Below are 55375 nucleotides of genomic sequence, written 5' to 3' on the forward strand. Positions count from 1 at the left end.
CTATATGTTACTTTCTTTACTTCTTTCTTTCATTCCTTCTTTCCTTTTTCCTGTCACTTTCCGCCCTTGTTTCCTCATGTGTGCTACACTTCCTTCCTTTTCCTTCGGCCGTCCTGGCTCTTCCGTGTTTCGATTACTTCCCGCACCACTCCGAAGTACTCGTCCATCAGCCATCCGTGCACTTTAACCATCTGCTCGGTCACTTTCTCGTTCGCCCCCCGCTTCTCGGCGAGTTGCCGCACCATTTCCTCGCTGTCGGCCCGCATGATCAGCCGCGCCAGGGCGTTCAGGGCCACTGATCGGTTCAGTTTCTGCCGGCGGTTCTCCTCGTTCCAGCGCCCGATGGCCTGATCGAAGTGGATGAGGTCGAGATCGTCGAATTGCACGGTGATCGGGGTGATCGGATCCGGAGCGAGGGTCATGATTGACGTTCCTTCCTCGTGTTTCTTCCATCATAATGGACGGAATAGACTTTTTCCATCCTTTCTTTCTGTTCATTCTGTCGTTGTTTCCGAGGTTGTTCCTCGGTCCGTCGGGTCTCGGCGCCGTGGACAGAACTGTCGAACTGTCCACATTCGGAACTGCTGGTGGTTGGCGTACCGCGTCGGGTCCACACGGTGACGAGCAGTCGGGCAGTTCAGGCTGTTGGCAGTCCGAACTGTCGTCATCCGACGGTCTGGGACTGGCACGACACGGGTCGCCGCACCGGGCGCGGGCAGTCGTACCCATGGATGGACGGATTGCCGGACGGCACGGCAGGGCTTGCTCCACAATCGAGGGGTGTTCCGGTGGGCCAGGGCGAGGCGGTTCGTCGAGCGCTTCGATGCCGCGGCCGCCAAGCTCGGTGCTGCCGAAGCTGCGGTCCGGATGGCGGGCGTCTATGCGATGGCGGGCGTCGCGGACGAGTCCGACGGGATTCGACGCCAGCAGTGCATCGATGTTTTGTGTGGCTATCTGCGCCTGCCCTACAGTCCCGGATTCGGTCGCACCCTGGTCCCGGACCCGGGTCGTCCTGCCGAGGGTGACGAGCCGGACCGTCCCGTCCCGCGTCTGGACAACGACGGGGAGGTACGCGCCACCATCGTCCGTGTCATCGCCGACCGTCTCCGGCGCGATTCCGAATACAGGTGGTCTGCAAACGATTTCGACTTCCGTGGCGCCTATCTCGAGAACGTCGATTTCGACTTCGCGCGGTTCTCCGGCACTGCTTGGTTCGAGGGCGTGACCTTCGAGGGCCAGGCCAAGTTCACGGATGCGAGATTCTTCGGCGACGCGCGGTTCGGTGGCGCGACCTTCTCGGAGGTCGCGTGGTTCGACCGCGCGCTGTTCTCCGGGATAGCCGACTTCGCGGGCGCGACCTTCGACAACGTGGCTGTTTTCAGCCATGTGTCTTTTGCCGGCGCCGCCAGGTTCACAGGCGCTACGTTCGCGAGCATCGCCGACTTCGGGCGTGTGGCTTTCTCGGGGACCGCATCGTTCGCGCGTGCGGCTTTTGCCGGTGCCGCCTACTTCAGTGATGTGGATTTCGGTGCGCAGGTGGTCTCGTTCACGGCGCCGGCGCAATGGGGTCCGCCCACACCCGCGTTCGACTGGAACCGCGACATCACGGAGCGGCCTGCCAATGTCGAGCCGTCGGACTGGCCGCCGGTGGTCGTGGTGCGGGATCCGGTATCGACGAGGGTGCGGCCGCGCGCGGGCGTGCCGACTTACCTTCCGGCAGTGGCGGAGTGGCTCGACCGCGAGCCTCGTGCTGTGCCGTCGCTCGCCGGGGAGCACCGCGCTCGCAGTTCCTCGAGCTGGACGCTGGGGGGGAATGCGGTTGCCGTTCTCACCGCGCTTGCTTTCACCGCCTTCTTGGTCGCGTACGCGGTCGCCGGGCAGCAGGCGGCTGGGATCGCGTTCTGGGGGTTTCTGCTCGGATTCCCGGTGCTGCTGTTGCTCGTGTCGGTGATCGGCGCGGCATGGCGGCAGAGCCGCCGCGACGAGCTGCTGGAGGTCGCGCTGCTGGCCGTGCAGCTGTCGGTGCAACGTCATGTCGCCGAGCAGGGCCAGGGCGAGTCGCCGCCGAGCATCGAGTTACCCGAGGCTCTCCACGCCGACCCGGTGGGCGGTCCCGATGTTTTTTGACGACCTCAAGGCAGTGCTCGACAAGGCGGAAACCAAGTGGGATGTCACGGTCGTTCTCGGGGCTGGCGTGGCGGGTTTCGTGGTGGACGCCCTCGCGATCTCCCATGGCGTCATGTCGCCGATGACGGTGAGCGCGTTGTCCGCCACTGGCGCGCTCTCGCTCAAGAAGGGATGGGACGCATCTCGGGATACCCGCAGGCAGAGCAAGGCCGCGAGGCAGGCTATGGAGAAGGTGACCGGTGCCCCGGTTCGCGCGAGGGAACTGGTGAAGTTCTTCGCCGACGAGGGGTATAAGGACGGCGACCAGAATCTGCCTGTCCAGCTTGTCCTGCACGAGAAGGGCATCATCGACGACGAACAGCTGAATCTGGCCGTCGACAAGGCGCTCTCGGCCTATCTGACACGGCCGAAGAAGCTCAAGCGTTCTTGAGTTCTGCACTGCGCGTCCTCGCCCCGGGTCGATCGGTGCGGGGTGGGAACCGGGCAGGCGCGGGGCATGTTGTGGTGTGCCCCGGGCACGCTGGCCGCGCGGGGCATGATGGGTGCCCGCCTAACGGATGATGAGGTCCAGTTCGAGGGCGGCGTCCCGGCGGCGGGTGCGGCGCAGCACGGCGGCGGGCACGCCGAGGTGGGCGGCCAGGACCCCAGAGACCAGGGCGAAGGATTCGGCGTCGAGTCCGGTCAGGCGCGCGGTGGCACCGCGATCGGTGGGCCAGATGCCCCAGTCTTGGCGGCCGTCGACCAGCTCGGGGCAGCCCAGGCCGAGCCGGCCGAACACCTCGGTGCGGTCGGTCGGGTCGCACAGCATCCGGACCGCGCCGCGGACGTCGGCGGGGAAGCCGACCTCGAACTGGGCCCACCGCGCGGTCTCGGCCGCGAGGCGCTGCTGCTCGACGCGGCGGCGCTCATGCTCGGCGGAGCGGGCGGCACCGATCGCGAGGGCCACGGCGACCAGCACCACGGTCAGCGGGCCGAACGGGCTGTGGGTGAGTGTGTAGGCGAGGAGCATGCCCAGGCAGACGAAGCCCATGGCGGCCAGAGCGAGGGCGGCGAGGAGCTTGTGCGGGGCGGGGAGGCCGATCATGGTGCTCGATCCTTTTGCGAGAAACCCAATACCAGACTGTCAACAGTCTAGCAGTTCGGCATTCTGCGGGGTTCGGGTTCGCCCAGGAATCCCGCTCCGGACGTGACCGCGCACCCGGCGAATCTCCCTCGTCCGCTCCGGGTTTCGTCACAAGCTCCGGGTACCGCCAGGCGCGGCCGGAGAGCTGTGGTGTTCCAACTTGGAACGCCACCCGGGGCTCGTAGCGCAATCGCGGTGAGGGAGAGCGATCGGGGGAGCGGGGGAGCGGGGGAGCGGACACGATCCGGAATTTCCGGTCGGGCGACCTGGTATTCGACCAGGCCAAACACGCCCTCTACGTCCCGGTGAGCGTGGATGGCACCGTCGCGGTGATCGACACGACCACCCGGAAGATCACCGAGACCATCCCTATCGCGCAGGGCGCGGGCAACGACACGTTCGGCAGCATCACGGTGGACCCTGACAGCCACGCTGTGTACATCGTCAACTCCAAGTTCAACTCGATGATCGTGTTCACCCCCTAGCACCGCCGAAAGGTGCTGGCCCCCGCCACGACCACTGCGCCCGGTGGCGAATCCCGCTCACCCGCTCCAGGTTTCGTCACCTGCCTCGATTCGGCCGAGCTGAAAGCCTGACGAAACGACCAAATGCCGTGCCCTGATTATCCGTGCTGCGGATTGAGCTGCTGTGGCGCGAGATTGGGGCCTTCGACGGGCACGAACCCATCGGGCCAGCGCGTGTACTGGTTGTATCTGACCCCGCCGAAGTCCGCGCCGTGGAACTTCAATCCCTGCACCGTCCATTGGTCGGCCGGCGGGGTATCGCCCAGCGTGCCGACTGCGGTGTCGGGCTCGGTGGCACCGAGGAATCGGGCACCCCGAAGATCCGCGCCGGAGAACGACACCCCGTCCAGCGGCAGACCCCGGAACAGGACCCCGCGCAGGTCCGCGTCACGCAGAGACGCGCCCGCCAGCCGTGTCGCTCCTTCGATGGCCGCGTTCTGGGCGTGCATGCCGTTCAGCTTGGCTCCGGTGAGATCCACGCCTTGCAGCAGCGCGGCCGTCAGGTTGACACCGCCCATTCGGGCGCCGTGGAGGTTCGAGCCTTCCAACACGGAAGCCGCCAGGCACACGCTGGAAAGATCGATGAGTTCAGTTCCGTCATGGTCGCGGCGACCGATCGCCCCCATGATCGCCTGGATTTCCGGTGCGAGCTGTTGCGCATTTCCGCACTGGTCGTTGTTCGGGGCGTGTAAGCGCATGTAGGTCGACAAGAAGTCGAAGATCGTCGACCGGTCGGGTCGCGAGGTGCGGCCGAGTCGTTCCAGCAGCGAGATCGCGCCCAGCCGGGTGTCGATGTTCGCGCTGCCGATCTGATCGAGCGCCTTCGAGAACTGCGCAGTGACCGCAGTATCTCGCGCCAAGTCGTATTGGCCGTTGGTGGTTTTGAGCGTCTGGCTGGTGAACCACAACGCGGTCACCGCCACGAGTGTGGTCGCCAGGGCGGTCAGCTTGGTCCAGCCGTCCCAGGTGAGCGTGTGAGCGAGCTTCCCGAGAATCCGCTTGCGCCGGTCATTCTTGGAGCGCGGCTGCGGACTGATCCTGTACGGACGCCGGCGTGGCGCCCCCTCCCCCATTTTCACCACGATCCGATCATCCATCGGAATCGGTTGCAGGGCGACAGATCTCGGAACACGTCGCCTGTCTGCTGGCCGAGCCGATACTGACGAGATGGACAGCGCAGAACGCGACCTCCCGGATGGTGGCGCGGCCGGATGCCGGTACCGGATATCGGTGTGGATGCCGTCGCCGGACGACGACCTCTACGACGCCCTGCGCCTCATCGCAGTCCGGACAGCTCGGCGGTGATGGTCCGGATCGCAAAATCTTGGAGGAGTTCGCCGGTGAACCGCGGCTCGGGGCGTTCTATCCGAAACGGGGCGCGGTAGAGCGCGTTGCGGAGGGCCTTCAGGTTGTCGAGCACCTTCTCGATCCTCGCGGCCCCGCCGGCGACCTCATTTGGCGTCAGGTGGGCCAGGAACATGATCACATGCCCCAGGCTGCTCAGCGTCATCTCCGCGGCATCGCGGACATCGGGATCCGGGTGCCCCGACACGAGCGTCAGCAGCTGGGGCGTCACGGTGCTCTTGTACTCAGTGAAGACCTTGAGAACCTCGTCGCGTTCGGGCATTTCCTCGTGTTCTTGCGGGATGGACGGGTAGAGCCGGTGCGACCAGAACCCGTCGACCACCACGAGCACCTCGATCGATGCGGGATGCAGCGCCTTGACGAACGCCCGGTACTCCGCCGCGAGGACTTCCGAATCAGTCATGGGCGCATGGTATTTCGCAACACGGGACGACCTCGCCGCTTTGGCGTTCCCGTTTGCCGAACCGAACGGTCCCGATGAATATCCCGCTGCCCCTTCTCGTTTCGTCACACCATGGGGTTCCTGTCGCTCTCGTGGTCGACATGGCGGGCGGCGGACCACAACGCGTTGGCGATCTCCCGGGCAGCGGCGTTGGACAGGGTTTTCCCGGTCGTCCCGGTGGGGAACCCGGGCGCGGGGGACATGTGCACGGTGCCGGCGGAGGTGAAGATCTTCAGCTCGTTGTCGTCGTACCAGTGCGCGATCTGTCGGCCGTCGTGATTCTCGATGCGCAACGGTGCGTGCGACACGTAGGCGTGTGAGGCGAGGGTGGCCAAATACTCGATCCGGCTGTGCAGTTCGCGGATCGCGTGATCGGCGCCCGCGACCTCTTGCACCTTCGCATCCCACATGCCCGCAGCATTCTCATCCGGGCGCGGCTGGGGATATCGACGGCCGTTGGCCCGCCTGGCGGCCGTGGGGGAGCGTTCGAAGCGCAGATCGGTGATCACCGCGTCGGGTCCCGCCGTAGTACGGATGCGTGCCAGCAACTGCGCCTTGTAGAGGTTCAGCTGCGTGCTCCACGCCGTCGATTCGGTCTCCACGGTCAGGACCCCGCCGGCGAGCTGCACCGGGCGGCAGTGGGCCGCAACGTCCTTACCGACCGCCTCGGGCCAGTTGGCGAACAAATCCACGATGATCCTTCACTTTCGTTCCGGAGATGGATCCCGCCGGTGTGCGTACGGCTCGCAGATGCGGGCCTGACCAGCGGGGGAGAACGCGGCAGGACCAATGCTCGCGGACCGGCGAGGTTCTCAACCAAGAGGGTGCGGCAAGGCCGACTGAGTGGTGTGTCCGGGGGTCCGTGACCCGCTGCGAGGAAGTCAGCATCAACTGCACCGGCAATTGCCCGTCATGGTGTCGGGCACGATATCGCAAGCAGGACAACGTGGTCCGGCGTCCGTGGTCGACCGCACCCGTACCGCGGGCCGCTTGGGTGCCCGTTTGTTCGGTGTGGTGTTTCTCGCTGGCCGTTGGTTGGTCGGATGCTCGGGCATGCTGCGGCGGATGCCGGAAACCACCTTGATGGTGACCTCGCCCAAGCCTGCTTTCTGTATGGCGGCACGACAGGCTGCGTCGTTCTTGGTCGGGTGTTCGGCCAGCCAGGCTCGGATATAGGCGTGCTGCCGTTCCGCGGCCTTCTTGCGGGCGATCGCCTCGGCCGCTTTCTTGACCTCGGAACGCGCGGCGGCCCTTTTCTGTTCGATCAGGTGCGCGGCCCAGGCTCGCTGCTCGTTGCGGTGTACGACCGCCTCCCGATCCCGGCGCTCCCGGGCTTGCGCCTCGATGGCCTCACGGACCATGGTCTTGCGGACGCGAATGATCTGTTTGTTGCCGACCGTTGGAAATCCCGCGCGCTGTGCGGCGACCCGGCACAGCTTGACTCTGCCGTTCGGGTGTTTGGCCAGCCATTGTCTGACGAATCGTTCCCACGGAGGCTGAGCCGGTGCGGGCTGGGCTCGGTGCCGCGTGGACGCTTCCCTGGCCGGAGAGGTTCTGGGTTTGGCGGCCTTCGTGACAGGTAGTGGTCGGGGTCGGCCCTGGTCAGGTTGGGGGACCCATTCGCGTTGCGGTAGCTCACCGAATTGAACGCGATCGTGCACGTCGTCGTTGGCGAAGTCGTGGCGAGGATCGAAGTCGCCCCGATGCGCCCGATTCTGGTACCAGTCGTCGATGTTTCCCACCCCGAAGCCCTCCCGCTGACGCTGCCACGCAACACAATTCGTCGTCGACGTGGGCCAGATTGTAGATAGCTGGCGGATATGCCGGATGGGTCGGCGAATCTGTCACCGCGGCGGCAGGAAGGGGCCTGGAGGGGGTCATGGGCGTGCTGACCGCTCAGGCCGCTGCCACGCCAGCAGCGGTGCTCTCGACCCGTCCGTCGCCGAATCACAACGACGCTGAGCGCGGAACCGCAGGTCGCACACAGCCCTAGAAATTGCAGGGGTAGAAGAGATCCGGGTTGTGATCGTCGATCCGTGCCGGTGGAGTGAACCCGTGCGGCCACACCGTCCCGTCATGGGAGTCCGAATCGAACACGGCCGCATCGAAATTGGTGGCCAACAGCCTGGACTGCTCGTCCCAGAACACGGCTCGGCTCAGGTCACTGCGTTGGAAGCATGCCTTCGTCAGATCCGCGGTGAGGAAGTGGGCACCGACCAGCTTCACGGCCGCGAAGTTCGTGCCGTGCAGAATCGTGGCATCCAGATCGACATCGGACATGTCGGTGTGGGAGAAGTTCACGTTGGTGAGGTCTTCGCCGAAGAAATGAGCTCCGGTCAGATCCGTGCCCTCGAACACCGACGACTCGAAGTTCACCAGCGAATCCGAGCTCGGGTACCGGGTCTTGTGGAAAGTCGCCTGCCGCAGGTTGGTCTCGTCGAGCACGAGATCGTTCAGGTCGGCGCCGGTGAGGTCGGCCCGGGCCAGACACAGCTGTCGAAGGGAGACAGGTTCGTCCAGGTGGAAGTGTCGTCGCCCGATCACGGTGAGCGCGGCCTGCACGTCCTCGCCCAGCGGCTTCGAGCCGTCGCATTGTCCCGGCACCCCCAGCGGGGCATGGGTCCGGATGAAGGTCGCCAGCACCTCGACGATCGGTGTCCGCAGATCCGCTGTGTCGATGCTCAGCTGTTCGAGGGAGTAGATCCCGCCGGCGTGAGTGGCCACGCCTTGGCCGTCGAGGGCCGCGACGGCCTTGTTGAATTGGTCGGTGACCGCGACACGGCTTGCGGCCCGGTTCTGGCTCGTGGTCGCCTGCAGCGACTGGTTGGTGAAGTAGAGACCGGCCAGGACGCCGATCGCGGTGACGACGGCACCGAGCTTCAGCCAGCCGTCCCAGGTTGCTGCCTTGCCGATGCCGCCACCGATGCGCGACAGCCGCCCCCGTTCAGGAGCTGGTTCAGGTTCGGGCGCGGGCTCTGGTTCGGGCTCCGGTAGCGGCTGCCAGGCGTCGATGAGCCGACGCAGCCTTCCCCGAGACGCAGGCGTGGACACCGCATCATGATCGCAGCGAACCCATTGCAGCGCAGGCACTCTGACGGCTATCCGACTGCAGGGGCCGCGCGGCGGGCCGCGGAGCCGCTCAATCCCATTGCGTCCCAGCAGCCGCAGACCGTGACGCGGCAACGAAGCGCGCACCTGGCGAGCTGTCCGACGCATTCAGGACCGGCTGAGGCGGTCCACAGTCTGGGCTGTCGGACTGCCGACAGCTCTCTCGAATCGGTAGGGTCGTGCGCAAAGCCTTTCTCTGGTGGGGGAGACGAGTTGAACCGAGGGCGAGCCGATGTTGTCGCCGGGTGAAGAGATTGCCGGGTACAAAGTCGTCCGGCGGCTCGGTTTTGGTGGGATGGCGACGGTCTACCTGGCCGAGCATCCGCGTCTTTCGAAGAGCGTCGCGCTGAAGGTTCTCAAGGACGAATACACCAGCGACAGGACCGTCCGCGCGGCGTTCAACCGGGAAGCCGGGCTCGCCGCGGGGCTCGATCACCCCAACATCGTCCAAGTTCATGATCGCAACGGCCCCAACGACACTCGCTTGTGGTTGGCGATGCGGTACGTCGCCGGCGGCGACCTGAGCGCGCTGCTGCAAACCGCACCGGGCGGTTTGCCGGTCGAGCGGGTGGTGCGGTTGATCACCGATGCCGCGCACGCCCTCGACTACGCACACGCGCAGGGGGTGCTGCACCGGGACGTGAAACCGGCGAATCTGATGATCGATCACGACCCTCGCTACGGAGAGCGCGCGGTGCTGACCGATTTCGGGATCGCGCGCGCCCGCGACGCCACAGTCACCGCGGTGGGCTACACGTTGGCGTATGTGGCGCCGGAACGATTCGGCGACAAGCTCAGCGACCACCGTGCCGACATCTACTCGCTGGGTTGCACCCTGTTCCATCTGCTCACCGGCGAGTTTCCGTTCCGGCGTGGCAGCAATGCGGCCGTCATCGCCGCGCATCTCTCCGACCCACCGCCCTCGGTCACCGCCGGCCGCCCCGACTTTCCCAGCCACCTCGATCACGTCATCGCCACGGCGCTGGCCAAGAACCCCGCCGACCGTTACTCCTCCTGTGCTGAACTGGTCACTGATCTGCTGCGCGCAACCACCGCGACAATCTTCAACCCCGCCGCGAAACCATCAGAGCCGCAACAACAGCCGTCAAGATCGGCTGGGGATCCAGAACGGGTAACAAAGGCAGGGCCGGCTCCGTCTGACACGGACGAGGCGACCCGCGAATGGCTGCGGCGCGTAGCCGAAAGCGACCCCTCTTCCATGGGTGAGGTCGGAATGGCGCTGGTGTCCAGAGGCATGTTCGACGAAGCCGAGTTCTGGTATCGGCAATTCACCGAGGCCGGCTACACCAATGCCATGTACCGTCTCGGGTCCCTGCTCAAGCGCCGGAAAAAGCTCGACGAAGCCGAGAGCTGGTATCGGCGAGCCGCCGAGGCCGGCAGCGCCCCAGCTATGCACGATCTCGGGGACCTGCTCCAGCGTCGAGGAGCGCTCGAGGAGGCCAAGGCCTGGTACCGGAAGGCTGCTGACGCTGGCAGTTCGCCCGCCATAGGCGACCTTGGGGCGCTACTGAAAAGGCAGGGTGCAGCCGACGAAGCCGAGGCCTGGTACCGGCGATTCGCCGAGTCCGGCGACATCGCCACTGGCCACCGACTCGGTCAGCTCCTTGAGAGTCAGCGCAAGCTCGAAGAGGCCGAGACCTGGTATCGGCGAGGCGCCGAAGTCCGCTTTCGCCCCTCCATGGTCACGCTCGCAGATCTGCTGACAAAGCGGGGCGCACACCAGGAAGCCGAGCGCTGGTATCGGAAGGCCGCCGACGACGGCGATCAATCGGCCATGGTCATACTCGCGGCTCTGCTGGCAAAGCAGGGTGCCCACCAGGAGGCCGAGACCTGGTATCGGCGGGCCGCCGAGGCCGGTGATCAGCCGTCTATGCGCGCACTTGCGGATCTGCTGGAGAAGCGGGGCAAGCTCGACGAAGCCAGTATCTGGCGTGAGCGGGGCGCGGTCCGGCATTTTAGGCTGTTTCCTGGTCGCCGCGACGACTAGATGCGCGACGAACCTTGGGCCACCGCGACCGCCGAACCTGGACGCATCAGACGAACCTCCACTTCCCTTCGAGTTTCGTCACGCGTTCGTGGAAGTGAACGCGCCGGGCACCTACCGTTTTTCCATGCCGACCTCGAAGAAACGGGTCAAGAAATCCTCCCGTCGCCGCAGACCCTCTGCCCCTCATCAGCTCGAACAGTTCGTCATTCAGCTGCTTGAGGAAATGGGCGCCACCTCGACCCGGATGCCGGTGTGGATGTTCCGCCAATGCGCGACCGACCTCGCCGCCGCGCCGCCCCCGCCCGGTGCCGATCAGCTTCCGTACGAGGCCTGGCTCCACCTGTTGGCAGCCGCCCCGATCAACATCCGGTCCGGCGATGGAGTCGAAGGCGTCACCTCGGTCGCTGAGATGGCCGACAGGGCCGGATGCAGCATCGACGAGGTCATCGCCGATCTCACCGAGGACCATCTGGCCGGTGATCTTGTCTGGAGTCAGGAGCACCAGGCCCACGTGGTCCCCGCTCCGTTCGATGAGATTCGTGAGGCCTTCGCGGCCGAGTGAACCGCCACACGCCCGCGCCGGGGCCCGCGGGCACGGTGAACGTTGTCGGTGCAAAGTTCCGAGCGCCGTGTCTCGTAGCTGGTCAAACCCATTGCGTCCCAGCAGCCGTCGCAGACCGCCGACCGCGACGGCAACGAGTCACGCACTCGCCCAGGCGTTGCGTGGCACATGTCGCACTCCCCTCCGGCGGCCGCTGCCGGCTCGTCGGCCCGAACATCTGTGGTCGGCCCGAGGCGCCGCTCCTGGACGTGCCGGGTGTCCTTTCTCGGTCCTGGAGCGGGCCAACAGTTTTCGCATGTCGGTGCCGGGATCGGCAGCTCGTCGCACCATCTGCCGGGGTTGCCGCAGAGCCAGCACGCCGAATTGTCCGCCCCCCGGTCGGTGAGTTCGATCTCCTGCAGCGCAGCGGATCCCGCCGTATCGAGCCCTGAGGGGTCCGTGGAGCGGCGGAAGAACCGGATCACGGGTTCGGGTACCCCAAACTCGGCTGCGGGGCTTTCGGGGGCCGTTACGAGCCTCGGGGCGGCCGGAAGACCGACATCCCGGTGGGCGTAGTCCGGATGCGGTGGACGCGGCGGTGATGCGGCGGTGCGACCCGCCGGGGCCGGCCCTCCCGGTGGAACGGCGGGCCAATCGATGCTGCGCATCGCTGCCCGGAAGAATCCGACCGGATTGTGCATCCGGTCCGGCCAGGTCAGACCGGTTTCGGTCATCCGCTTGTCGAGCTGGGCGCGGATGGGTTTCGCGGTCCAGACGGTGGTGTCGATCCCTGCCTGCGCGAGGATGTCGCAGTAGGCACCGATGTGCTGGCCGGCGAGTCGCAGATAGCCACCGCCGGTGCGCGCCCACTCGCCCCGGTCGAGGCCATGGCAGGAATAGACCAGGTCAGCGGCAACTTGCTGCCGATGCAGCGGATGAGGTTCCGTCCTCCTCCATGCATTCTTTCCGGCATTCTTTCCGTTGGTTTTTCGGGATCTTCCCGGCCTCGCGTGCGCTTGCGCGCGCTTTGGTGATTTTTTCCCAACAGAAGATTCTTCAACCACTGACGTGGTTGAAGATAGGTGCCCGCTGCAGGTCACGGGCGCGGCGATGTGCGCGCGCCGGGTGAGCTTGACCAGGCTCGCCGAGTGCCGGCGCGGGGTGAGCGGCTGCAGGGCGTGGCGGGGGACAGTCAGGTGCCAGACGCTGGCGGCCGTGATCTGGTTGCCGCCGTGGTGGGCGCGCGCGGCCTTACGCTCGATCGTCCTCAGAGGCCGACCAGTCTCGAGCACCACACGGAACCCGAGGTCCGCGATGACACCCCGAACCTTCTGCATCGTGCCCGGTGGTACGTCGGCGCGCGCGGCCATCGTGTCATTGGCGGCCGTCACGCGGCGGCCGGTGTGACCCTCGGCGAACGACGCCACCGCTGGGGCACACTTCAACACCATCTCGGCGCTGGTGTCGCGGCGCTTGATCACCACCCGTCCTCGCTCAGTCCGCAGCTCGCATTCCAGGCACCGCAGCCAGTGCTCAGGTCCGAACCAGGCCGTGATCTTCGACGACGCCCCCGCCTTGATCGGCAGCGACCACGACCCACCGATCTGGTCGGCGTTCAGGCGCGCGATCTGTTCGTCTTCCGAGATCGCGGCCGGTGTGTCGGGGTGGGGCTGGAGATTGTTGGGGCCGAGTACTTCACCCTGTCGGGGACGTGCTCTAACATCGGATCTGCCTTCCAAAGCAGTCCTTTCGAGGACATCCGCAGGCTGATCAGCCTGGTTGAGGAGCTCTGCCAAGTTCCTCGGCGTCGAACCCCTTCTGTCAGAAAGGGTTCAATGCTGCGCAGGTGAGCCTGCGGGCACGGATATGGAATTAGGTGTGGGCATCACCGGGGTCGGTGCCTTATCTCCTTTCGGTCGGGTCGATGACGATGATGGCGAAGGGGTTCTCCACCACGGCTGGCACCGAGTTCTGTTATGCCAGTCGGGTTCTCCACTGCGTGCCGAAGCGTGCGGTGACTACGTAGGGCTTAGCACTTCCCGCGAAATCGGTGAAGTATCCAGCTCTGACCAGCGAGGATGTAGCAAACCGGATGGCACGCTTCATTGTTGGGAAGTTCCGTTGAACTATGTCTACCGAAACGAGACCCGCGAACCCAGACTTCGATGGCACACCTCGTGTGGGTGTTGGAACCAACGAAAACGTTTACGGCTCGGTAGTTTTGACGGATTTCAAAGCGGGTCATTAAGCGAGCAACGGACGACCGAGAACCTGTTCAAGCAGCCGTGAGTGCAACTCGTCCGGTCTACAGCGACCGTTCTCCCATCGGGAGATCGAGGTCTTCAGGCTGGCGTTGCTCATGAGGCGGACGCCTTCACGGTCGGCCGCCTCGGTCATTGCGTAGATCAGTCGTGGCACCGACCAGCCGCGCGCTTTCCGTGCGTGCCGGATCTCGGCGCCACCGAGCGCCGCCCCAACCCGGCCGTCGCGGATCAATTGCAGCTCCCGGTGCAGCCGCGCGACCTCTGCCATCAGCAGGGCGATCTGGAGATTGGGGGACTCGAGTTCGGATCCGCTCGAGGTGGCCGTCGCGTCTACCTGGGCCGCAGACGAAGACATGAGGACGGGGCACGTTGTTTTCTGCGTACTTGCCATGGCACCGAACCTTGCCGTTAATAGAACTAGCTCTATTTTCCCCAGGGTATACCCTACGGCGATAGAGCGGGTTGTAAATACAAACCAATCTGGACCGTTCGGTTACAGCTACCCTTAATCGAAGAGGAGAGGTCAGAGTGCGAAGGAGAAACCAGCCGATGGCGACCAGCGGATACCGCGAGCTCGCGGCAAGCCTGCGGACTGCCATCCGGCAGGGCGAATATCCGCCCGGCGCAACGCTTCCGAAGCAGGACGAGCTGGCCGAAAGGCACGGAGTCAACATCAAGACGGTGCGCCAGGCCATCGGGCTTCTCGAGGCCGAGGGCCTGGTGACTCCGATTCGTCGGCGCGGGACGGTCGTTCGTGAACGCCCCCCGATGCGGCGGCTCGGCGCGGAGCGGTACTCCAAGCGGAAATGGAAGTTCGGGGACACCGTGGCGTTCGTGGCCGATCGGGAGGCATCCGGTCGCTCCTGGAAGCTGACCGACCAGACCAACACGGTCCGGTTGCTCAGTGCCGATCCCGAAGTGGCCGAGGCACTGGGGCTGTCCCCAGGGGCACCGGTATACGAGCGTGCCCGCCTCGTCAAAGACGGTGAGCAGCCCACACACACTCTCACCAGCTACTACCGCCCCGAGCACGTCGAGGGGACACCCCTGGTGGAGCCGACCCCCGGACCCGCTGGGCGCGGTGGCGGCTTCGCAGTCTTGACCCTGCAGGGTTACGAGCCCGATCACATGACCGAGACGATCTCGGCGCGAATGCCCACACCCGATGAGATCGAGGTGCTGAACCTTCCTGCCGGAGAACCGGTCATGGTGCTCGTTCGGCAGACCTACACCGCGGACGACACCGTCATCGAGTTCGCCCGCGGCGTGCATGCCGCATCGCGATTCGCGTGGACCTACACGTTCACGTTGCCGGACTGAGAGGGACCTGTCACTTGTCGACGACCCTGCCCGATGAGCTCCGCTCCGAGGTCGAGGTTCTCTGGGACTACAACCAGCTGAACCACGACCCCCGCCCGGTGGATATCGGGATCGGGCTGGGAAGTCACGACCTGGGCGTGGCCACCTGTACCGCTGAGCTCTATCACCAGAGCATGTTTCCGCTGATCGTCTTTACCGGCGCGAACGCACCGACCACCATCGAACGATTTCCCCGCGGGGAAGCCGTGCACTACCGCGAGCACGCCCTCGAACTGGGCGTTCCCGAAGGCGCGATCCTCGTCGAGCCGAACGCGACCAACACCAGCGAGAACATCGCATTCACCCGCGCCTTGCTCACGGACCACCAACTGCTCGAGGCCATCGGTTCGGTGATGCTCATCTCAAGGCCGTACCAGCAGCGCCGCAGCTACGCCATCGCCCGCAGGCTGTGGCCCGAGGTCGAGATCGTGTGCGCGTCCCTACCGCAGCCGCTGGACGACTACGTCCGCGACATCGGCGACGTCAACCGAGTGATCAACATGCTGGTCGGGGACACCCAACGAATCTGGGTCTACCCATCCCACGGATGGGCTATCGAGCAGGAGGTCCCGGGGAAGGTTCAGCAGGCGTACGCCGAGCTGGTCCACGCCGGCTTCACCAGCCGGCTTCTCCCCGAGTAGAGGCGTTCTGGCATCAGCGGCCTCCAGGATCGAGTACATGCCAAGGCTGTTCCGGGTCCGCCACGTGAAGCCGTCGAAGAGGTCCTGGCCGTCCTTGCAGGTCGCCGACGCGAGAAAGCGGGGGCCTTAGCCACCGCGGATGGCACCGGCGCGGGCCTGTTACGTGGTCCGGCAGATTTGACCTGAGCGTGCGGTACCCTGACCTGCGCATATGACTGTGCGGTTGTCCGACAGGGTTACAGGCCGTCTGCTCGGCGAGCCTCCAGAGTCCGCTGTCGCCAACCCAAATAGCTACCCTGAACAGCATAAATATCGAATTGTCTGCCGCGTTTGCGTGTAAATGCTAGCCTCTGCCGTGAAGGGGAGATTTCTGCCCCGCACAGCCCTGGTCCACCGGATCGGGGCTTTTGTCGTTCACTCCCAAATCCATTGCAGCCCCCCGCGCCCACCGCGCTGGGGGCTTTCTTGTGTCCGAAGGAGCCGAGAGTTGTCTCTCATGTCCGTGCTGCACGAGGGGTTTTGGCAGCTTGCCATTCCCGCGACCGCCGTCGTGGCGGTGACAGGTATCGCTCTGCTGCGTGCCCCTCGTGGGGACGTGGCCAAGGTTTACGCGTCGTTCGCGCGGGGCTTCGGGTTTCACGGCCGCGGCGGGGCCGACGCTGAGGAAGAACCGGAGGATATCCCATCCTCCAAGAGGCTGGAATCCGCTCAGAATGAGATGGACAGTGCGGTGGAGGAGGGCCAGTGAATCGTCGCCCCGCGCGTCACGACCCGACCCCCGCCACGGTAGAGAAGGCGATCACCGAGTACGGCCAGAGCGCGGTGCTCGCCGAACTCCTGAGAACCCTGCCGTCCGAGCAGGCCAGGATCGTGCGGCTTGTCGTGGACGGCTTTTCGCTCGAGGAGGTCGCGCAAGAGGCCGGCCGTCGCGTCGATGTCGTCCGGGCGTCGTTCACCGCAGCCGTGGCCGCCCTCACCGCCCAGTGGACACAACTGACCGATCAGCTGGGAATCGTCCACGACGTTGAGCCGGTGGAAGATGAGAACGAGCCCAACACGGTGGCCTTCCAGGCCATGACATCCGGCCTCTCGCTGCTGACAGTTGTCTGGTGTCGGCGTCACATGCAGTGGACTTTCCTGAATCACGTGGCGTCCTACTGCAACTCGTGTCCGTGTGAAGTCCCCGTTTCCCTCAACGCCGCCTCTCGCGGACCCGGGCTCTACTGCTCGGACGCGTGCAGACAAGCCGCGTACCGTGACCGGCGCGCTCGTTTGCACAGATGACCCCGACAGGCAGCACGATCACAACCCACTACCTGCGAGATTGGTGCGCCGTTCACGAAATCGTGTAGGGATCAATCAGATTGGCGCCTGTGTTGGTCTAGGGCGCCGATCGTGGTCAACTCGCCGCGCGGCGCACGGGTGGTGCCGATAATTGCCGGGTATGAATCCCGCATGGATCGCTGTGATCGCTTCGTCGGTCGCCGCGGTCGGCGCGGCGACTGCCGCGGTGATCACCACCTGGTCAACTCGTCGTTTGGCGTTGCGGCAGAACGCCGATCAGGACGGTCAGTGGTTGCGTGAGAAGCGCCGCGACTCCTACGCAGCCTTCCTGGCCGCCGGTGCGCGTGCCCGCGATGAGCTGGTCAGCATCTTCGAACGATCCACGGCCGAACACCCCGACATCGACCTGCTTGCCCAGCAGATCGTTGCGGTTCGCACGCTGACTGATGAGGTCCGCGGAGCCGGCGCGAAACTGGTAGTCGAGGGACCCGATCGGATCGTTCGACCGACTCGGCTGGTCGAAGAGGAATTGGTGATCTTCCGACGCTGCCTCGAAACCCTCATCCGCGCCCACCGGGCCGGTGACAGCCACGTCGATTTCGGCACCTCCTTGAACCCGTTGCCTATCGCCAAGGCGAACCAGACCGTCGAGACCCTGCAATACGACGTGCGCGCTCATCTCGACCAGTTCGCCGCGGTGGCCCGCCAGATCTTGGAAACCGCGGAAATTGTCAGCAGCCCACTCGCCAACGCTCAGCCTTCGGACACCGATTTGCAGTGGCTGCTGGACGCTTTGAGCGAACGTGGGATCGACACGTCGACGATCGTCGTCACGCAACCGATCAGACAGATCGGGGAAATCAACTCGTTGCATATCGCCGTTCTCCTCGGTCGCGCCAAGGACCGCTACTCGATCGAGGACGGGTGGACCTACTCCGAATTCGCTGACGCGACAGTCGAGCAAGCAGTCGCCTATCTCGCCGCGCACCGCACCTGAGCTCCGAACGATCTCCGATACGGCCGCGGACCGAGTGGGCCTCTCGGCATCAACGGCCCCCGAAATCGATAGGTCAGGGGTGTTTCGGGTCCGGCGAGGTGTCCGCGCCGAGGAAGCCCAGACCGTGGTGGCGGATCGCTAGGTCGAGGTATCGGGCCTTGGCGGCGCTGACCAGCACCGGCGCGTAGATGTCCTGCAGTTGCTCCGCGCTCGCCCCGGCGACGCGGACGATCTTCAAGCACCTCGACTTCGGCTTCATCTCATTCGCGAGCTGGCGGTGGGGTGAGGGTCAGCGGGCCTGCCCCTTGCGGAACTCGACGACGGTGGCGCCGTGGCGGACCTTGCGGGCGGTTTCGAGGATGTTGAGCACGGTCTCGTGGTGCACCTCGAGTTCCTTGCCGATCGCGGTGTAGGGCGTGCCCTGTTCGTCGGCGGCGAGGATCGCGATCACCAGATCCCGCGGGGTGCGCATGCGCGGGCGCCGGCGGCGCACCTCGTCCGCGACTTCGGCCAGATGCGCGATCTCGGACTCGGGCGCGGATTCGCTCTCTGGGGACTGCCCTGACGCGCGGGTCGCGGTCCAGGCGCGGTCCGCGCGCGGCAGGATCGCGGTGACCGGATCCGCGCTCGCGGCCTCGCGGTCGACGGTCGCGGATTCGGGTGCGGTGGGCGCAGTGACGGTGACCAGGGTTTCCTCGTTCGTGGCTGGCCCGGTCGTCGTGTCATCGCCCGCAGTGGTCGCGGTGAAGGCGCGGGTCGCGGGTTCGCCGAAACTGTCCGCGGGTGCGGACGCGGGGCGCCGGCGCGGGCCTGCGCTGGGGTGCCATTGCGGAATCGCAGTTTGAAACAGCGGGCTCTCGATGCGCGCGGGCCCAGTCGCGGGTTGATCGAAGTGCGGGTGCGTGTCGGCGGGCGCGGTCTCGCGGATACGCGGGTTCGCGAGCGCGGGTTCGGGAGCGGTGTCGCGGACTCGCGGGTCGGCGGGCGCGGACTCGCGGATAGCGGACGCGCGACCCGCACCCAACTCCAGACTGTTGCCAGTCTGGACTGCCAGACGGTCTGTGGTGGCGGGTGCAGTGGCGGTCAGATCGGTGAGGGTGGCCAGCTGCGCGGCGAGGGTGTCGCCGTCGGGGATCGCGGCGGTGGCCCGCTCGATGGCTTGGCCGTAGCGGGCCGCGACGACCTCGTAGGTCCACAGCGCCGCGCCGATGGCGATCGGCGCGATCGAGTGCACGCCGATGCCGAACCAGTCCGGACGCTGCAAGCCGTGGAAGTACGGGTAGGTGTTCAGGGTGACCGTCACCGCCAGCAGGACCGCCTCGATCCCGTACACCTGCCTGGGGTCCTCGATCACCTCCCATTCGGCGGTGTCACCGGTGGAGATCATCAGCGAGATCAGCATGCCGGAGATGAGGAACTCCACCCCGTAGGCCAGCCACCACCACACATTGGCGGGCCCACCGTCAGGGGCGATGTTGTGTTGCACCGACACCGCGCTGATCACCATCGCCAGCACCAGCACCCCGGTCAGCACACCCAGCACGACGGACTTGCGACGGTGCAGGCGCGCCACCTTCGCGTGCGGGCTCGACGAGAGCCGCTGCTCGGCGATGGCCTGCCCGGCGCGGATCAGATCGGCGGCCTGCCGCTCGGCCAGCTGCCCGGTGGTGCGCCGCAGCCGCTCCGCCGCGGCCTCCGCCGCGTCCAGGCGCGCCAGGCGCTCGCGGCGGTCGTGGTCGCGGACGCGCTCGGCCAGGTCGCGGTCGGCGGAGAGCTCGCGTTCGGACAGCGCGTCGGTCAGCGCCGGATCATATTGATGGGTAACCCGTGTGCGGGCGGTGGCCACGCGGTCGGGCAGGGGACCGGCGGTCAACGGGTCCACCGGAGAGGGGGTCCGGGACATCAGCGAGAGCTTCACGGTTCCTCCGAAAGCTGCAGGAGTGGGTGTGCGGCACCGCGCCGGTTTAGGCGTGTTCACGGACGCCGAACCCTTCGCGATGGCTGCGCTGCGACAGCAGGAGTGCACCACCTGCACCACCGAACTGTCAACAGTTACAGCGTCCAACAGTTTAGACTGTCAGACGGTTGATACATCGGAGCGTGTCTGGACACCCCGAAACAGCCTGTCGGACAGGTCATTACGCACACTGTGAGCTCGCGTCCGCACATCGGCTCGGCACGGCGCTTCCATGCCTGCGCGAGCACGACCACTCTGCCGGCCGCCTAGTCCCTCCTGGACGAACCGGTCGGTAGGGACCGATCCAAGACCAGGGCTTCCAGCAACCGTCCTTCGGCGTTGACCGGGGGGATGTTCGATCACCACCGCCGACAGGATGTCGATGGCGAGGGGCAGAGGTCCGCTCCTGTGCGGAGGAAGTATTCGCCGACTCCCCACCCAGCTGACGAGTCGAACGCGGCAAAGATCAGATTGCAGGGTGCATAAACGGCCCGCGAGCTGCATATCTCGAGGACGGGGCAGGACCGGCGACTACCTGGTGTGACTCTGATACGGATCGTGGAGATCCTGCAATCTGCTGGCGGTGCGCAGAGTTCGTGTCTGGTTGTGGTCGTGTTGGTTGCGGGCATCGCGTGTCTGGCCGTCAAACTGATGCGAGACTGCCAGCGGCACTTCATGACTCGAATGATCTTGAGGGAGTCGAACCCCGGCGCGGACACGGTAGTCCGGATCGTCGACAAGGGTCGGCTGGGGTATACGTCCACGTATTACCTTGCCGTCGATTCCGGGTCACACGAGCCGGACCTCGACCCGACGCCCACGCAGGAGGAGAGGTCCCAGTGAGTACTTGGGAGTCGCTGCCCTGGGCGAAGCAGATCGAGGCCCTGTTCCGCCAGCACGCGGAGAAGGCCTACCGGTCCGCGGTTCGAGGGCTCGACGGCGACCTGGAACGAGCCAAGGACGTTGTGCAGCAGGTCTTCCTGTCGGTGTGCAAGCAGTACGAGGCCGACTTTCATGACAAACCCACCGATCAGCAGGTGGCGCTGATTCTGAAGATGACCCATTGTCGAGTCATCGATCACTGGCGGGAAGTCGGCCGAGCACGGGAAACGCTCTCGGGGGAGCTGGAAGACCTCGACAGGTCAGAGGACGAAGCAACTGAGGCGCTGTTGTTTCCCCCGCGATCAGACCGGATCCTGGAAGACGACCAACTCCGACGATTCTGGGAAGTGCTGACGCGCGACCTCACACGCATGGAATACCGAGTAGCGCTGATGACTTGGGAGATGGAACAGCCCGCTGAAGCGATAGCCGACGCTCTGAACACGAGTGTCCCCGCGGTGAGGACCCACAGATCCCGGGCCCGGAGGAAAATCAAGGGAGCACTCGCACAATATCGTGGCCAGGGCGAAGGAGGTGCCGAAACATGAGTTCGCAAGAACCCGATGCCGACGGGCAGCACCTGTTCCTGAAACTGGACGACTATCTCGCCCGCAATGAGCCAGCCTTCGCCTTCGACGTGGACGCCGGCCTCGAACGGCTCAAGGCAGCAACCGAGTTCGACGTGGACGCCGGCTTCGAGCGGCTCAAGGCAGCAGTCGAGGACGGAGCGCTCTCACCCTCTGCGAAGGCCGCTCCTGGACGCCGGATGGAATCCGGGGACCCGATCAAGACAGCGCGGGAGAGGACGGCTGAGGAAAGTGCTGAGCTTGCTGCCCTTGTGCACCGCTGCGGCCAGTCCGACCAGCAGGCATTTGAAGAACTGCGCGAGCGCACAGACAGTCGCATCTACGACGTCGTGCGCCAGGTCGTGCGGAATCCGTGGGAAGCGGATCGGGTCACCGAGGACGTCTACAGCCAAATCTTGCAGAACGCCGCCGGCTTCGACTCACAGAATGGTTCGGTGGTCGTCTGGTTGATGACGCTGGCCCAACGTGTGGCCGAGCACTGGGTGCGAATCGAAACGCGTCGCGCCCGGGAGGGACGATCCCCCAGCCACCATGACCGCTTGAAAGATCGATTGGATCTGGGCTTCACCGGGGTCGGGGACGAAGTACGGGATCGGCTCATCCCTGAAATGATCGACTTCATTCGCCGCATGGACATGCTCTTCATCGCGACCGCCGACGAGCACGGCGAGTGCGACACCAGCCTCCGCACCGGCAAACCCGGTTTCCTGTACGTCATCGATGACCGCACTGTCGCCTACCCCGAATACCGCAGCAACGACGTCCTGGTCACCCTCGACAACATCATCGAAAACCCCCATGTCGGCATTCTGCTGATCGACTTCGTCCACGATCAGATCGGCCTGCACATCAATGGCACCGCCCGCGCTGTCGACGACATGCTCATGCGCCGCTGCGTGCCGGAACTTCCGCCCGACAGACGTGGCCCCCGGATCCTGCGTTGGATTGTCGTCGATGTCGAGGAGGCCTACGTCCATAACCGCAAGCACTGGCCGGACTTGCCGCCTGCGCATATGACAGACCGTGTCGTCCCGGCCGCCGACTGGGATTCCTCGGGTCGTTGACCAGGTCATCCTCGGTGTCTCGCAAACGGGAACCTTGAACGATGGGCCCGTGTCTCGTCGAGACCGGCCGGTCCGGGGGCCTCAGACCGGTGTAGCAGGGTTGCCGAGTTTGTCGTCGAGGATGATCGGCGGGAGCGGGTGTCCGGGTTTGGCGTCGGGGTCGACGGCGTCGATCACCTTGGCGACCTGCTCGTAGACGCGGCGCGCCAGAATCCGGTCTTCGACGGCCAGGCGGCGCTTGTTGGTCAGCTTCAGCAGCATCACGAGATTGCGGCCCGACAACGGGACCTCGACCATGCCGTTGCCGATCGACCGCACGTCTTTGTCCCACACCGCCGCGTTGTGCCGACTGAGCAGGCCATAGGTCCAGAAGCCGTCGATGTGGTTCCAGGTGTGCCGGTGGCAGACCAGTGTCGCGTTGCTGACACCGGCGGCGCGGTGCATCCGCTTCTCGTTGTCGGCCTGGGAGGCAGGCGTTTCGAGCAAGGAGCCGAGTTTCATCCCTCCATGGTGGCCGAGCCCACCGACACCGCGATGCGAGAACACCGCAGCACAGGTCCGGTGAATCCCATTGCCATTGCTCACTTTTCGGGCGACTCGCCCGACTCGGGCGAGGTTCGCAAGTCGGGAACCTCGACGGTATCGGCCGCGGCAGTTTAGTTGGGTAAACCTGCGCGGAATCGGATAGCCCCAGGTCAGGCCACTGCGGTTTAGTCCACTAAACCCACGGGTTTAGTGGACTAAACCCGTGAACGGGCAAGTCGGACAAGCGGTTTAGCTCGCTAAACTCTCGGTTTACCGCACTAAACCGAGGGGGTGTTCTCTGAAACCGCCCCGCCCAAAGCTCCTAACCTTGACCCGTGCCCTCCACGGACGAACTCGACCAACTCCGCGACGATCCCGATCCGCTACGGCGGGCGAAGCTGGCCACCGAGCTGATGAACGTCTACCAACAGCGCGCCGCCGAGCTGGCGCTGATGCGCAAAGAAGCGATCGAGGAAGCCCACGACATGGGCCTCGAATATCAAGAGATCGCGGCACGGCTCGGGATCACCAAGGGCCGGATCAGCCAGATCCGTTCCACCGCACCCCGATCCGAGCAGCCCTAGGATCGGCGGATGACCCCGACCGACCCGATCGACTGGACCTCGTTCAACCTGAACATGGACATCGGAGGTCCGGTCGTCGGTGACTACAGCGACCCAGGAATGTTGCACTGGTCGGGACAGGCCACCTACACCGTCGCCGTCGCCGACGGAACCGACTGGCGGCCCGACCAGGACCAGGCGCTGTCGGTCGCGCGCATCGAGGACGGCGAGGACCTGTATTCGGAGTGGACGGTCCTGACGATGGGCGGGCTGATCGTCGACCCGCGCAGCGTCGAAGCCCGCATTCCGCGGCTGCTCAACGAAATCTCCGAGGACTACGACCATTTCGGGGTGCTGTTCGACGGCACCGACTTCCACCCCGACCTGATGGACCACATCGACGGGGTCTTCGGCAGCCGGGCCGTGCTGATCGACCGGGTGCACATGGCACCGGCGTGGCGCGGGCACGGTGGTGTGGGGCGGTTGCTGATCAGCCGCATCCTGCGGCTGTTCGCCGCCGACGCCAAGGTCGTGGCCACCAACCCGTTCCCGATCGTCCTGTTCACCGAACGCGACGGCCACGCCCGGCTGACCGCACATCCGCGGTTCGACGAGGAACTGGCCAAGGTACAGCGCACCTGGGCGTCACTCGGGTTCCAGCTCTATAAGGACCCGATCTGGGTGATGGATCCCGCCCGGTCCGGCCATGCCGATGCGGTGGCCGAGCTGGAACGCCGGCTCGCGGCCGCGCCTGCGCACAGTCGGTAGAACCGCGCGAAAAACAGGAGGTCTCGTGCCGACTCCGAGTGCGTCTGAGACGCCGTGGAGACCCGCGCTGCTGTGCGTCGATCTGCAGAACGGATTCGTCACCCCGGCTGCGGCACACGTCGTGCCGGTGGTCACCGACCTGGTGAGCTGGTGGCTGGACACCGGTCATCCGGTGGTGTTCACCCGCTACTTCAACTACCCCGGGTCGCCCTACCAGCGGCTGCTCGGATGGCACGGGCTGCTCGATGCACCGGATACCGACATCGTCGACGAACTGACGGTCTTTGCCGAGGATCCCCGCGCGCACGTCATCGACAAGACCGTCTATACCGCCCTGACCCCTGCGGGGACACAGCTGCTGGACCACCTCGGCGTCACCGATCTGATGGTGTGCGGAATCGCCACCGACGCCTGCGTTTTGAAGACGGTCCTGGATGCCTTCGAGGCCGGCATCACCCCCTGGGTGCTGGCCGACGCCTGCGCCTCGAACACCACCCGCCACCCACCGCGGCAACTGCACGACTCGGCCATCCTGCTCATGTCCCGGCTCGTCGGCGCCGGCCAGATCATCGACGTCGAGCAAGCGCTCAGGCTGGCGCGGTAGTCCGATCCGGTCGGCACCGGCGCGCCGTCACCGCACGCCCCGGATCGGGCGAGGAAGATCGCCGGGCATGACGACAGCTGACGAGGAATTTCAGGCACTGGGGTGGGACCCTCACACCTTCGAGGTGCTCGGGCGGGTCATGCACGTGTTGTTCAATACCCCCGGCCCGCTGAGCGAATGCCTCGGATTCCGCTTGTGGCCCACCCTTCCCGGCGGCGGGTACGTGTTGTGCTGGCGCGGCGTCGCACCGACCGAAGAGGAGATCGTCGAGTACCTGCTCGAGGCCGCGGCCGACGACGTCCAGACCACGGTGCTGCGCCCCGGAGATGTTCGCCGGTTCCGAAAAGGCCCCTATTACACCGAAGTCGATGTCTCGGGCGTGATCTTCCAGCTCCGCCCCGAACCGATGCCCCAGCCCCACACCTACGCCGCCATGGGCGAGTATTGGCGCACCGGCGCACTGACCAGGCCATAAAACTGCCAGCAATCCGGACTACTCGTGGTCGACCATGGCGACTGGTCCTTTGTCGGGCGTGCGCTGGGTCAGTGGTCGTTATCGTCTCTGGCTTCTGTGTCTTCGTGCTCGGATCGATCCGGCGGGCGAGAGCCTGGTACGGATTCCTCGCCGCTGAGCATGGTCGACGCGAGGTCGATGGTGTCAGCGACATCGCGGTCGTCGACCGAGCTCTGCAGCGCGGTGGCGGCAGTCGCACCGAGAGATCCGTCGTCCAGGAGCGCATCCACCCGCTGCAGTTCCTGCGCCAGGCGCAGCACTTCCTCGACGTCGGTGTCGGAAACTTGGTTCTGTAGCGCGGTGGCGTCGGTCGTCCCGAGAGATCCGCGGTCCAGGAGCGCATCCACCCGCTGCAGGGAAAGCTCGGCGCGCGACGGCCTGGGTGCGCTGGCATTGGTCCTAGGCGGATCGGCTGATCCGGTGCGAAGATGCTGGATCGCGGTCTCCAGGCCAGGCAGGGCCCGGGTGAGCAGGTGCCGGTCCTGGAGGAGCTCAAGGATCACCTGCAGCGCCGCGTCCCGATCGGTGTGGCTGTCGGCGCGGTCGGTGTCGGGCTCGATTTGGCGGATGGCCTCGATCAGCTCCGAGTACGGTATCTGCCCGGTCGCTGCCGCGTAGCGCATGAGGCTCATGAGGTCGGAGGGCACCTCGGCCCACATCGTGTGGAAACGGTCGAGGTCGGACCGGAGTTGCTGGTCCGCCGCATCATTCCGGCCGGTCTGGTTCAGGTCGGCAGTCACATTCTCGAACGTCGTGCGGTCGAGTTCCTGACCTTGCGCATTACGTCGCTGGATATCGACAAGACTGGTCTTGTGCGTCTCCGTGCGCAGCGAGGCATAGAAGTCCCTGCTCTCGCGTGGCGTGAGTACCTCGGCACTGATGAAGCGCAGATTCAGCCCGGGCAGCGCCGGTGGCATGAATGTGGTGAATGCCTTGGCACGGGCGTTGATCAGCAGCCGGACTTCGTTGAAATCGGCGAGGTTGTGCGACTGCCCGATCTCCTGGAATGGGTAGTGACCGGACAGGTAACTCTCGAGTGCCATCGGCAGATCGGAGGTTCCGGCGCGCACCACCGCGATCTCGTCGGTGACCGAGGCGAGGAAGCGGGCCCGAATGGTGAAATCACCCGCGTCCTTCGAAGGAATCTCGAAGTTCACCATGACCGTGGTGTCGCGGGCGACATCGACCACACTGACGTCGGTGGCGGCCAGCACGGTCGGTGAGTTCAGCGCCAGTGCGAAATTGTCGAGAATGTACTCGCCGTCCACCCGGTACACCAGCCGGTGATTTCCCCGCCTTCGCGGTACCTCGTCGGCGGTACGGGTTCGCTTGGCGGGCAACAGCTTTCCGATCCCGCGCCCGCCGAAGAGCTTCGGCTGCGGAACATTGTCGAGGACACGATGCTCGACGATCGGATACGGCTTGCTCATGTCGTCCTCCTGCGACGAGAAAGAGCACGCAGCCATTCGTCCTTCTCCATCAGGCGCGACCACCGGCGATCAACAGCTTTGGAGGTCACCCCTTCGGCTTCGGCGATCTCCTCGTTCTGCCAATCCGATGCCTTGGCCCAGATGATTCGCCGATCACGCGCCTCCATCTGCGCCAGTTCGCGGCGCACCATATCGGTGCGGGTGGCGAATTCTTCGGGACCCATTCCGGGCGGGGCGGAGATCAGGCTGGTGAGGAGGCCGTTCAGATCGGTGCCAGGGTCATCGAGGCGTGTGAGCGCAGCCCACCGCTGCTCTTCTTTCCGCTGTCTGGTGAATTCGTTGACGAAGGCCAACACGCAGCCGGTCACGAAGTACGTGGCCATGCTGGCCCTGCCGGTGGGATCCCAACCGTTCCCGTCGAGCGCCCGACGGCGGAAGGTGCACAAGCCGACAGCCACGGACATGGTCTTCAGATCGGCCCGAAGCTCGGCGCTACGTTGCAGGTCGGCCAGCTCGCCATCGGTCGGATTGAGCGCGATCCCTTTTTCCGCGGTTACCGCGAAGATCTTTCCGGATCGCAGCCACCCGCCCATCACACCCAACCCGTGTCGCGCCAGCCTGTCTTGAACCCGCTCCCAGTGCGGGCCCTCGAAACGTGCCTTCTGTAGCAGCTCGAACAATTCAGCATCCGCTGCTCTTCCTTCGTCGAGCTCCGTCATGGCGCCCAATTCCATCCATCGCCGTGGGCGCCCTTCTGCCGACGGACTGCTCGACGACTGGTGTCCTCGTCGTAGTCGTCCCGCTGCCCGCTGCCGGCCAGACTCGTGATCCTTGATCTGTTCATACGGATCCCGCCGGGCCGAATCCCCCCATATCCGGCAGGAAGATGAATCAGCTGAACGAGGGGATACCTTGCCCGGCTCGGCAATAGGACATCGGCAACGAGCTCGACTCGAAAAGGAACGCTCATGCCGATCACCCCCGATCAAAAGGCTGGTCCCGCGCACCGGGACATCGCGATAGTAGGCCCGATCCGGCCGCCTGGGACATGCCTTGCCCGCAATCGCGCCGTCGAGCTGCGCTCCGCGAAGCCGTTGAGGGGCACAGCATTCGGACCACGCCAGGAAGTTTCGGCCAGGTCCGAGATCGACTCGCGATTTCTACGATCGGTTCGGCGGCAATCGAGCAGTCACATCCTCGACAGCCGACAGAGTCGTGTCACCCCGCGGGCAGGCAGGGGATGACGGGTGTTCATTGTCGGACTGTTCACCACTCACGGGGGCCTCGCGTTCGGTCTCGCGCTCGTCTTGTTCGTCGTGTGGCTCACGCAAGACGGGCCTGCGCGCCTCCTTGCGGCCTTCGTCGCTGTTCGTACCGAGGACAAAGCGAAAAGGGCTGCGGCACACAAGGTCCTGGACCAGACCAAGCGCAGTTCCAGATCGTTCCCGATCTCACTTCGGCTTCAGCACACACAAAACCCGTTCGAGGAGAGTGCTGCACCGATTGGTCACCGAGAGCCCGGCCGATCTTGAGACTCAGGTACCTGCTCCGGAGGACCGTATCCACTGCGCCTTCGCGATCCCTCAATGCGCAAGGTCTCGGTCACCCTGCCCGCCCCCACGGTGCAGGTTCGCTCGGCGGCACGGGCCCAGACACGGTTACACGCCAACTATCCGGTCGGCGACCGACACCTAGCAGATCACGCTGCACACCGAAACCAGCACTCACACCCGGAGCGCTAGACCCACATGCCCGTCGGTGACCATTCTTAGCAAACCAGCGATCAGAGTGCTGAGCCCGTCACACAGATCGACTTGGGCATCCTCGGGCGGCGGCAGATATCCGCCCTACCAACTCCAGACCACACCGATGACGCGTCACGTGACAGCATCCAGTCGGATTCTCGCACGCATACCTTGCCGACCAAGATCGCCAACTACTTGCGGTCGGCACCAGCGCTCAACGTCGAAGGCCCCGGATCCCTCGGAGAGATCGGGGCCTTCTGCTGTGGAGGTGTCCGACGCCAACGGACCGCCTCGCGGCTCGAGCTCGACTGCATGCCAACGGTCATCCCTCGATGCCATTCTATGGTCGCAAGGTTTCCCCTGAGGTTCGATCCCACCGGCTCGCCAGAGTCTGTGGCACCGTTCAAGCCGTTGAACAGCACAAACGTCGTGACTGTTGGGGAATTCTCACAAGATGTCCAACGGTTCCCTCGGACTGTCCAACGAGGTGCGCACTTCCTGGCGATCACCCCCTGAAAGATGTTGGACACGAACTGCTTCGGGAACACGGGGTAAGGCTGGGCAAAGCCGCGACCGACGGGCCATCATTCGAGATGCAGCTGCGGCTCCATGCCGCAGCACCGCGGTGTGAGGACGCCAACTTCGGACCGCGGTGTGAGCCCCGGCCCCATGCCTGATGTCTCGACTGCATGCCAACCAATGAGCGGTGTGTGCGGAGCAACGACATACCCGAGATCGCCAGTGGGTCAGCAGCATTCACTGTTGACCTTGTCTCGGCGCATCCCGGGTCGTTTCGTAGTTCTCCGGGCCCTCCGCGCCTGCGCGTGACCTCGGAGAACGCCATGAACGACGAACGGATGCCCACCGACTCCGTCCCTCCCGCCATCCCTCCCCCTGTACCGAACACCCCAGCGGAACGCGATGCTCCACCGCCCGCACAGACACCGCCCCCGGCGAATGAGCGCCGCGAATGGACCTGGCCGGCGGTCACGGTGACCTGCGTGCTGACACTGGGGGCGCTGGTGTTCGCGTGGTCGTTGATCCGCTCGGGTGCCGACCCGAAAACCACCATCGGGATCGCCTTGGCGGTGGTGCTCGGCGTAGTGGTCATCGTGGTGCCGACTCTGGGCGGCGGCTCAGGCTGGCATCGCCTGGTCGAGGCCGTGCGGATCCTGCTGGGCGACGGCGGCTCACGGCGATGATCCCCCCGCTCAGCGATCAGTTGGCGCGGGCGCGGTCAGGGCGAGAGTTCCTCGACGTGCTGCAGTTCCTGAAGCAGCGATCTGGCCGCTCGGCCGCGCACATCGCCACCATCGCCAAAATTCCCCGCAGCACCGCCTACAACTTCGTGTCCAATGGCAATACTGCACTGCCCATCAACCGTGACCACGTCGAGCGGTTCGTCCGCGCCTGCAAAGTCCCGAAGAAGGATGTCGAGGAGGTGATGCGCACTTGGGAGCGGCTCACCACCGAGGACCGGCCCGTCCCCGGGCCGAGTCCGCACAGCCTTCCGTCGGCGGTGTTCGCACCTCCCGCAGCACCGGGCCCGCTGTCGAGGTCCCGGACCGATCGGCCGCCGCGCGTGGTGAATCCGTCGATGATCGAATTCGAGCCGGAGTCGCCCAGCGATGTCGGTGCCGCCGTGCGTCAACAACTCCGCCAAATCCTGGTGTCGGCCGGGCTGAGCGACCACGATCTGCTCGAACCCTTGGTCGCCGAGCTCCGGCAGCGTGGATGTCGCCCACGCAAGGCGTGGCGGTTGGCCAACGAGCTCACCCAGGAGAAGGTCGCCGCGGCTTACAACTGGCTCAGCGGCAAACCCACCGCACCGATGAGGTCGAGCCGGATCTCGGAGTACGAATCCTGGCCCGGACCGCGCGGCCGCGGCCGCGGCCAGCCGCGCCCGACCCTGGAGGTGCTCAAGAACCTGGCAGTCATCTACTCGACTCGCTGGGACAATCTCGTCGATGCTGCCGACCTCCTAGCGATGCCGCCCGCCGACCTCGACGCCTACCGAGACGCACGTGCAGGAACGACCACGAGGCCGTCAGGGCGAGGGATCGCCCGCGTCTCCTCGTCCTTTGTCGGCCGCTACGAGCAACAGCAGTGGCTGCGGGACCGCATCGAGGCGCATCTTGATCACGGCGGACCCGCCGTTCATGTGGTGAACGGGCTGCCCGGCGTGGGGAAGACGATGTTGGCCCGCTGGCTGGTGGATACCTTCGCCGAGCGGTATCCGGACGGGGTTCTCTGGAAGAAGCTGCACGGGCACACAGACGGCCAGCCCCCGCTCGCCCCAGCGATAGCGCTCGAGCAGATGCTGATAGAGATGGGAAGGGCGCCGGAACTGATCAGCCGCGGTGATTGCGCGCAACAGTGGCGCTGCGTGATGCGCGACCGGCGCATGCTCATCGTCTTGGACGATGTACTCGACTCGCAACAAGTTCTGGAGCTGCTGCCCCACGCGCCCGGCTGCTTCGTGCTGATCACCAGCCGTCACGACCTGACTGGATTGACTGGCGTGACCCCGTTGCCGTTGGACAGCATGCCCATGGCGGAGGCCGAGGAGTTGCTGGTCACGTTGGGACAGCTGCCGCCGGATTACGACCGGGACGCTGCCCAGAAGGTCCTTCGGGCCTCGGGTGGCCTGCCGCTGGCGATCCGCCTGATGGCGGGCCAACTCGCCTACCGTGGCCCCGATATGCTGCGCTCCGCGGCCGCCGAGTTCACCTCCCTGACCGAGAGGATGCAACAGGGTCGCGCCGGAGAGATCAACGATCGGTCCGCCGAGCGAACCCTGGACGCGTTCGCGGCGGAGAAGGACAGTGTGCGCGCGGCCTTCGACATGTCCTACCAGCGCCTGTCAGACCCGATGTTGCAGCGCACGATGCGCTTGCTGGGCTGGTTCCCCGGTACCGAGATCACCCCCCAGATCCTCGCGGCTGTGGCGGATGTGCCCGTCGAGATGGCCCACGCACAGGCACGACACCTCCACGAAGCCGGTCTGCTGGACTTCATGAGCGAACAAGGCCCGCGCTACCGCATCCACGACCTGGTACGCATGTTTGCGCGCGCCCAAGCAGCAGGCGAGGACCCCCCCTCCGTGCGCAGCGCCGTGCTACACCGGCTCGTCGGCCACAGTCTGCAGATCGCCGAACTTCTTATTCCGCCGGAACGTTTCGTGATGGCCGGCATCCTCACGCGCCCGCGGCGACCCTTCGCGCCCGGCGCGGTCGCAGCGGCTCAAACCTGGCTGACCCGCGAACAGGCAATGCTGGTCGAATTGGTGCGCGAGGCGGCATCCGAACAGCGGACCGGTGAACTGGCTCGGCTGCTCGCCGCGGCCCTGTCGGGCCTGAGGCAGTGGGACGACGCACGCGGCCTGTTCATCCGCGCACTGGAGATCGCCCGCTTCGACGGCGACCGCGACGCCGAACGCGATGCGCTGTTCGGCCTGGCCACCAACTACCACCTCGCCTTCGCCTACGAGCCCGCCGCGAATTGCTACGCACAGGCGTACGAGATCGCGCAGGACCTCGGTTCGAGCAGACGTGCCATGGTGGCGCGTTGGGGCTTCGCGGAGGCGAGTAGACACATCGGGGAATACAGGGCCGCTTACAAGGCCTATTGCGACGTACACGAGTCCGCCCGAACGCTGAGCGACCTACGGCTCGTAGAGGAATCATTGCGCGGCATGGGGTCGGTGAATCTACTCGAAGGCCGCGAGCCGCAAGCACGCTCCTGCTTCTGCAAGGCGCTCGATTCCGCTGAGAAATCCGACGATCCACACGGCCGAGGCTGGTCGCTGTTGTACATCGCCGCCTGTGACCGTGAGCTGGGTATGCTCGACACCGCACTAAGCAGAATGGAACAGGCCGTTCGACTTGCAGAGCAAGTCGGTGACCGCAGGCTACATGTCGGGGCGCTTCGCCAATTCGGCCAAATCTTCCATCAGAGAGAAGACCCTGTCCTGGCCCGGCGCTACTACTCCGAATCCCTTGCAATGGCACGCCGCAACGGCGACGTGCACGGCGAGGCCGACGCCCTGCACATGATGGGCATCCTCGAAGCCAACCGCGGTGCGCGAAAGTACGCCCGTGAACTGCTGGGCGAGTCACTCACCCGCTACCAGGCCATGGGCGCGAAACCCGCCGCGGGGCAGGTCATCGAGAGATTGGGCGTGTTGGGGCCGGATGAAGTAGCGGCAGACACTCCGGTGCACTAAGTGTCGCTTATTTGATCGCATACCTGGCCGACCAAGATCGCTAAGGGCGCCGGGGCACACATTCGAACGCGCCCTGATGCCGCACTATTTGCTCTCTTTGCCGACAGCCTTCTCGATACGACGGGCATGCGCGATGAGCGCGGCGGCGAAGGCGCGGGCCTCGTCAGGGTGCTTCTGAGCTCGCTTGGCGACCTTGTCGGCGACGGTAGCGACCCGCTGCCCCTCGGCGGCGAACCAGGTTCGCGACTGCTCGTCGGCCTGCTCGTCGGCCTCGGGCGTCCCGGCAAGACCGAGCACGACGCGAACAACCTCGAGGACGGTATCGCGGTCCCAGCCGGCGCCCTCCGGCAGCGCAGCGACGATCGCCACGACCGCCTTCTGCACGAGCGCGGCGGTGATCTTCGGGCCGTTGCTGGCGGCGGCAGCCTCGCCAGCCAGGGTGAGATACAGGTCGGTGGCGGCGGTGTTGCCGTGTCGGTCGACCAGGGGCAACAGTTCGCGCACCTGCCGTTCGTTGATCTTGTCCCCCATCGGGGACAAGGCGATCGGTTCGGCGATCGTCGAGGCGCTGATCAGGCGGTAGGCGTGGGAGGTCTGCATCTGCCAGCGGTCGACCACGTACTCCTCGAAGGTGGCGTGGGTGCCGCGGTAGAGCCGCGCGGCGGAGATGACCTTCAACGCCTTGCCGGCGCGCCAGAACGCCACCCGCAGCACATCCAGTGCCGCTTCGCACGCCTCGAGGTGACCGCGCTCGGCTGCGGTGAGCTCCCCGCTCGCGTCGGGCTGCTCGTAGGGTTCGGGGATGTCGGCGACCGGCGCGGACACCGCGACGGGCGGATGCGCGACGGCGGCGGCGATCCCGGCCGGCAGGTGCGCAGTCGCCGGGCTGTCGCCGCCGGCGACACCGCGTTCGAGGACGACGGTGGTGCCTTCGACCTTGGGGATTTCTCGGCGCGCCATCTAGTTGCTCACCTTCTGCAGCTCGGCCTCACCGATCACGGCGAGGTAGCGGTCAACGTAGGCTTCCGCGGACATCTGCATCGCGATGCGGGTCTTGGAGTCGTCGGCGGACTGTGGTGGTTCAGAGAACTCGACGGCCCGCTCCGCGCCCGCGGACAGCGCCAGGTGTGGGTTCCACACCGCTTCACCCCAGGTGGCGGCGGCCTCCTCGGTGCGGGTCTTGTGGGTCGACACCCCGGTGCGGACCTTGTTGACGATGACCCCGATCAGCCGTGCCCGCATGGACAGTGACAGCTGGTAGTGCGGGTCGTTGATCATCGCGTCGAGGCGGCGCGCGCCACGTAGGCCGTCGTAGTCCGGTGTCATGACCGCGATGACGTTGACGCCGTGGCCGTCGGCGTCGGGTTCCCGCGAGGCCAGGGTCAGGTGCAGCAGATGTCCGAGGGTGGGGGCGACGTCGATGAGGACGTCGTCGAACTCGCCCAGAAGCGGCGTCAGCGCCCGGCGGAGGCGCAGGTGCGAGCCGGGGACCCCCGCCTCGGGAACCCGGTTCTCCAGCTCGATACGCGACGGCGCGAGGGTGATGTTGTCGGCCCAGTCGCCGTCCCACTGGCACGGCAGCAGGCACGAACGCAGCACCTCGGAGGACGCGGTCTGGATGACTTCAGCCATGCTGGGCCGCTCCTCGATCTGCTCCTCGAGGTAGCCCATGCGGCGGGTCAGGTTGCCCTGAGGATCCATGTCGATACACAGCACGCGCCGCGGCGCACCGCCCCGGTTGCGGCGCTTGGCCAGCTCGGCCGCGGCGAGGGTGAGAGCCTGCGTCTTACCGACGCCGCCCTTGTGATTACCGAAAACGGTGGGTTGCGCGGTCATGATGCCTCGTCCTTTCCCAAATCCCGTGCTGCCGTGACGAGTCCGTCCCGCCACCCGGAACCAGGCCGGAGGCGGAGATGTACGCGCGACGCGGGTCCGATTTGTCCCCCATGGGGGACATGTGACGTCCGGCGCGGATCCGTCATCGACGAAATCGCCAGCAACACCGGGGATCATATAGCTCCCGCCGGTCGATCACGCGTTTCCGGAACGGCGGTGCGCCCTCTTCGGTGACCGAGAGCCCTCGGAGGCCCACGGCCTGCTCGCGGCAGTCCGAGGTGTAGGAGTCGCCGAAATCGATGCTCACGGAGGCGAATCGGATGATGTGTCACATACGCCCGCTGGTGGGTGCATCGACATGCAGGGCGCGAACGGGGGCCAGTGAGAATCACAAATCCGGCCGCAGACACATGGCGGCGATTCGGAAGCCGTCGGACCGGGCCCGCGAACGCCCCCGACCGCCGCACTGGCACCAACGGCGTTGTCGTGGGCGGCTTCCCTCGCGATCCCGCGGCCCCTGACCACGGAGATCGCAGCGACCGAGCAGCGCCGGCGATGTTTGTTGCCCGTTTCCGGCTTCCCGATGGTTCTTGTTGTGAGAGCACTACTTCGAGACCAGGAGGTCGATCCGCATGTCGCTCGTCTTGTCGTTGCCGGTGCTGGTGCCGGCGGTCCCGGCCCTAGCGGCCGGGGTGGTGGTGGCCATCCGCCGCAGCGGGGTCCTCGACACGGTCGAGCGTATCCTGCGCTACAGGAACAAAACTCGGGTGGACGTCGTCCGTGAACAGGCACGGATGGCAGCGTTGCCGCTGGAGCCGGGGACCGAACTGTCGCACACCATCGCGGACGGATCCTCGCTGACGATCCGGCGGGTCGAGCCGCACGAGGACGGCGGGAGGACCCGAGCGTGAGCACCGACGACGACGCCGAGGACCGACCTCGGCACGAGGAATCCGAGGAGGAGCCCCAGCGCGGCGACGAGGACCCGCTGGTGGTCCGTGGCGAGAGCGCCGGGCTGCTGGAACGGCCTGCCCCGCATGCGGTCCCGCAGGCCCGCGCGGAATGGAGCGCCGACGCCGAGGCCCTCCCCCAGCCCCTCGACGCACTGCTTCCCGCCGATTCCGGGACCGCGGCGGTCTCGGCGGCACCGTTCGATTTCATCGAGTTCATGCAGACCAACCGGTCGGCGCTGCTGCGTCAGATGCGCAGAATCTGCTGCGGGGACACCGAACTCGCCGAGGATGTCGTGCAGATGACATTCCTGGCCGCGCACAAGCGGTGTGAACAGCTCGCGCAGCATCCCCATCCGGTGGGCTGGCTGTACACGGTGGCGACGAACGCGGCCGTCACCCTGCTGCAGCGTGAGCACCTGGGCCGCCGCAAACACACCGAAGCCGCCCACACCGAAGCCGTCGGCCGGACCGGTGCCGGGTACGGGTCGCTGCTGGACCTGGTCGAGGAGCTGGGTGACCTCCGCGAACGCCAGGTCATCACGCTGACCTACTTCTATGGGTACTCCCGTAAGGAGATCGCGGCCGCGCTGGGAATTTCGGTACGCACCGTGACGTCGGTGAAAAGCAAGGCGCTGCAGCGGTTGAAGTCGTTGCTCACCGAGGAAGGAGACCACTGATGACCGCATCCGATCCTCGCGGTGTCGACACCGTGCGAGAAGCATTCCTCAACCTGAAACGGCAGACGACCGACCTGGAACTGCATGCCCTGCTGCACGACCGCGAACCGGTCGGCGACATCGACGATCTGGACGCCGCCGTGGCCGAAGTGGTCGCCGGGGTCGAGCAGCAGCGCCGAGCCCGCGCAGCACGCAAGCCGGGTGCACCGATCGCACGGCCGTGTGATCTGAGCGGATCCCCGAGGCGGCAAGGCTCGGCATGACCAGCGACCCGGCGCGGCGGCTGCGAGCACGACTGGACTGCTTTGCCGCCGAACGAAATCCGGCGATCGTGCTGGATCCCCGCGCCCTCGAGGAAGCGGCCGCCATCCTGGCCGTCGTCGGTGAACAACTCACCACACACGCCGAGGCGGTGGCGCTGGTCGGACGGCTGCGCTGGTATCGATTCCAGCTCATGCCCGACCCCGACCACGACACCGACCTCGACGAGATGATCCGGCTGTTCAGCGCACTGGCCGCCGAACGACCCGACCTGCTTCCGCTGCCCGTATTGGCGGTGCTGCGCCCGGACGCGGTGCCCGGATCCTGCGCAGCGTCGATGTCGTTGGTGGATGAGTTCCTCGCCGAGCACGATCAGACCGACGACGTGAAGGCATTGCACTCGGCCGCCGCACTGCTGTGCCGCATGTTGGGGGTCGATGGCGGGCCCGCTGAGGGCGAGGGTTTCAGCGACCGTGTCGAGGAGATCCTGCGGCGTATCCGGCGGGCGGCGCCACCGAACCGGCCGCAAGGGGGACCGTCGGCGGGCGCGGCGGGCGTCGCCACGAAGGGGTCTCACTCACCGCGCACCCTGGCCGAGATGTCGCAGGTGCTCGAGAGCTACCGCGACCGCGCCCGACCTATCCCGGCAACCGATTCCAGCCACGCCACCTGGCATTGGGGCACCCCCACTCACTCACAACACGAGCATCAGATCGTGCAGCGGGTGCAGAGTCTGACAGAAAGCGAGCTGTTGGGTGCGGACGCCGGGGAGGCCACCGCGGCGGAGGCGGCGTCGTCCATCTTGTTGCGCGTCGCCGCTGAAAACCTCGACGAGATCGATGATCTCGACACGATGATCCGTCATTTCAGGCGCATGCTGGATCGGCTGCCGACCGGCCATGAGGGTGCCGAGCAGATATTGAGGGTGACCGCCTATCTGGTGTCGGCACTGGAACGCCGGTTTCGGCGGACGGCTGAGCTGAGCGATCTCGAGGAGGCTATCGAGCTGTCACGCGTAGCCCTCGCGAGTACATCCGGTGCTGCCCCCACTGACCTTGCCGCGGCTATGACCGATCTCGCGCGGCTGATGTTGATGCGTGGCCAGCGCACCGACACGGTGACCGACCTCGAGGAGGCGTGCCACACGGCACGCTTGGTACTCGAGATGACGCCCATCGACGATTCCGAGGGCCCGCACCGACTTTCGCTGCTGGCCTACGCCTTGCACGAAATCGGCAGACAGACTGGTGAACTGGCTCCGCTATCGGAGTCGGTCGCGGTATATCGGCGCTTGGTCCACCAGACCGGTGAGGATGTGACCGCAACCCGCCGCGGCCTGGCGGGGTTGGCGTTGGCGCTGCGAACGCTCAGTGACAGGACCGGCGACAAGGCCACTCTCGAGGAGGCGATCTCGACCTGTCGGCGGCTGATCGACCTGACTCCGGTCAGTGGGCCGAACTATCCACGGTGGGCGTCCCACCTCGCGCTCATGTTGCGGGCCCGCTACGAACAGACCGGTGCGGTCACTGACCTCGACGAGGCCCTCAGGGCAGCGCGCACGGCCGTGGAGTGCGCGCCCCACGACGCCAACCTGGCATCCAACCTCGGGTTGATCCTGCGGACGCGCGGTGAACTCACCGGCGCGCTGGCCGACCTCGACGAGGCGATCCGCGCGCATCGACATGTGCTGGCGCTGGTCTCCGCCGGGCGCCCCGACTCTCCGGACTGGCTGTCGAACCTGGCATTGGCTCTACGGGCCCGTGTCCAGCGCACCGGTGATCGAGACGACCTCGACGAGGCGATCAGTCTCGCCCGACGGGCGCTCGCGCAGACCCCGCAGGATCATCCCGCCTGCGCCGGCCGAGTATCCAATCTCGCGCTCATGCTGCAGTCCAGCTACCAAATCTGCGAGGACAGAAGACAACTCAGCGAAGCTGCACAGCTGATGCGCAGGGCCGTCGCCGCTGTTCCCGACGGCCATCCACACAGAGCACGCCAAATTCTCAACCTCGGTGGTGTACTCGCCGCGGTCGCGGCGGCTTCGGGCAACATGGCAGCAAGGACTGAGGCCATCGCGGCCTTCGAACAGGTGCTAGCCAGTCCGGGCACCACCTGGTCGATGCAGGCCATCGCGGCGATGCAACTAGGCACCATGGCAGCGGCAGTAGGCGACTGGCCGACGGCGACCACAGGATTCGCGCGCGCCATCGACCTGTTGGGTATGACCGCCGGCCAGATATCCGACCGAGACGGCCAGTGGCATCTGCTCCGGTTCTCGAAGCTGGCCTCCGACGCTGTCGCGTGCGCCCTCAACGCCGAGGCCTTCGACTACGCCGTAGAGCTGTTCGAACGTGGCCGCGGCATCTTGTACAACCGTGCGCTGGACCTGCACGAGGACCTGAGCGAGCTGGCCGCCGCCGCACCGGAGGCGGCTGCTCGGTTCGCCGATTTGCGCGATCGGCTCGCCGAAGACGCGCCGCAGCGGGTGGCGGCGGCCAGCGAGTGGACAGAGTTGGTCGAGCACATCCGCGCGATGCCCGGGTTTGAGAACTTCCTGCAGGCTCCCCGCCTGACAGAGATGATGCAGGCCGCCGTCGACGGTCCGATCGTGCTGCTCAACGTCAGCGACTACCGCTCGGACGCGATCGTGCTGGAGCCCAACATGATCCATTTTGTCGACCTGCCGCTACTGGACCCCGACACCGTGAACGAGCGGTACTCGCAATTCACCACCGCGCTGTCGAAGTCGACGACGAGGGCCGAACGATTCCTCCAGCAGCGGGAACTGACCGCAGTCCTGGAATGGCTGTGGGACGCCATCGTCGACCCGGTCCTCGATCGAATCCGGCTGGACGAGCGGTGCCCGCAACCTGAATTGCCCCGGGTGTGGTGGTGTCCATCGGGAGTCCTGTCGTTCCTGCCGCTTCACGCGGCTGGGCGGTACAGCGCACCGCATGCTGAGCAACCGGCAGCCAACGCCCTGGATCGTGTGATCTCCTCCTACACCCCCACCGTGCGCGCCCTGACCCGTAGCCGCCGCGCAGGCGGGAATCCTTCCAGGATTCGAGCACTGGGCGTCATCGTGTCCGAAGTGCCCGGGCTGCGCTCCGTCCTTCGCGGTGCCGCCGCCGAAGGTCACGCGATGCTGGAGAACTTGCCGGGCAGCGCGATCCTCAGGGACGCCGCCGCCACCCGGCAGGCGGTTCTCGCGGCCATGCAGGACGTCACCGTGGTCCATTTCGCCTGCCACGGCCTGGTCGACGCCACCGACCCTCCCTCCAGCCGCCTGCTGCTGGCCGACGGTTCCCTGACCGTGCGCGACATTTCGAGGACCTCCCTGTCCCGGGGCGCCTGCGCCTACCTGTCGGCCTGCGGTACGGCACGCCGATCCGAGCAACTGCCCGACGAGCCGGTCAACCTGGCCGCGGCGTTCCTACTCGCCGGCTACCGCAACGTTGTTGCCACCCTCTGGGACGTCGACGACGAGGTGGCCGCGATCACCGCGCGAGACTTCTACGCCCAGCTCGGGCAATTCGACGAGATCACCGGAGCCGGAGTCGCGACCGCACTGCACGAGGCGACCCGTCATCTGCGCGACCTGTATCCGAGCGTTCCGCAGTTGTGGGCGGCCACGATCCACGTCGGCACCTGACCCAGCCCTCGAACGAGTTCCGGCGCCAGCTCACTGTCCAAATACGAGGGCAAGACGGCTAACCGTCTATCCAAAACAGCTGGTAGTGCATCGTTTTGGCTTGCCGGGTGGGGTGTGGCCGGATTTCGATGGGAGCGAACGGCGGCGACGCTCGGCAGAATCGACAAGCCCCCGGGTACGGACGTGGGGTGCGCACGGCTGTCCCAGTCGCGGGAAGCGCCAGACTGTTTAAGGCGGCCGCTGGGCAAAGGCGCCGCGTTGCACGGCGTGTCGGCATATTCTCGGGTCCAGCACACCTGCTGGGGGCGAAACATGTTGCACGGCGAAGACATTCGAGCAGCGCGACGGGCGCGCGGCTGGTCGATCCCGATCCTGGCGGCCGCGTTGACCGAGGCCGCGCAGCGCCAGGGCGTGCATTTGATGAGCCCGGCGTCGCTGAAGACCTCGATCTCGCGCTGGGAGAACGGGCACGTCTCCCCCGATGACCTGTACTCGCGGCTGCTGGCCGCAGTGCTGTATCTGCCGTACGCCGGGGACCCGCTCGCGCGAGGTGTCGAATATCCCCGTGACATCGTCGACACGATCACCGTGCTCGACGCCCTCGCCGACGCCGACCACGGCGGGGATGCGGCGCTGGCCACCGCGGGTGCCATCACCAGCATGGGCGCCTCCCAGGTCGTGACCGGCTACCTGTTCGCCGGGTCCCCCGCCCTGGCCCTGGGCCCGGCCGGGCCGGTGCGCGGCGTTGAGGTCGCCGACCGGATCCGTACGACGGTGGCGGCGATGATGAGCATGGACTTCGCCCGCGGCGGCGGGCATGTTCGCCGACAGCTGCTGGAGTTCTTCCGCACTCAGGTGGTGCCGCAGCTGCACGCGGTGCATCCGGAGGCGGTGCGCCGTGAGATCTTCTCCGCGGCCGCCGAAGTCGCCCAGCTGCTGGGCTGGTCGGCCTACGACGCGGGCCGCCACCCGGCCGCGATCCGCTACTTCGTGCAAGGCCTGCGCCTGGCCGAGGAGGGCTCCGACCAGCTGATGGGCGGGCGGCTGCTGGCGAACCTGTCACACCAGGCCAACTTCATGGGCCGCTTCGACGACGCGGTCATGTACGCGCGCGCCGCCCAGCAAGCGCTGCAAGGCCGCCACAGCCCCGCGGTCGAAACCATGTGCGTGATGATGGAGGCGCGCGGGCTGGCCAGCCTGTCCGACCAGCACGCCACCGCGCTGGTCATCCACCGCGCCGAGCAGATCTTCGAACGCCGCCACGACGACGAACCGGGCTGGATCGGCTACTACGACCCCGCCGAACTCGCCGGCGACGCCAGCCACTGCTGGCGCGACCTGCAACTCGCCCCCGAAACGAAGACCTTCGTCGGCGAGGCCCTGACCGAGGACACCCCGCCGCGCACCCGCGCGTTCATCCAGATGGTCGCCGCCGACGGCGCCCTGGTCGCCGGGGACCTCGACGAGGCCGGCGCGCTGGCCGCGGCCGCGGTCGTCAACGGCGGGGACCTGCGCTCGGCGCGATATCTGCAGTACCTCAAGGACTTCCACGACCGGCTGCCGCCCGGCGCGGCCCGCCACCGCGCGCTCGCCGAATTCGTCGACCTCCTGCACACCCACCATCCGGCGATCGTGGCGGCCCGCTGACCGCACGAACGTAGCCGGCGAAATAGCCACTGCTGGCGCACTTATTGTGGGCCGCTGGGCCTTCCGGCCATGGCATGTAGAACACCGAGTAGCCACTGCAGCTTGGCACCGGGGTTCCGGGCGGACGTGACGAGCGTGAGGATCCCGCCGACGAGCACCACGGTGATCCAGACGACGGTCCACGGCGTCGCGATGTGCGCGACGATGAGCACGAGCGCGAAGGTGAGGGCGGCGGGCACCAGCACGCAGGCCAGGGTCACCGTGGGCCAGGTCCACATCGCCGGGCTGCCCGCCGCGTCCGGCGAATACTCACCGGGATCCTCGATTGCGTTCTCGGTCAGATCTTTTGAGATCTGTGCCTGAAACTTCTGCTTCTTCTCGACCACGGGCAGGACGGTACGAGCAGGGTTCTCCACGCCCCGGATTCCGCGTATCAGCGCGGCACTGGAAAAGGACCTGACCGTGGTCAATCCACCATGGTCACCTGGTTCGGGTGGGTGTCGGCGGTGTGGCCAGCATCGACATCTCCTGCAGTGCTGTGAGGGCGGCGCTTTCGATGGTGGGGTCGGTGATGCCGAAGTAGGTGCGCATCCGCAGGTGGGCCTCGTAGAAGGCGCACGCCGCGGCCGCGACCACAGCGGCCAATGTTTCCAGCGTGAGGCCGGGCATCGCGGTGCTCATGCCCTCCCGGCTGGGCGAAATCACGTGCTTGTGCAGCAGCGCTTCGATATTGGGCTGGGAGTGCACGGCCGCGGAGAACAGGCGGAAGGCGAACTTGCCGTGCCCGCCGCCGCTGCCGTCGGCGTCCAGGACCCAGCCGACGATGTCGGTGTCGCTGGGGATCTTCTTGTCGAAGTAGTGCGGCGACCAGGGCTGCGCGGCACCGGCAACGGTGAAGCCCATGCGCCGGGCGTCGGCGCAGAGCTGGGTGATCTGGGTTTGCAGCAGCTGGGCGGCCGGGCTGGTCGGGTCACCGATCAGATTGCGTTGCTCGGCGAGCATGTGGGCGTGCAGGTTCAGTGCGCGCCGCATCCGTTCCCGCACCTCGATGCCAGGATCGAGCAGATAGAAACAATGTCCGGAGGACACAGTCACGATGCGCGCCAACGAGATCGGGCTGTAGAGGATCTTCGGCGCGGTGGCCGCCAACGCGATGGTGCGCAGGTGATCCTCGGCGCGGCGCAGGTACCCGACCGCGTGCATGTGCAGGTTGTCCACCGGCTGACGGCTCCATGCCCCGGTGTAGTGGTGCTGGGCGTAGCCGTCACGGCGTGCCTGGCAGGTCGGCTTGTAAGGCTTGCTAGTGTCGTAGGTGTCGGTTTCGAACGCGTCGGCGACAGCGACGATGGAACGCGCGAGCTGCCCCAGGCTGCGCTCGGGCACAGAAATCGGCCTCACAGATTCGACCTCACAGATACTCGGAACACCGGCAGGGGAAACCCGGACTACCGCAGCATGGTGGATCGGAGTTCATGCGCAGGGCAAGCGAATTCCCGGTCACCCCGAGATCGTGAAAGCCCGGTGAACATGCCGATCGATCATTTCCGTACGCCAAAGTCGGAGCAATGGGCCAGGGGCTCTGCAGGGGTGCGGCGGTCGCCGCGAGGCAGGTAACCGGCCTGTGGATGCGGCACAGCGGCGATGATGGGTCTGCGCTGTCGAACAGAGGGAGGTCACGATGACCGCGTCTGACGAATCCGCCGGTGCCGCAACGGCTGTCGTTCGGTATGGGATTTTCATATCGGTGCCCGCGCTTGCGGAGGACGACGGTGACGATCTCGTGCTGCAGTTCGTGGTGAACGGCCCGGTCGTGCCCCGGGTGGGTGAGCGGCTGGAGTTCGACGGTCCCGAGGGCCGCAACCTGTCGCTGGTCGTCTCGGAGGTCGAGCATGCCTTCTTGATCAAGTCTGCGACGTCGGCTGAGCGCACCACCGTCCTCGTCACCGCCGAAATCGATAGCTCGACCCCCGTGATCGATACCGCCCGGGAGCTGCTGGAACCAGCGGTCCTGCAACGATGGTTGTCGCATTTCGAGCAGCTCGAGTTCCCCGAGCACCTCCGTCGCTGCCTCTGAAACAGCGCGCGTCTCCCGGAGGCGGGCCATCGCCCGGGGCTAGGGTCCTCGCATGGAGTGGGCCGCCGCCGTCATCGCCGTGATCAGCGCCGTCATCGCCGCGTTCAGCGCACTCTATGCCCGCAACCAGGCACAGTCCGCGAAGACCTCCGCGCTCGCGACCGAGCAGATGGCTGCGATCGAAGCCCAGCGCCGACACGACGAACTCGCACCGGTGTGGGAGGAGGCACTGCGTTGGGCAGCCACGACCGGTGGGTCGTGGAAGGTGGAGCTCCGACTGAAGCAGGGTCGACTGGATCATCTCGTGCTCGAGATTTGCGACAGCCCCGGCATCATTTTCGACGTCGGCCGTCAGGCCAGCGTGGTCGCTGATCGGCTCGAACGCCCCGGTGCACTGCAGCCCGGCGACTCGGTGCCCTTCTGGGTGAAGGTCAGCACCGCGCACGAGAGAAGGTTGCGGCTGCGCGTGACGGCCAGCCTGGAAGGCAAACCGTGGCAGCCGATCGTGCTGCCCGACAGCGAAGTCATTGCGGGCGTGGGAGAAGAACCCTGACCAGCTGGACCCGCCCGCGAAGGTCGCCCGAATAGTCCCGATCATCTTGTGGGGCATGGCGATCGAGGGTTTCTTGTCGGTGCCCGATGCGATACTCGCCCCGTGCGTCTGCTGCAGCTGTCTCCGGCGCGAATCGGGATCGCGCTCTGGTATCTGATGATCGCCTACCTCGTCGTCGCCTCGGCGGTGATCTCGTCGGTGTGGATCGGGTCGGTGCACCGCAGCTGGGACATGCCCCTGCTGCAGCTGTACCTCGAACCGCTCGTCATCCACCTCGTCGCGGACTGCGCCGTCTGGCAGACATTCCGTTCGACCGACCTGGGTCATCGCCGATACATCCGCCGCTCGGTCTGCGCGATGGCTGCGGTCGTCGCCACGGTGGCCGCGTTGGCGACCTGGGAGCGCCTTGGGCATTTCGACCTGGCCGCCGGGCTGGTGATGGCAGTCATCTGCGGTGCTGGGCCGCTGATGCTCGCCTTGTTCTTCCTGGACGACCGCCAGACCTACCCCACGTTCGAGGCGAAAAACCCTGCCTGACAGGAGTATCCGATGCGCCGACGACCGCGTCGCCCACTGCGCTACCTGCTGGTGCTGACCGCGCTGCCCGTGGCGGTCTTGCTGTGGGGCAGCTGGGCCGAACTGGGTGCGATGACCGAGTTGCGGGCCCTGCACCCCCTGCCCGGTCTGGCCGACCATCTCACCCTCGATCTGTCGCTGACGCCCGCGGTGTCGCTGCTGGGGTTTCTGCTGTGGGTCACCCAGCTGTGGTCGAGAAAGCCGCGAGTGCTGCCCCGCCGCGGTGCGGCGGCGATGTCGGCGGTCGGGCTGATCGCGGTCGCTGGCTACCTCGCCATCCACACAGCAGGCTGGTCGGTGGCCTCTCCGGCACCGGCAGCGGTTCTCGCTGCGGTCAGTTGCACGCCGATCCTGGTCGCTGCTGCGGCGGCGTTGCTGTGGGGTTCCCGCAGCCCGGTCCAGCCCGAATAGCCCGCGCCACCGGCGCTATGGGTCGGCTTTGTCTCCCATGGGTGACATTTCCACGGAGTTCCCATTGGGGTATTCAGAAGCCGCACCAGGGCTCGACGAGACGACCGGTGCGGATGGTGGCCATCCGTTTGTCGTATTCGGCGCGGACGCGGGGCGAGTGGTCGACGTTCTGGGCCAGCCAGCTGATCATCTTCAGCTGCATCACCGCCTGCAGCACCGGCCATCCCGACCAGGTGGTGACGTCGTAGTCGTAGGCAGCGGCGAAGGCCTGATAGTCGGCCGGGTCGAGCATGCCCATCGAGGTCTCCGCGGCGGTCTTGGCCAGATCCCATTCCGCCGGCCCGACCGCGAACGCCTCCAAATCGATCAATACCGCCTGCCCGTCGCTGATCATCACGTTTTTCACGTGCGCATCACCGTGCAGAGCCACCACCGGCAGCGTGAAGCTCAGTGTGGCCAGCTCCTGCTCGAGCTCGGCGACGCGCCGCCGCAGAAACTCCGCGTCGCCGACCGCGATCGGCGCCGAATCCAGCCGCGCCGCAACGTGTCCGAACCCCTGCACGGGCGGCAGCGGCAGCTCCGCAGGCCGCGGCAGCTGGTGCAGTCGGCGCAGCAACCCGCCCAGGATCCCGGCCTCCGCGATATCGGCGGCCCGGCCGGGAATGAACTGCCAGAACGTGATCGGGTGCCCATCGACGTCGATCGGCTGCTGCTGGTCGTCGATCTGGAAGATCTGGGCGGCGGGGAACTGCTGCGCGGCAAGCCACTCGGCGACAGCGACCTCCTTGACCGCATCATCCCAATGCGTCCTGTCGCGGGCGATGCGGACCACCACCGGCGCGGATTGCAGCTGGTAGAGCATGTTCTCCCCCAGCCGCAGCAGGCTCGCACCCGCAGGGTCCAGGCCGACATCGCGGCAGGCGCGATCCAGTACCGCGTCGATCGTCTCGGGCAAGAACACGGAGGCAGCGGAATTGGACACGACTTCCAGGCTATGGGTCACTGTCAACCGCCCGCAGACAGATCGAAGCCTCCGCGGTCGAGCCCCAGCTGCGACATGGCCGAGATGTGACAGGAGTCACAGTTGTTACGAGGGGAGATTCCGGGGCCGACATTCGTATTAGTCGCGAGGTTCGTCAACCCTGGCGAACCCCCGGCCCGCCTAGGCCGCACCACGGACAAGTGGTGGGCTGGCGGCAACCGGTTGAAGTTGGAGGAACCGTCGATGATTGATTATCGGCGTTTCAGCAGTAACGTGGCGCGCTCGGTTCGAACGGGCCGCCACTGATGAGCGATACCGCCGAGTTCGAGCAGTATATCCGGGAAAATCTTCCCAAAATGACCGGATACGCACTCAGGCTGTGTCGTTCGAATGCTCCGCTGGCCGAGGAACTCGTTCACCAGGCGACCATCAAAGTATGGAAGCGCTGGAAGGAAGAGGGCCTGAAAGCCAGGCGCCATGTATACCCTGCTTTGGATTCGGTTTTTGTCGACTATGTGCGCGACCAGAAGCGGAAGAACGAAACCCTCACGGTTGACTTCGAGTTTCTCGATCGCAAATCTGATGTGGACTACGTCTGCGATGTCGTCGAAGAAGTACGCAAGGCAATCAGGGAATTGCCGATTCGCTTCCGGCAGGTCGTCTTCCTGACGTACTACATGGGCCTGAAACCGGCACTGGTCGCTAAAGACCTGGGAAAGACGCCGGCATGGGTGAGCAGGACCTTGTATGACGCTCACGTTCTGCTCCGGGAAAAGCTCAAGGACGTGACCTAGAGAGGGGTAGGGAAGGGACCGTGGACGTTGAAAAGTGTCTTGCAGCGGATGCCCGGATCCTGGCCCAGGAGCTTGCGAAAATCGATTTCCAAGCCCTTGGAGACAGGATCATGGCCTCGGTGCATGCCTTGGAAAACGACACCATCAACCCCAACCTCCGCTAACTAGTCGAGGGGCAGTCGGACGTTGTTGACTGCCCCGAGACTCCTTGCGGGGCCGACCGGACACAACGCCCGGTCGACCCCGCAGGAGTCTCGGGGCGGGTCCGGCTGCCTCAAAACGCCGGCAGGCTGGGCCAGCCATGGAGTTGGCCGTCACCTCCGGTTCTCGCAAGAGCTCGTAAAGACAAAGGTCTTGCGAGGCAGTTGAATGAGATTGGGTTAGGTGGAACCATCCGCCATCACAGGCGGGAAAGGAAAATGAAATGCTACGGGCAGATGATTCGAACTCGACTGTCTGATAGCTCACCAAATCCTCCAAGTCAAACGTTTGCCGCACTCGAAACAAAATCGGAGAGAACGAAAGTTCATGATCGAATTCCATGAAATCCGTCGACGGGAAGGAGGTGCGAGTTAAGCATGCGTAATGCAATCGACCGCCAATACTGCGGTCGGAACAGCGCAGAGGACCGCCTTTAACGGTTCCGCTGCCGTGATTGGTGAGAGTTGATCAAGGTCAAGCCGATCAACTCATAGTACGTAGGCCGGCGTCCAGGATTTTGTCGTCCAACTTGGATGCCGGCCTACGTTTCAAATGATGCCGAGTTCGCGCATCTTGAGCATGGCGCTAGTGATGGCCAGCGTGACACCCCCGGCACCGGTGCCGGTGACCCAGATCAGCTTCAGCACCTTGAAGGCGTCCGCGCGCCGCTTGGCATCCGGGCAAGAAATTGCCACGTAGGCCGAGTAGCCGACGAGCGTCGCGACGAAAAGGAAGTATCCGATGAGAAACCAGAGCAGCATTCAGAGCCTTTCGAGCCTTTCGGTTTTTGCTGTCGGCATCTATTACGATCAGCGGCCACCGAATCTCCCCCGTGGGGGCGAAAGGCTCAACAGGTGAGCGGGCCGTGTCGCGACCCGCGCCCACGGCGGGCACGGTCGTGAGCGCCGGTGCCGACACGGCCTAGCCGTGCCGTTTCATGAGACACCGAGCTCTACAGGCACGACGGGCGTAGGGAGGATGCGCGGCGCATAATCTTCGCCGCTTACTGAAAAATCGCTGGTCACGTGCCGAGCGAGGAAACCGACAGTCACAATCGATGGACCAGCCCGCCGACGAGACGAGGTGACCATGAGTGACGCAACCGCCGACGCGGCCCTGTACCGGTTTACTGCCGACATGCTCGACGCCTACGGCGAGGATTGGCCGGACCGGCTGATCAAGAACCTGAAATTCGATCCCGCCGCTGCGAATATCGAACTCCCGCCCCCGGTCGACGATCCCGCCGACATGCAGGTGATGGTCCTCCTTCGGGTGTCCTGGCCGGACTATGAGCGGCTGAAGGCGGCCGCCGACGCCGCGGACACCACCATCGAAGACCTCGTCCTCGCCCGCGCGCTCACCGATCCCAGCACGACGGATTCCTGACCGCACGGCCATGGCCACGTCCTCGCCGACGGGGAGGGTGCAAAAGGTGTGTAAGTGCAGCGGACCCTCAACCTGGTCGAGAACGATCTAGACCTGTGAATTTGTCGCGATACCGCGTCGCACCGACACCCTCTTGATCAAGCATGCAACACTAGAACGTATGTTCGAGAGCGGTGGGAGGCAGGGCGCGGCCGCCGACGGAGTCGATCCTGCCGCGTTGGCGACACTGCCCGTCGACCAGAAGCTGGCCATCTTGCGCCAGCGCATCGCCGCGGTCCCCGGCAAGATCGGTGCCACCACGTCGGCACCGGCACCCGCCGCCGATGTGCTGGCCGTCCCTGGCGCGCTCGGGGAACTGTTACCCGACGGCGGACTTACCCGCGGCACGATCGTCGGCTGCTCGCGCGGCGCGGTGTTGTGCGCGCTGCTGGCCGCCGCCAGCGCCTCGGGCACCCCGACCGCCGTGGTCTGCACACCCGGCACGCCACAACTGGGACTGCTGGCCTCCTGGGAGATGGGCGCGCGGTTGGATCGGATCGCGGTGATCCAGGTGAGCGCCGAGCAGGCCCTCACCGTGGTCGAGGTCCTTGCCGATGGTGTCGCGTTGATCGTCCTGGATGTGCCCGCCGCACGAGTACGACCCGCCCAGGTCGAAGGCCTGCGTGCCCGAGTCCGCGCCAAACGCGCGGTCCTGGTCGTCACCGGCGGCGATTGGGCGCGCCGCCCGCACCTGGGCATCGCGGTGCGCGGCATCGGATGCGGCGGGATCTCCCACGGCCGCGGCCGCATCCGCACCCTCGACTACGACGTCGAGGTCACTGCGGCGGGCCGCCCGCCGCGACGCGGACGCGTGACACTCACCGGCGATCTCGACGGCCATACCCGCTGGGTCCAGGTCTCCCCCGTGGCGGACGCGCCCCGGCGGCTGGGATTGGCGCACACCGGGTGAACAATCCACCTGCCAATCCGCGCATGGTGCGCTGGCCTGCCCGGCCCCGCGCGGTCGTCGTCGACGCCCAAGCGGTGTTCGTGCTCCCGCGCACTTGGGCGCCACCGAACAAACGGCCCCTGGGGGTCAGCGCCGGCGGTCTGGATCTACAACTTCAACAGGAAGTGATTCCCGCGACCCTGCACCGATGGTTCAAATCGAACTTCGGCATCTGGTTCGCCGAGCTCGAGATCACCTACGTCAGTTCCAACGGCGCGCTGGAAATGACGCTGCGGCAATGGGTTCACCAGCACGCGATCCGACTGCCGAGCTCACCGCACTCCCCCGCCACCGCCCGGATCAGGCACTGAATGCGTTGGGATGAACGGCGTGTCGCTGAAACCGGCTGCGGCCGTTGCGCGTCCAACCAGGACATGAGCGAGATGGCGAAGGTGGTTCCGCTGTGGCCGACCCCGGAAACGGTGGCGCAGCGCTGGACAGCGGCGCGCGTGAAGATCCTGCTGCAGCTGACCTACGGACGCCCTGCGGAGCGTCGCCGCGCCCGCATCCTCGCCCGTCGCGCTGACGGCTGACCTCCGGACCGCTGGCGAAAGGTGTATGCCTGCGCAGTTCGTCGGTGTGGCCGTGGCCGAGCGGGCAGGATGGCGGTGATGAGAGAACCAGCGAATCGCCCACTGGCTCATGCCCTTTCGGCCGACACGGCGAAGGCCCTACAGCAGGCGGTGGACTACACCCCGGGGGTTACCGTGATCTGCGGTTTCCCCGCGTCCGGGAAGACCACGGCCACAACATATCTGGCGGGTCTGCTCGATGCCGTGGTGTTCGACAAGGACCACTTCGCGCCCCAGCTCGAGGAATCGGTGATGGCCGAACTCACCGGCGACCGCCACGACCGCGATTCGGATATCTACGCGCGTGTGGTCGCCCCGCACCTGTACCAGGCGCTGGTCCGCACCGCCGTGACGGTGGCCGAGCGCTGCCCCGTCCTGATCGACGCGCCCTTCCTCGGCTACATCCGCGCCGCCACGACCAGCCGGATCTCCCTCGCCGACCACATCCGTGCCGTCGCGGGCGCACCCGCGACGGCGGTGCGCACGATCTGGCTGGCCAGCGATCCCGACCGGATTCGGCAGCGGATGCAGGCCCGCGCCGCCGAGCGTGACCGCTCCAAGTTGGCGGACTGGCCCGCCTACCGCGACGGCGTCCTGACCTCCGGCCTCGACCGGCTCGCACGGACCGTGGTCGATCAGGTCGTGCCGAATTGACCGGGTGCAGTTGGCTTCCGGGAAGTGTTCCATCGGAATATCGGCGAGCCCAGGGTGTCGGTGGTGTCTGGTAGGTGTGTCAAAGTGCATGTGATGCGGGCCTATCGGCTGGCGAGCACCGCGAACACCCACAAGCTCAACGCTGTGGCCGCTGTGCTGCCATGGTGGCAACGCGGTCTGGTGCACGTGCAACTGCTCCAGGTGCGGGCATTGCAGGCCGGGCAGGCCCGTCTGGGCTGGCTGAGCAGCGAACAGTCAAAAGCACTTCCGTCGTATTTGTCGGCCCGGCAGTGGAAATCGGTGGCCAACCAGGTAAATGCTGCACTAACGGCATGGCAGCAGACCGCCAAGACCGGTATCCGAGACATGATCCGCGAACTCGACGTTGACGAGGCGGTACGCGTCGACCTGTACCGGATCAACGCCCATACCGCCTGGTGGACCGTCAACGCCGTGCTCAAAGACCACCCTGATCCAGCCAAGAGAGTCTCGGTGAGCGCTGAATCCGTGACGCTGGCACGAGAACTCGTGCGCCGCTGGTTGTGGCGGCATCCGTTCCCGAACTTGTCGCGGGTGCGCACCATGACGATGGACGGACCCATCGCTATGGTCACCGACTCCGTCAGCGCGCACGCCGACCATTGGGTGCGGATCTCGACCCTGGACAAGGGTCGTCCGGTGCACATCCCGTTGCACGCCAACCCGCACTTCACCGGAGCGTCTGGACAGATACGCAACTTCTGCCAGGTCCACATCACTGACACCGGCGAGGTGAGGTTCGCGCTGGTTAAGAAATCCGAACCCGCTCCGAGCCGGACCGAGGGCCGGGACCTGGGATTGGACTGGGGCATGGCATCGACGTTCGCCACCTCCGACGGTCGCCTTCTCGGACGAGGGCTATTCGCCTGGCTCAAGGCACGTGATACCGAATTGGTGGCGTTGATCAAGGCATTGCAGGCGAGCGGAGTCAGGCCGAAGGACTCGTCCCGCTATCGCCGGTTGCAGGCCCGTATCCGCGGCTATGTCCGCAATGAGGTCGGGCGGCTGCTGAATCGAATCGCTGGCGAGGATGTGAAAACGCTTGCCGTGGAACGGCTCCGGTTCGCTGGCAGCAGGTTGTCGCGGCAGATGAACCGGCTGCTAACCCGCGCCGGCCGCGCGGCGGTGAAAGCCAAGCTTGCTGACCTCGTAGAAACCCATGGCATCACCGTCACCGAGGTGAATCCCGCCTACACCTCTCAAACCTGCACGGGTTGTGGCTATACCGACCGCCGCAACCGTGCCACGCAGTCTCGGCACCACTGCCGGTTCTGCGGCAAGCGTCTGCACGCTGATATCAGTGGAGCCCGCACGATCCTGCGACGTTCGCAGCAATATCCTGGCGGCTGGCTCTACCTCGGCAAACAGACAATCCTCGCCGGACTCGATCGCGGCTTCCACGCCCGTTGGGGTACGGACCCGACCGACCTGCGCGAGCGGACTCCACGCGGTCGCAGTACCGCTCTCCCTGACCTGGTCGGGGATCAACCGTCGAACGGGCGAATTCCCGCGAAACGGATACTGAAATAGGTGTAACCACGCCGAATCTGGTTCCGGCACTTGGCATTCCGTGCCTCCAGATCCCGGGTGGTGCTCAGTTCGGGTGGCCGAGGGTGGCGGCGATTCGGGCGTCCAGGGTCGCCAAGGTCTCGTCGGACAGTTGTCCGATGCGTTCGGCGAGCAGGGAGCGGCGGGCGACCAGCCAGCCGCCGGCGGCGTCGAGCCACACGGTTTGTCCGTCGATCTCGGCCGAGACCGATAGCAGGTGTCCGGGGTCGGTGTCAGTCACCTGGAGTGCGGGGAACATTCGGTAGCCCGATCCGTCGAGTACGGCTTGCGCGGCGATCAGTGCGACGGTTCGGCCGGCCAGGCCGGGGACCTGGTAGCGCCAGAGTTCACCCCGCAGCACGCATCCCCCGGCCGTCATCGTAACGGGCGGCGGCGGCCTCAAGTTCGAAGTCCGCGGCAGCCGCAGCAGCCTCTGCGGCGAGGTCGGGCGGCAGCGCGACGGGGGCGTAGTCGGTGAGTAGGTGCCGGTTCAGGAGCGCGGACACCACCGCCGAGACGGAGGCGCCGGACCGGTCGGCCGCCGCTTTCGCCAGCGACAACGCCACCGTATCCAGGGACAGCGTGACCTTGGTTGTTGCCATACCCGAGAACACTACCCTCATACCGGGTATGTGGGTCATACCTTGAGGGTTCGGGACCCGAGGTCACGGCTACGCCGTCACGGTTGGGTCGTGCCTGGGGTCCCGAATCAGGTGGCGGCGGTTCCTGTCTCCGGGCTAGTTGCAGCCCCACAGGACCGGATAGGAGTCCGTGTAGCGTTCGGCGTTGTCCTCGGCGTCCGCGCGGGTCGAACCGGTCGCGTAGTTGTAGACCTGCCAGCTCGGGGAGTAGGCGACGGCGGCGCAGGTGTCGAAGGTTATCTCGATGACGCAGTCGCTGTAGCCGCAGTAGTTGAGGACCTCGGTCTGTGCATCGGAGTATGACCATGCGCCCGCGATGACGTAGTTCTGGTCGGCACCGGGCGAGTATGCGATTGCGCCCCACGTCGTCGAGGTGGCATGCGCGGCCGGTGCGAGCAGGGTCAGAAACGATGCGGTGGTGATGGCCAGACCTGCAAGAATGGTTTTCATGGCATTTCCTTGAATTTGAACCGTCCGGCTTGGTAGCAGTGGCCGCGAGAGTGTTCGATCCTCACGCGACGCCAATCGCCGAATTCGATATCGGCCCTGATCGGGCCGTATCCACCGTGGCCCCTGACGCCGCATCGACGCGCTGCCACATTCAACGAACGCGCTGGTCAAGGCCGGTAAATCTGTGATCCGTTCCGGAATGTCGCCGTCGCTGGTTCTGCTGAGTAGCACCGAGGACGTGATTCGGCCGTTTGCTCTGTGGTGTGGCTGACGGGGAACTGCTTCGGATCGATCCGGTCCGGAATTGGAGAATCCTCTGGTGGGGAGGTGGTTGCGGTGGACCGATGCGGCCCGAGCGAGCACCAGGGCTGGCTAGAGTCGGCGCTGTTGGTCGAGAAGGGCTGGAGGGGTCGCGGTGAGCGCGCAGACCGGGGGGTCGCGGTGGAAACAAACTCCGCGGATGGTGTTCGCGCAGCGCTTCAGCGCGCTCTACGAGGCGGCGGGAAACCCCAAGTTGCGGCAGGTCGAGGCCGCCGCGAGGGCACGGATGGCGGCTGCGGCGCCGCGAGGCACGATCGCCCCGGTCCAGCGGATCAGCGATTGGCGGATCGGACGCAATGTCCCCGCCAAATTCGACTACTTTCTGCCGATCCTGCTGACCCTCATCGACGAGGCCCGTAAGTCCAGCACGCCGGTGCCGCAGTTGCTGTTGTCGGTACCGGCGTGGGAAAGACTGTGGCGTCTGGCAGACGGCTGGAATCCCGACGATGCGGCGGCCCCGAGCCCCTACCTGGGGCTCGAATCGTTCCACCGTGACGACACAGCAGTGTTCTTCGGTCGCTCCCGCCCGACCGAAGAACTCGTGCGACTGGTGCACGCGGCGAGCGACCCGGGCGGCGACGGTGGCCTGGTCATCGTCGTCGGAGCGTCAGGCGCGGGGAAATCCTCACTACTGGCGGCCGGTGTGGCACCCGCCCTCGTCGAGGACCCCGACGCCTGGGTCGTGGCGGGGCTCACCCCGGGCCCCGATCCCCACGCGGCGTTGATCGCCGCCACCGACGACACCGGTGGTGAGGTGTGGGGTGCGGACGCACCGCGTCTGCTGATCGTGGACCAGCTCGAGGAACTGTTCACCCTCGGATCCGATGAGCAGCAACGCGAAGACTTTTTGACCGCATTACAGCAGCTCGCGCTCCCCCGCCTCTCCCAGCCTTCGATAGTCATCGTCGCGGTGCGCGCGGACTTCTACGGCCGCTGTCTGGACCACCCGATCCTCGAGGAGGCCCTCAAGCACCGCAGCTACCTGCTGGGCCCGATGCGGCTCAACGAATTGGCCGAAGCGGTCACCCGGCCCGCCGAACTGGCCGGATACCGACTCGAATCCGGTCTCGAGGAACTGGTGATCAGCGAGCTGTGCGGACACGGCGCCCGGGCGGGCCGCAGCTACGACCCGGGGTCGCTGCCGCTGTTGTCCCATGTCATGCGCGCGACCTGGGAGCGTCGAGTCAACGGGCGGCTGACGATGGAGGGCTACCACGCCGCGGGCGGGGTGATGGGGTCGGTCGCGGCCACTGCCGAACGCGCCTGGACGCAGCTGTCCCCGCTCCAACAGGCCATGGGCCGGCAACTGCTGCTCGGGTTGATCACCATTGGCCAGGACACCCGTGACACCCGACGACGGGTGTCACGGCAGGAGCTGCTCGGCTCGGCCTGCGACGAGGCGACCCTCGAGGTGCTGACCAGCACTCGGCTTATCACGGTCGACAGCGACGCCGCGTATCTGACCCATGAGGTCGTCCTCGACGCCTGGCCCCGGCTCCGCGCCTGGATCGA

The 55375-nt window shown here is 65.9% G+C and carries 61 protein-coding genes (1 of these 61 cut by a window edge); 38 read left to right on the forward strand and 23 right to left on the reverse strand.

Going from position 1 to position 55375, the window contains the following annotated elements; genetic code table 11:
- Positions 1-83: 83 nt before the first annotated feature.
- Positions 84-422 carry a hypothetical protein gene (locus ACFXHA_RS43015; protein ID WP_379366804.1) on the reverse strand — a complete coding sequence of 113 codons (339 nt, stop codon included), beginning with the start codon at positions 420-422 and terminating at the stop codon, positions 84-86.
- Positions 423-780: 358 nt separating this feature from the next.
- Here ACFXHA_RS43015 and ACFXHA_RS43020 point away from each other — a divergent pair, with 358 nt between their 5' ends.
- Entirely contained in the window at positions 781-2127 is a 1347-nt protein-coding gene (locus tag ACFXHA_RS43020) for a pentapeptide repeat-containing protein (protein ID WP_379366806.1), read from the forward strand.
- On the forward strand, positions 2117-2557 hold the full coding sequence (locus ACFXHA_RS43025; protein ID WP_379366807.1) for a hypothetical protein: 441 nt from the start codon (positions 2117-2119) through the stop codon (positions 2555-2557). Before ACFXHA_RS43020 ends, ACFXHA_RS43025 begins: the two co-directional genes overlap by 11 nt.
- Before the next feature lie 120 nt (positions 2558-2677).
- On the opposite strand, the gene ACFXHA_RS43030 is transcribed toward ACFXHA_RS43025, so the two are convergent.
- The gene (locus ACFXHA_RS43030) at positions 2678-3211 is read right to left on the reverse strand and encodes a hypothetical protein (protein ID WP_379366809.1); all 534 of its coding nucleotides are present in this window, start codon (positions 3209-3211) and stop codon (positions 2678-2680) included.
- Positions 3212-3555: 344 nt separating this feature from the next.
- Between ACFXHA_RS43030 and ACFXHA_RS43035 the strand changes: the two genes are divergently transcribed.
- Positions 3556-3735: a hypothetical protein gene (locus ACFXHA_RS43035; protein ID WP_379366811.1), complete on the forward strand. Its 180-nt coding sequence runs from the start codon at positions 3556-3558 to the stop codon at positions 3733-3735.
- A gap of 137 nt (positions 3736-3872) precedes the next feature.
- On the opposite strand, the gene ACFXHA_RS43040 is transcribed toward ACFXHA_RS43035, so the two are convergent.
- The gene (locus ACFXHA_RS43040) at positions 3873-4847 is read right to left on the reverse strand and encodes a pentapeptide repeat-containing protein (protein WP_379367043.1); all 975 of its coding nucleotides are present in this window, start codon (positions 4845-4847) and stop codon (positions 3873-3875) included.
- A 94-nt stretch (positions 4848-4941) separates the two neighbouring features.
- Here ACFXHA_RS43040 and ACFXHA_RS43045 point away from each other — a divergent pair, with 94 nt between their 5' ends.
- Positions 4942-5079, forward strand: coding sequence for a hypothetical protein (locus ACFXHA_RS43045; RefSeq protein ID WP_379366812.1), 138 nt, complete (start codon positions 4942-4944; stop codon positions 5077-5079).
- On the opposite strand, the gene ACFXHA_RS43050 is transcribed toward ACFXHA_RS43045, so the two are convergent.
- The 4 genes from ACFXHA_RS43050 to ACFXHA_RS43065 all read right to left on the reverse strand — a co-directional run bounded on the left by ACFXHA_RS43050 (position 5051) and on the right by ACFXHA_RS43065 (position 8632).
- Positions 5051-5542 carry a hypothetical protein gene (locus tag ACFXHA_RS43050; protein WP_379366814.1) on the reverse strand — a complete coding sequence of 164 codons (492 nt, stop codon included), beginning with the start codon at positions 5540-5542 and terminating at the stop codon, positions 5051-5053. The genes ACFXHA_RS43045 and ACFXHA_RS43050 overlap by 29 nt on opposite strands.
- Positions 5543-5646: 104 nt before the next feature.
- Positions 5647-6273, reverse strand: coding sequence for a DUF721 domain-containing protein (locus ACFXHA_RS43055; protein WP_379366815.1), 627 nt, complete (start codon positions 6271-6273; stop codon positions 5647-5649).
- Positions 6274-6468: 195 nt separating this feature from the next.
- Positions 6469-6942, reverse strand: coding sequence for a hypothetical protein (locus tag ACFXHA_RS43060; protein ID WP_379366817.1), 474 nt, complete (start codon positions 6940-6942; stop codon positions 6469-6471).
- Between the two features lie 628 nt (positions 6943-7570).
- The gene (locus ACFXHA_RS43065; RefSeq protein WP_379366819.1) at positions 7571-8632 is read right to left on the reverse strand and encodes a pentapeptide repeat-containing protein; all 1062 of its coding nucleotides are present in this window, start codon (positions 8630-8632) and stop codon (positions 7571-7573) included.
- 289 nt (positions 8633-8921) lie between these two features.
- Between ACFXHA_RS43065 and ACFXHA_RS43070 the strand changes: the two genes are divergently transcribed.
- Together ACFXHA_RS43070 and ACFXHA_RS43075 are read left to right on the forward strand one after the other, a co-directional pair.
- Positions 8922-10697 (forward strand): protein kinase, encoded by a 1776-nt coding sequence (locus ACFXHA_RS43070; protein ID WP_379366821.1) that lies wholly within the window; start codon positions 8922-8924, stop codon positions 10695-10697.
- 88 nt (positions 10698-10785) lie between these two features.
- Positions 10786-11259, forward strand: coding sequence for a hypothetical protein (locus tag ACFXHA_RS43075; protein WP_379366823.1), 474 nt, complete (start codon positions 10786-10788; stop codon positions 11257-11259).
- Here ACFXHA_RS43075 and ACFXHA_RS43080 read toward each other — a convergent pair.
- Positions 11190-13034 carry a hypothetical protein gene (locus ACFXHA_RS43080; protein WP_379366825.1) on the reverse strand — a complete coding sequence of 615 codons (1845 nt, stop codon included), beginning with the start codon at positions 13032-13034 and terminating at the stop codon, positions 11190-11192. The genes ACFXHA_RS43075 and ACFXHA_RS43080 overlap by 70 nt on opposite strands.
- A 448-nt stretch (positions 13035-13482) precedes the next feature.
- Positions 13483-13893 (reverse strand): hypothetical protein, encoded by a 411-nt coding sequence (locus ACFXHA_RS43085; RefSeq protein WP_379366827.1) that lies wholly within the window; start codon positions 13891-13893, stop codon positions 13483-13485.
- Positions 13894-14051: 158 nt separating this feature from the next.
- Between ACFXHA_RS43085 and ACFXHA_RS43090 the strand changes: the two genes are divergently transcribed.
- The 5 genes from ACFXHA_RS43090 to ACFXHA_RS43110 all read left to right on the forward strand — a co-directional run bounded on the left by ACFXHA_RS43090 (position 14052) and on the right by ACFXHA_RS43110 (position 17783).
- On the forward strand, positions 14052-14822 hold the full coding sequence (locus ACFXHA_RS43090; RefSeq protein ID WP_379366829.1) for a GntR family transcriptional regulator: 771 nt from the start codon (positions 14052-14054) through the stop codon (positions 14820-14822).
- Positions 14823-14836: 14 nt separating this feature from the next.
- Positions 14837-15502 carry a YdcF family protein gene (locus tag ACFXHA_RS43095; protein ID WP_379366831.1) on the forward strand — a complete coding sequence of 222 codons (666 nt, stop codon included), beginning with the start codon at positions 14837-14839 and terminating at the stop codon, positions 15500-15502.
- A gap of 496 nt (positions 15503-15998) precedes the next feature.
- A complete protein-coding gene (locus tag ACFXHA_RS43100) occupies positions 15999-16250 on the forward strand; it encodes a hypothetical protein (protein WP_379366833.1) in 252 nt (83 codons plus the stop codon).
- Complete coding sequence (locus tag ACFXHA_RS43105; RefSeq protein ID WP_379366835.1) at positions 16247-16786, forward strand: hypothetical protein; 540 nt, start codon at positions 16247-16249, stop codon at positions 16784-16786. Before ACFXHA_RS43100 ends, ACFXHA_RS43105 begins: the two co-directional genes overlap by 4 nt.
- A gap of 160 nt (positions 16787-16946) precedes the next feature.
- Positions 16947-17783, forward strand: a complete 837-nt coding sequence (locus ACFXHA_RS43110) for a hypothetical protein (RefSeq protein WP_379366837.1) — start codon at positions 16947-16949, stop codon at positions 17781-17783.
- 73 nt (positions 17784-17856) lie between these two features.
- Here ACFXHA_RS43110 and ACFXHA_RS43115 read toward each other — a convergent pair whose 3' ends face one another.
- Together ACFXHA_RS43115 and ACFXHA_RS43120 are read right to left on the reverse strand one after the other, a co-directional pair.
- Positions 17857-18021, reverse strand: a complete 165-nt coding sequence (locus tag ACFXHA_RS43115; RefSeq protein WP_379366839.1) for a hypothetical protein — start codon at positions 18019-18021, stop codon at positions 17857-17859.
- A 51-nt stretch (positions 18022-18072) separates the two neighbouring features.
- Positions 18073-19686 (reverse strand): hypothetical protein, encoded by a 1614-nt coding sequence (locus tag ACFXHA_RS43120; protein ID WP_379366841.1) that lies wholly within the window; start codon positions 19684-19686, stop codon positions 18073-18075.
- Between the two features lie 612 nt (positions 19687-20298).
- On the opposite strand from ACFXHA_RS43120, the gene ACFXHA_RS43125 reads away from it, so the two are divergent.
- Genes ACFXHA_RS43125 through ACFXHA_RS43135 form a run of 3 tightly spaced genes read left to right on the forward strand, consistent with a single transcriptional unit; the run spans position 20299 to position 22273 of the window.
- Entirely contained in the window at positions 20299-20583 is a 285-nt protein-coding gene (locus ACFXHA_RS43125; RefSeq protein ID WP_379366843.1) for a hypothetical protein, read from the forward strand.
- Positions 20580-21170 (forward strand): RNA polymerase sigma factor, encoded by a 591-nt coding sequence (locus ACFXHA_RS43130; RefSeq protein WP_379366844.1) that lies wholly within the window; start codon positions 20580-20582, stop codon positions 21168-21170. Before ACFXHA_RS43125 ends, ACFXHA_RS43130 begins: the two co-directional genes overlap by 4 nt.
- Entirely contained in the window at positions 21167-22273 is a 1107-nt protein-coding gene (locus ACFXHA_RS43135) for a pyridoxamine 5'-phosphate oxidase family protein (protein WP_379366846.1), read from the forward strand. Before ACFXHA_RS43130 ends, ACFXHA_RS43135 begins: the two co-directional genes overlap by 4 nt.
- 81 nt (positions 22274-22354) lie before the next feature.
- Here ACFXHA_RS43135 and ACFXHA_RS43140 read toward each other — a convergent pair whose 3' ends face one another.
- Positions 22355-22774, reverse strand: coding sequence for a hypothetical protein (locus ACFXHA_RS43140; protein ID WP_379366848.1), 420 nt, complete (start codon positions 22772-22774; stop codon positions 22355-22357).
- 359 nt (positions 22775-23133) lie between these two features.
- Here ACFXHA_RS43140 and ACFXHA_RS43145 point away from each other — a divergent pair, with 359 nt between their 5' ends.
- From ACFXHA_RS43145 to ACFXHA_RS43160, 4 genes are all read left to right on the forward strand, one after another.
- Positions 23134-23382: a sigma factor-like helix-turn-helix DNA-binding protein gene (locus ACFXHA_RS43145; RefSeq protein ID WP_379366850.1), complete on the forward strand. Its 249-nt coding sequence runs from the start codon at positions 23134-23136 to the stop codon at positions 23380-23382.
- 9 nt (positions 23383-23391) lie between these two features.
- On the forward strand, positions 23392-24129 hold the full coding sequence (locus ACFXHA_RS43150) for a hypothetical protein (RefSeq protein ID WP_379366852.1): 738 nt from the start codon (positions 23392-23394) through the stop codon (positions 24127-24129).
- Between the two features lie 25 nt (positions 24130-24154).
- Positions 24155-24733 carry an isochorismatase family cysteine hydrolase gene (locus ACFXHA_RS43155; RefSeq protein WP_379366853.1) on the forward strand — a complete coding sequence of 193 codons (579 nt, stop codon included), beginning with the start codon at positions 24155-24157 and terminating at the stop codon, positions 24731-24733.
- 67 nt (positions 24734-24800) lie between these two features.
- Positions 24801-25208 (forward strand): hypothetical protein, encoded by a 408-nt coding sequence (locus ACFXHA_RS43160; RefSeq protein ID WP_379366855.1) that lies wholly within the window; start codon positions 24801-24803, stop codon positions 25206-25208.
- Positions 25209-25276: 68 nt separating this feature from the next.
- Here ACFXHA_RS43160 and ACFXHA_RS43165 read toward each other — a convergent pair whose 3' ends face one another.
- Both ACFXHA_RS43165 and ACFXHA_RS43170 read right to left on the reverse strand, forming a co-directional pair.
- Positions 25277-26461, reverse strand: a complete 1185-nt coding sequence (locus ACFXHA_RS43165) for a hypothetical protein (protein WP_379366856.1) — start codon at positions 26459-26461, stop codon at positions 25277-25279.
- A 212-nt stretch (positions 26462-26673) separates the two neighbouring features.
- Positions 26674-27396, reverse strand: a complete 723-nt coding sequence (locus ACFXHA_RS43170) for a hypothetical protein (RefSeq protein ID WP_379366858.1) — start codon at positions 27394-27396, stop codon at positions 26674-26676.
- Between the two features lie 1868 nt (positions 27397-29264).
- Here ACFXHA_RS43170 and ACFXHA_RS43175 point away from each other — a divergent pair.
- The gene (locus tag ACFXHA_RS43175; protein ID WP_379366859.1) at positions 29265-29624 is read left to right on the forward strand and encodes a hypothetical protein; all 360 of its coding nucleotides are present in this window, start codon (positions 29265-29267) and stop codon (positions 29622-29624) included.
- A complete protein-coding gene (locus ACFXHA_RS43180; RefSeq protein ID WP_379366860.1) occupies positions 29621-32647 on the forward strand; it encodes a tetratricopeptide repeat protein in 3027 nt (1008 codons plus the stop codon). The genes ACFXHA_RS43175 and ACFXHA_RS43180 overlap by 4 nt, the downstream gene beginning before the upstream one ends.
- Before the next feature lie 84 nt (positions 32648-32731).
- On the opposite strand, the gene ACFXHA_RS43185 is transcribed toward ACFXHA_RS43180, so the two are convergent.
- Together ACFXHA_RS43185 and ACFXHA_RS43190 are read right to left on the reverse strand one after the other, a co-directional pair.
- Positions 32732-33607, reverse strand: coding sequence for a hypothetical protein (locus ACFXHA_RS43185; protein WP_379366862.1), 876 nt, complete (start codon positions 33605-33607; stop codon positions 32732-32734).
- On the reverse strand, positions 33608-34483 hold the full coding sequence (locus ACFXHA_RS43190) for a ParA family protein (protein ID WP_379366864.1): 876 nt from the start codon (positions 34481-34483) through the stop codon (positions 33608-33610). It lies immediately after the preceding gene.
- Between the two features lie 632 nt (positions 34484-35115).
- Here ACFXHA_RS43190 and ACFXHA_RS43195 point away from each other — a divergent pair.
- The 5 genes from ACFXHA_RS43195 (at position 35116) to ACFXHA_RS43215 (ending at position 41673) form a co-directional block, all read left to right on the forward strand.
- Positions 35116-35394, forward strand: coding sequence for a hypothetical protein (locus tag ACFXHA_RS43195; protein WP_379366866.1), 279 nt, complete (start codon positions 35116-35118; stop codon positions 35392-35394).
- Positions 35391-36113, forward strand: a complete 723-nt coding sequence (locus ACFXHA_RS43200; protein ID WP_379366868.1) for an RNA polymerase sigma factor — start codon at positions 35391-35393, stop codon at positions 36111-36113. The genes ACFXHA_RS43195 and ACFXHA_RS43200 overlap by 4 nt, the downstream gene beginning before the upstream one ends.
- Entirely contained in the window at positions 36113-36376 is a 264-nt protein-coding gene (locus ACFXHA_RS43205; protein ID WP_379366870.1) for a hypothetical protein, read from the forward strand. The genes ACFXHA_RS43200 and ACFXHA_RS43205 overlap by 1 nt, the downstream gene beginning before the upstream one ends.
- Positions 36373-40026 (forward strand): CHAT domain-containing protein, encoded by a 3654-nt coding sequence (locus tag ACFXHA_RS43210; protein ID WP_379366872.1) that lies wholly within the window; start codon positions 36373-36375, stop codon positions 40024-40026. The genes ACFXHA_RS43205 and ACFXHA_RS43210 overlap by 4 nt, the downstream gene beginning before the upstream one ends.
- Positions 40027-40338: 312 nt before the next feature.
- Positions 40339-41673, forward strand: coding sequence for a helix-turn-helix domain-containing protein (locus tag ACFXHA_RS43215; protein ID WP_379366874.1), 1335 nt, complete (start codon positions 40339-40341; stop codon positions 41671-41673).
- Between the two features lie 41 nt (positions 41674-41714).
- Here the strand turns inward: ACFXHA_RS43215 and ACFXHA_RS43220 are convergent, their stop codons facing one another.
- Both ACFXHA_RS43220 and ACFXHA_RS43225 read right to left on the reverse strand, forming a co-directional pair.
- Positions 41715-42059, reverse strand: a complete 345-nt coding sequence (locus tag ACFXHA_RS43220) for a hypothetical protein (protein WP_379366876.1) — start codon at positions 42057-42059, stop codon at positions 41715-41717.
- Positions 42060-42153: 94 nt separating this feature from the next.
- Complete coding sequence (locus ACFXHA_RS43225) at positions 42154-43071, reverse strand: hypothetical protein (RefSeq protein WP_379366878.1); 918 nt, start codon at positions 43069-43071, stop codon at positions 42154-42156.
- 280 nt (positions 43072-43351) lie between these two features.
- Between ACFXHA_RS43225 and ACFXHA_RS43230 the strand changes: the two genes are divergently transcribed.
- The 4 genes from ACFXHA_RS43230 to ACFXHA_RS43245 all read left to right on the forward strand — a co-directional run bounded on the left by ACFXHA_RS43230 (position 43352) and on the right by ACFXHA_RS43245 (position 45287).
- The gene (locus ACFXHA_RS43230; RefSeq protein ID WP_379366880.1) at positions 43352-43747 is read left to right on the forward strand and encodes a hypothetical protein; all 396 of its coding nucleotides are present in this window, start codon (positions 43352-43354) and stop codon (positions 43745-43747) included.
- Between the two features lie 52 nt (positions 43748-43799).
- Positions 43800-44300: a hypothetical protein gene (locus tag ACFXHA_RS43235; RefSeq protein WP_379366882.1), complete on the forward strand. Its 501-nt coding sequence runs from the start codon at positions 43800-43802 to the stop codon at positions 44298-44300.
- Between the two features lie 102 nt (positions 44301-44402).
- Entirely contained in the window at positions 44403-44837 is a 435-nt protein-coding gene (locus ACFXHA_RS43240) for a hypothetical protein (RefSeq protein WP_379366884.1), read from the forward strand.
- 12 nt (positions 44838-44849) lie between these two features.
- Positions 44850-45287, forward strand: coding sequence for a hypothetical protein (locus tag ACFXHA_RS43245; protein ID WP_379366885.1), 438 nt, complete (start codon positions 44850-44852; stop codon positions 45285-45287).
- Positions 45288-45360: 73 nt separating this feature from the next.
- Here ACFXHA_RS43245 and ACFXHA_RS43250 read toward each other — a convergent pair whose 3' ends face one another.
- Entirely contained in the window at positions 45361-46269 is a 909-nt protein-coding gene (locus ACFXHA_RS43250; RefSeq protein ID WP_379366887.1) for a phosphotransferase enzyme family protein, read from the reverse strand.
- A gap of 305 nt (positions 46270-46574) precedes the next feature.
- Here ACFXHA_RS43250 and ACFXHA_RS43255 point away from each other — a divergent pair, with 305 nt between their 5' ends.
- Together ACFXHA_RS43255 and ACFXHA_RS43260 are read left to right on the forward strand one after the other, a co-directional pair.
- On the forward strand, positions 46575-47063 hold the full coding sequence (locus tag ACFXHA_RS43255) for an RNA polymerase sigma factor (protein ID WP_379366888.1): 489 nt from the start codon (positions 46575-46577) through the stop codon (positions 47061-47063).
- Positions 47064-47083: 20 nt separating this feature from the next.
- Positions 47084-47227 carry a hypothetical protein gene (locus tag ACFXHA_RS43260; RefSeq protein WP_379366890.1) on the forward strand — a complete coding sequence of 48 codons (144 nt, stop codon included), beginning with the start codon at positions 47084-47086 and terminating at the stop codon, positions 47225-47227.
- Between the two features lie 585 nt (positions 47228-47812).
- On the opposite strand, the gene ACFXHA_RS43265 is transcribed toward ACFXHA_RS43260, so the two are convergent.
- Positions 47813-48025 carry a hypothetical protein gene (locus tag ACFXHA_RS43265; protein ID WP_379366892.1) on the reverse strand — a complete coding sequence of 71 codons (213 nt, stop codon included), beginning with the start codon at positions 48023-48025 and terminating at the stop codon, positions 47813-47815.
- Between the two features lie 328 nt (positions 48026-48353).
- On the opposite strand from ACFXHA_RS43265, the gene ACFXHA_RS43270 reads away from it, so the two are divergent.
- From ACFXHA_RS43270 to ACFXHA_RS43295, 6 genes are all read left to right on the forward strand, one after another.
- Entirely contained in the window at positions 48354-48650 is a 297-nt protein-coding gene (locus tag ACFXHA_RS43270; RefSeq protein ID WP_379366893.1) for a hypothetical protein, read from the forward strand.
- A 160-nt stretch (positions 48651-48810) separates the two neighbouring features.
- Positions 48811-49599 (forward strand): hypothetical protein, encoded by a 789-nt coding sequence (locus ACFXHA_RS43275; RefSeq protein ID WP_379366895.1) that lies wholly within the window; start codon positions 48811-48813, stop codon positions 49597-49599.
- A 23-nt stretch (positions 49600-49622) separates the two neighbouring features.
- A complete protein-coding gene (locus tag ACFXHA_RS43280; protein ID WP_379366897.1) occupies positions 49623-49949 on the forward strand; it encodes a hypothetical protein in 327 nt (108 codons plus the stop codon).
- 63 nt (positions 49950-50012) lie between these two features.
- Entirely contained in the window at positions 50013-50171 is a 159-nt protein-coding gene (locus ACFXHA_RS43285) for a hypothetical protein (protein WP_379366899.1), read from the forward strand.
- Positions 50172-50249: 78 nt separating this feature from the next.
- Positions 50250-50864, forward strand: a complete 615-nt coding sequence (locus tag ACFXHA_RS43290) for an AAA family ATPase (RefSeq protein WP_379366901.1) — start codon at positions 50250-50252, stop codon at positions 50862-50864.
- Positions 50865-50957: 93 nt separating this feature from the next.
- Positions 50958-52433: a zinc ribbon domain-containing protein gene (locus ACFXHA_RS43295; protein WP_379367044.1), complete on the forward strand. Its 1476-nt coding sequence runs from the start codon at positions 50958-50960 to the stop codon at positions 52431-52433.
- A gap of 64 nt (positions 52434-52497) precedes the next feature.
- Here ACFXHA_RS43295 and ACFXHA_RS43300 read toward each other — a convergent pair whose 3' ends face one another.
- The 3 genes from ACFXHA_RS43300 to ACFXHA_RS43310 all read right to left on the reverse strand — a co-directional run bounded on the left by ACFXHA_RS43300 (position 52498) and on the right by ACFXHA_RS43310 (position 53542).
- Entirely contained in the window at positions 52498-52812 is a 315-nt protein-coding gene (locus ACFXHA_RS43300; RefSeq protein WP_379366903.1) for a hypothetical protein, read from the reverse strand.
- Positions 52799-53053, reverse strand: a complete 255-nt coding sequence (locus ACFXHA_RS43305) for a hypothetical protein (protein ID WP_379366904.1) — start codon at positions 53051-53053, stop codon at positions 52799-52801. Before ACFXHA_RS43305 ends, ACFXHA_RS43300 begins: the two co-directional genes overlap by 14 nt.
- A gap of 135 nt (positions 53054-53188) precedes the next feature.
- The gene (locus ACFXHA_RS43310) at positions 53189-53542 is read right to left on the reverse strand and encodes a DUF4189 domain-containing protein (RefSeq protein ID WP_379366905.1); all 354 of its coding nucleotides are present in this window, start codon (positions 53540-53542) and stop codon (positions 53189-53191) included.
- Positions 53543-54002: 460 nt separating this feature from the next.
- On the opposite strand from ACFXHA_RS43310, the gene ACFXHA_RS43315 reads away from it, so the two are divergent.
- Positions 54003-55375, forward strand: the beginning of a protein-coding gene (locus tag ACFXHA_RS43315) for an NACHT and WD repeat domain-containing protein (protein WP_379366907.1). It continues 1684 nt past the right edge of the window; the window shows 1373 of its 3057 coding nt (coding positions 1-1373); it begins with the start codon at positions 54003-54005; its stop codon lies off the right edge, out of view.

It is taken from the genome of Nocardia sp. NPDC059240 (assembly GCF_042753865.1).
Taxonomy (GTDB): Bacteria; Actinomycetota; Actinomycetes; order Mycobacteriales; family Mycobacteriaceae; genus Nocardia.

Excerpts from the sequence above, each read along its gene's own strand:
- ACFXHA_RS43015 (WP_379366804.1), bottom strand. The coding sequence starts at position 422 with ATGACCCTCGCTCCGGATCCGATCACCCCGATCACCGTGCAATTCGAC.
- ACFXHA_RS43025 (WP_379366807.1), top strand. The coding sequence starts at position 2,117 with ATGTTTTTTGACGACCTCAAGGCAGTGCTCGACAAGGCGGAAACCAAG.
- ACFXHA_RS43030 (WP_379366809.1), bottom strand. The coding sequence starts at position 3,211 with ATGATCGGCCTCCCCGCCCCGCACAAGCTCCTCGCCGCCCTCGCTCTG.
- ACFXHA_RS43040 (WP_379367043.1), bottom strand. The coding sequence starts at position 4,847 with ATGGGGGAGGGGGCGCCACGCCGGCGTCCGTACAGGATCAGTCCGCAG.
- ACFXHA_RS43045 (WP_379366812.1), top strand. The coding sequence starts at position 4,942 with ATGGACAGCGCAGAACGCGACCTCCCGGATGGTGGCGCGGCCGGATGC.
- ACFXHA_RS43050 (WP_379366814.1), bottom strand. The coding sequence starts at position 5,542 with ATGACTGATTCGGAAGTCCTCGCGGCGGAGTACCGGGCGTTCGTCAAG.
- ACFXHA_RS43060 (WP_379366817.1), bottom strand. The coding sequence starts at position 6,942 with ATGGTCCGTGAGGCCATCGAGGCGCAAGCCCGGGAGCGCCGGGATCGG.
- ACFXHA_RS43070 (WP_379366821.1), top strand. The coding sequence starts at position 8,922 with ATGTTGTCGCCGGGTGAAGAGATTGCCGGGTACAAAGTCGTCCGGCGG.
- ACFXHA_RS43085 (WP_379366827.1), bottom strand. The coding sequence starts at position 13,893 with ATGGCAAGTACGCAGAAAACAACGTGCCCCGTCCTCATGTCTTCGTCT.
- ACFXHA_RS43090 (WP_379366829.1), top strand. The coding sequence starts at position 14,052 with ATGGCGACCAGCGGATACCGCGAGCTCGCGGCAAGCCTGCGGACTGCC.
- ACFXHA_RS43100 (WP_379366833.1), top strand. The coding sequence starts at position 15,999 with ATGTCCGTGCTGCACGAGGGGTTTTGGCAGCTTGCCATTCCCGCGACC.
- ACFXHA_RS43110 (WP_379366837.1), top strand. The coding sequence starts at position 16,947 with ATGAATCCCGCATGGATCGCTGTGATCGCTTCGTCGGTCGCCGCGGTC.
- ACFXHA_RS43120 (WP_379366841.1), bottom strand. The coding sequence starts at position 19,686 with ATGTCCCGGACCCCCTCTCCGGTGGACCCGTTGACCGCCGGTCCCCTG.
- ACFXHA_RS43135 (WP_379366846.1), top strand. The coding sequence starts at position 21,167 with ATGAGTTCGCAAGAACCCGATGCCGACGGGCAGCACCTGTTCCTGAAA.
- ACFXHA_RS43140 (WP_379366848.1), bottom strand. The coding sequence starts at position 22,774 with ATGAAACTCGGCTCCTTGCTCGAAACGCCTGCCTCCCAGGCCGACAAC.
- ACFXHA_RS43150 (WP_379366852.1), top strand. The coding sequence starts at position 23,392 with ATGACCCCGACCGACCCGATCGACTGGACCTCGTTCAACCTGAACATG.
- ACFXHA_RS43160 (WP_379366855.1), top strand. The coding sequence starts at position 24,801 with ATGACGACAGCTGACGAGGAATTTCAGGCACTGGGGTGGGACCCTCAC.
- ACFXHA_RS43170 (WP_379366858.1), bottom strand. The coding sequence starts at position 27,396 with ATGACGGAGCTCGACGAAGGAAGAGCAGCGGATGCTGAATTGTTCGAG.
- ACFXHA_RS43175 (WP_379366859.1), top strand. The coding sequence starts at position 29,265 with ATGAACGACGAACGGATGCCCACCGACTCCGTCCCTCCCGCCATCCCT.
- ACFXHA_RS43180 (WP_379366860.1), top strand. The coding sequence starts at position 29,621 with ATGATCCCCCCGCTCAGCGATCAGTTGGCGCGGGCGCGGTCAGGGCGA.
- ACFXHA_RS43185 (WP_379366862.1), bottom strand. The coding sequence starts at position 33,607 with ATGGCGCGCCGAGAAATCCCCAAGGTCGAAGGCACCACCGTCGTCCTC.
- ACFXHA_RS43190 (WP_379366864.1), bottom strand. The coding sequence starts at position 34,483 with ATGACCGCGCAACCCACCGTTTTCGGTAATCACAAGGGCGGCGTCGGT.
- ACFXHA_RS43195 (WP_379366866.1), top strand. The coding sequence starts at position 35,116 with ATGTCGCTCGTCTTGTCGTTGCCGGTGCTGGTGCCGGCGGTCCCGGCC.
- ACFXHA_RS43205 (WP_379366870.1), top strand. The coding sequence starts at position 36,113 with ATGACCGCATCCGATCCTCGCGGTGTCGACACCGTGCGAGAAGCATTC.
- ACFXHA_RS43210 (WP_379366872.1), top strand. The coding sequence starts at position 36,373 with ATGACCAGCGACCCGGCGCGGCGGCTGCGAGCACGACTGGACTGCTTT.
- ACFXHA_RS43215 (WP_379366874.1), top strand. The coding sequence starts at position 40,339 with ATGTTGCACGGCGAAGACATTCGAGCAGCGCGACGGGCGCGCGGCTGG.
- ACFXHA_RS43230 (WP_379366880.1), top strand. The coding sequence starts at position 43,352 with ATGACCGCGTCTGACGAATCCGCCGGTGCCGCAACGGCTGTCGTTCGG.
- ACFXHA_RS43235 (WP_379366882.1), top strand. The coding sequence starts at position 43,800 with ATGGAGTGGGCCGCCGCCGTCATCGCCGTGATCAGCGCCGTCATCGCC.
- ACFXHA_RS43245 (WP_379366885.1), top strand. The coding sequence starts at position 44,850 with ATGCGCCGACGACCGCGTCGCCCACTGCGCTACCTGCTGGTGCTGACC.
- ACFXHA_RS43255 (WP_379366888.1), top strand. The coding sequence starts at position 46,575 with ATGAGCGATACCGCCGAGTTCGAGCAGTATATCCGGGAAAATCTTCCC.
- ACFXHA_RS43265 (WP_379366892.1), bottom strand. The coding sequence starts at position 48,025 with ATGCTGCTCTGGTTTCTCATCGGATACTTCCTTTTCGTCGCGACGCTC.
- ACFXHA_RS43270 (WP_379366893.1), top strand. The coding sequence starts at position 48,354 with ATGAGTGACGCAACCGCCGACGCGGCCCTGTACCGGTTTACTGCCGAC.
- ACFXHA_RS43275 (WP_379366895.1), top strand. The coding sequence starts at position 48,811 with ATGTTCGAGAGCGGTGGGAGGCAGGGCGCGGCCGCCGACGGAGTCGAT.
- ACFXHA_RS43280 (WP_379366897.1), top strand. The coding sequence starts at position 49,623 with ATGGTGCGCTGGCCTGCCCGGCCCCGCGCGGTCGTCGTCGACGCCCAA.
- ACFXHA_RS43285 (WP_379366899.1), top strand. The coding sequence starts at position 50,013 with ATGAGCGAGATGGCGAAGGTGGTTCCGCTGTGGCCGACCCCGGAAACG.
- ACFXHA_RS43290 (WP_379366901.1), top strand. The coding sequence starts at position 50,250 with ATGAGAGAACCAGCGAATCGCCCACTGGCTCATGCCCTTTCGGCCGAC.
- ACFXHA_RS43295 (WP_379367044.1), top strand. The coding sequence starts at position 50,958 with ATGCGGGCCTATCGGCTGGCGAGCACCGCGAACACCCACAAGCTCAAC.
- ACFXHA_RS43305 (WP_379366904.1), bottom strand. The coding sequence starts at position 53,053 with ATGGCAACAACCAAGGTCACGCTGTCCCTGGATACGGTGGCGTTGTCG.
- ACFXHA_RS43310 (WP_379366905.1), bottom strand. The coding sequence starts at position 53,542 with ATGAAAACCATTCTTGCAGGTCTGGCCATCACCACCGCATCGTTTCTG.